Annotated in this window: 47 protein-coding genes and 4 pseudogenes (1 of these 51 running past the window's edge); 18 read left to right on the forward strand and 33 right to left on the reverse strand. The window is 67.9% G+C overall.

Features of this window, described 5'->3' with window-relative positions:
• Positions 1-99: 99 nt before the first annotated feature.
• Positions 100-717 (reverse strand): hypothetical protein, encoded by a 618-nt coding sequence (locus OHA89_RS40310; RefSeq protein ID WP_331761924.1) that lies wholly within the window; start codon positions 715-717, stop codon positions 100-102.
• 471 nt (positions 718-1188) lie between these two features.
• Between OHA89_RS40310 and OHA89_RS40315 the strand changes: the two genes are divergently transcribed.
• On the forward strand, positions 1189-1398 hold the full coding sequence (locus OHA89_RS40315) for a hypothetical protein (RefSeq protein WP_331761926.1): 210 nt from the start codon (positions 1189-1191) through the stop codon (positions 1396-1398).
• Between the two features lie 217 nt (positions 1399-1615).
• Here OHA89_RS40315 and OHA89_RS40320 read toward each other — a convergent pair whose 3' ends face one another.
• Positions 1616-4294 carry an ATP/GTP-binding protein gene (locus OHA89_RS40320; protein ID WP_331761928.1) on the reverse strand — a complete coding sequence of 893 codons (2679 nt, stop codon included), beginning with the start codon at positions 4292-4294 and terminating at the stop codon, positions 1616-1618.
• Positions 4295-4651: 357 nt separating this feature from the next.
• Here OHA89_RS40320 and OHA89_RS40325 point away from each other — a divergent pair, with 357 nt between their 5' ends.
• Positions 4652-4879, forward strand: a complete 228-nt coding sequence (locus OHA89_RS40325) for a hypothetical protein (RefSeq protein WP_331761930.1) — start codon at positions 4652-4654, stop codon at positions 4877-4879.
• Between the two features lie 4 nt (positions 4880-4883).
• Here the strand turns inward: OHA89_RS40325 and OHA89_RS40330 are convergent, their stop codons facing one another.
• Complete coding sequence (locus tag OHA89_RS40330) at positions 4884-5753, reverse strand: zeta toxin family protein (protein ID WP_331761932.1); 870 nt, start codon at positions 5751-5753, stop codon at positions 4884-4886.
• Between the two features lie 248 nt (positions 5754-6001).
• Here OHA89_RS40330 and OHA89_RS40335 point away from each other — a divergent pair, with 248 nt between their 5' ends.
• Entirely contained in the window at positions 6002-7375 is a 1374-nt protein-coding gene (locus tag OHA89_RS40335) for a helix-turn-helix domain-containing protein (protein ID WP_331761934.1), read from the forward strand.
• Positions 7376-7427: 52 nt separating this feature from the next.
• On the forward strand, positions 7428-7709 hold the full coding sequence (locus OHA89_RS40340; protein WP_331761936.1) for an endonuclease domain-containing protein: 282 nt from the start codon (positions 7428-7430) through the stop codon (positions 7707-7709).
• On the opposite strand, the gene OHA89_RS40345 is transcribed toward OHA89_RS40340, so the two are convergent.
• The 3 genes and pseudogenes from OHA89_RS40345 to OHA89_RS40355 all read right to left on the reverse strand — a co-directional run bounded on the left by OHA89_RS40345 (position 7702) and on the right by OHA89_RS40355 (position 14694).
• Positions 7702-7905, reverse strand: a complete 204-nt coding sequence (locus OHA89_RS40345) for a hypothetical protein (RefSeq protein ID WP_331761938.1) — start codon at positions 7903-7905, stop codon at positions 7702-7704. The two genes, OHA89_RS40340 and OHA89_RS40345, sit on opposite strands and share 8 nt — an antisense overlap.
• Before the next feature lie 28 nt (positions 7906-7933).
• Positions 7934-8422, reverse strand: a pseudogene (locus tag OHA89_RS40350) (transposase family protein); the annotation flags it as partial.
• 257 nt (positions 8423-8679) lie between these two features.
• The gene (locus OHA89_RS40355; protein WP_406368934.1) at positions 8680-14694 is read right to left on the reverse strand and encodes an AAA family ATPase; all 6015 of its coding nucleotides are present in this window, start codon (positions 14692-14694) and stop codon (positions 8680-8682) included.
• Positions 14695-16385: 1691 nt separating this feature from the next.
• Between OHA89_RS40355 and OHA89_RS40360 the strand changes: the two genes are divergently transcribed.
• From OHA89_RS40360 to OHA89_RS40380, 5 genes are all read left to right on the forward strand, one after another.
• A complete protein-coding gene (locus OHA89_RS40360; protein WP_406368936.1) occupies positions 16386-16649 on the forward strand; it encodes a hypothetical protein in 264 nt (87 codons plus the stop codon).
• Positions 16650-17229: 580 nt separating this feature from the next.
• On the forward strand, positions 17230-17895 hold the full coding sequence (locus OHA89_RS40365; RefSeq protein ID WP_331762033.1) for a glyoxalase: 666 nt from the start codon (positions 17230-17232) through the stop codon (positions 17893-17895).
• Between the two features lie 892 nt (positions 17896-18787).
• Positions 18788-19279, forward strand: coding sequence for a lamin tail domain-containing protein (locus OHA89_RS40370; protein ID WP_331761941.1), 492 nt, complete (start codon positions 18788-18790; stop codon positions 19277-19279).
• Between the two features lie 228 nt (positions 19280-19507).
• Complete coding sequence (locus OHA89_RS40375) at positions 19508-19822, forward strand: hypothetical protein (RefSeq protein ID WP_331761942.1); 315 nt, start codon at positions 19508-19510, stop codon at positions 19820-19822.
• A gap of 46 nt (positions 19823-19868) precedes the next feature.
• Positions 19869-20897 carry a phosphotransferase gene (locus OHA89_RS40380; protein WP_331761943.1) on the forward strand — a complete coding sequence of 343 codons (1029 nt, stop codon included), beginning with the start codon at positions 19869-19871 and terminating at the stop codon, positions 20895-20897.
• 844 nt (positions 20898-21741) lie between these two features.
• On the opposite strand, the pseudogene OHA89_RS40385 reads toward OHA89_RS40380, so the two are convergent.
• Both OHA89_RS40385 and OHA89_RS40390 read right to left on the reverse strand, forming a co-directional pair.
• Positions 21742-21852: pseudogene (locus OHA89_RS40385) on the reverse strand (recombinase family protein); the annotation flags it as partial.
• A gap of 224 nt (positions 21853-22076) precedes the next feature.
• Complete coding sequence (locus OHA89_RS40390) at positions 22077-22667, reverse strand: helix-turn-helix domain-containing protein (protein WP_331761944.1); 591 nt, start codon at positions 22665-22667, stop codon at positions 22077-22079.
• A gap of 151 nt (positions 22668-22818) precedes the next feature.
• On the opposite strand from OHA89_RS40390, the gene OHA89_RS40395 reads away from it, so the two are divergent.
• The gene (locus tag OHA89_RS40395) at positions 22819-23550 is read left to right on the forward strand and encodes an SDR family oxidoreductase (protein ID WP_331761945.1); all 732 of its coding nucleotides are present in this window, start codon (positions 22819-22821) and stop codon (positions 23548-23550) included.
• Positions 23551-23699: 149 nt separating this feature from the next.
• On the opposite strand, the gene OHA89_RS40400 is transcribed toward OHA89_RS40395, so the two are convergent.
• The 10 genes and pseudogenes from OHA89_RS40400 to OHA89_RS40445 form a co-directional block, all read right to left on the reverse strand.
• The gene (locus tag OHA89_RS40400; RefSeq protein ID WP_331761946.1) at positions 23700-24008 is read right to left on the reverse strand and encodes a hypothetical protein; all 309 of its coding nucleotides are present in this window, start codon (positions 24006-24008) and stop codon (positions 23700-23702) included.
• A 24-nt stretch (positions 24009-24032) separates the two neighbouring features.
• Positions 24033-24401 carry a hypothetical protein gene (locus tag OHA89_RS40405; protein WP_257559891.1) on the reverse strand — a complete coding sequence of 123 codons (369 nt, stop codon included), beginning with the start codon at positions 24399-24401 and terminating at the stop codon, positions 24033-24035.
• Positions 24402-24486: 85 nt separating this feature from the next.
• Positions 24487-26073, reverse strand: coding sequence for a hypothetical protein (locus OHA89_RS40410; protein ID WP_331761947.1), 1587 nt, complete (start codon positions 26071-26073; stop codon positions 24487-24489).
• Complete coding sequence (locus OHA89_RS40415; protein ID WP_331761948.1) at positions 26070-26405, reverse strand: helix-turn-helix transcriptional regulator; 336 nt, start codon at positions 26403-26405, stop codon at positions 26070-26072. The genes OHA89_RS40410 and OHA89_RS40415 overlap by 4 nt, the downstream gene beginning before the upstream one ends.
• Positions 26402-26782: pseudogene (locus OHA89_RS40420) on the reverse strand (tyrosine-type recombinase/integrase); the annotation flags it as partial. The pseudogene OHA89_RS40420 and the gene OHA89_RS40415, both read right to left, overlap by 4 nt.
• Positions 26783-26813: 31 nt before the next feature.
• Positions 26814-28042 (reverse strand): annotated as a pseudogene (locus OHA89_RS40425) (IS256 family transposase).
• Positions 28043-28151: 109 nt separating this feature from the next.
• Positions 28152-29207 (reverse strand): hypothetical protein, encoded by a 1056-nt coding sequence (locus OHA89_RS40430; protein ID WP_331761949.1) that lies wholly within the window; start codon positions 29205-29207, stop codon positions 28152-28154.
• 260 nt (positions 29208-29467) lie between these two features.
• Entirely contained in the window at positions 29468-29872 is a 405-nt protein-coding gene (locus OHA89_RS40435) for an XRE family transcriptional regulator (RefSeq protein ID WP_331761950.1), read from the reverse strand.
• A 665-nt stretch (positions 29873-30537) separates the two neighbouring features.
• Positions 30538-31218 (reverse strand): RES family NAD+ phosphorylase, encoded by a 681-nt coding sequence (locus OHA89_RS40440; protein ID WP_257559839.1) that lies wholly within the window; start codon positions 31216-31218, stop codon positions 30538-30540.
• 304 nt (positions 31219-31522) lie between these two features.
• Complete coding sequence (locus OHA89_RS40445) at positions 31523-36019, reverse strand: WD40 repeat domain-containing protein (protein ID WP_331761951.1); 4497 nt, start codon at positions 36017-36019, stop codon at positions 31523-31525.
• 20 nt (positions 36020-36039) lie between these two features.
• Here OHA89_RS40445 and OHA89_RS40450 point away from each other — a divergent pair, with 20 nt between their 5' ends.
• Positions 36040-37512: a lipase/acyltransferase domain-containing protein gene (locus OHA89_RS40450; protein ID WP_331761952.1), complete on the forward strand. Its 1473-nt coding sequence runs from the start codon at positions 36040-36042 to the stop codon at positions 37510-37512.
• Positions 37513-37852: 340 nt separating this feature from the next.
• Here the strand turns inward: OHA89_RS40450 and OHA89_RS40455 are convergent, their stop codons facing one another.
• The 4 genes from OHA89_RS40455 to OHA89_RS40470 form a co-directional block, all read right to left on the reverse strand.
• The gene (locus OHA89_RS40455; RefSeq protein WP_331761953.1) at positions 37853-38215 is read right to left on the reverse strand and encodes a hypothetical protein; all 363 of its coding nucleotides are present in this window, start codon (positions 38213-38215) and stop codon (positions 37853-37855) included.
• Between the two features lie 100 nt (positions 38216-38315).
• Complete coding sequence (locus OHA89_RS40460) at positions 38316-39326, reverse strand: Ku protein (RefSeq protein ID WP_331761954.1); 1011 nt, start codon at positions 39324-39326, stop codon at positions 38316-38318.
• A 187-nt stretch (positions 39327-39513) separates the two neighbouring features.
• The gene (locus tag OHA89_RS40465) at positions 39514-39867 is read right to left on the reverse strand and encodes a DUF6233 domain-containing protein (RefSeq protein ID WP_331761955.1); all 354 of its coding nucleotides are present in this window, start codon (positions 39865-39867) and stop codon (positions 39514-39516) included.
• A gap of 5 nt (positions 39868-39872) precedes the next feature.
• Complete coding sequence (locus OHA89_RS40470) at positions 39873-40208, reverse strand: hypothetical protein (protein WP_406368943.1); 336 nt, start codon at positions 40206-40208, stop codon at positions 39873-39875.
• An 82-nt stretch (positions 40209-40290) separates the two neighbouring features.
• Here OHA89_RS40470 and OHA89_RS40475 point away from each other — a divergent pair, with 82 nt between their 5' ends.
• Genes OHA89_RS40475 through OHA89_RS40485 form a run of 3 tightly spaced genes read left to right on the forward strand, consistent with a single transcriptional unit; the run spans position 40291 to position 41530 of the window.
• Positions 40291-40593 (forward strand): hypothetical protein, encoded by a 303-nt coding sequence (locus OHA89_RS40475; RefSeq protein ID WP_331761957.1) that lies wholly within the window; start codon positions 40291-40293, stop codon positions 40591-40593.
• A 5-nt stretch (positions 40594-40598) separates the two neighbouring features.
• A complete protein-coding gene (locus OHA89_RS40480; protein WP_331761958.1) occupies positions 40599-41153 on the forward strand; it encodes a hypothetical protein in 555 nt (184 codons plus the stop codon).
• Positions 41150-41530 (forward strand): nuclear transport factor 2 family protein, encoded by a 381-nt coding sequence (locus OHA89_RS40485; protein WP_331761959.1) that lies wholly within the window; start codon positions 41150-41152, stop codon positions 41528-41530. Before OHA89_RS40480 ends, OHA89_RS40485 begins: the two co-directional genes overlap by 4 nt.
• 364 nt (positions 41531-41894) lie before the next feature.
• Here the strand turns inward: OHA89_RS40485 and OHA89_RS40490 are convergent, their stop codons facing one another.
• The 7 genes from OHA89_RS40490 to OHA89_RS40520 form a co-directional block, all read right to left on the reverse strand.
• On the reverse strand, positions 41895-42632 hold the full coding sequence (locus tag OHA89_RS40490; protein ID WP_331761960.1) for a DUF1524 domain-containing protein: 738 nt from the start codon (positions 42630-42632) through the stop codon (positions 41895-41897).
• 174 nt (positions 42633-42806) lie between these two features.
• Positions 42807-43391, reverse strand: a complete 585-nt coding sequence (locus OHA89_RS40495) for a hypothetical protein (RefSeq protein WP_331761961.1) — start codon at positions 43389-43391, stop codon at positions 42807-42809.
• Between the two features lie 740 nt (positions 43392-44131).
• Positions 44132-45595, reverse strand: coding sequence for a hypothetical protein (locus tag OHA89_RS40500; RefSeq protein ID WP_331761962.1), 1464 nt, complete (start codon positions 45593-45595; stop codon positions 44132-44134).
• A gap of 5 nt (positions 45596-45600) precedes the next feature.
• Positions 45601-45927, reverse strand: a complete 327-nt coding sequence (locus tag OHA89_RS40505; RefSeq protein WP_331761963.1) for a helix-turn-helix transcriptional regulator — start codon at positions 45925-45927, stop codon at positions 45601-45603.
• Complete coding sequence (locus OHA89_RS40510) at positions 45927-47045, reverse strand: site-specific integrase (protein WP_331761964.1); 1119 nt, start codon at positions 47043-47045, stop codon at positions 45927-45929. The genes OHA89_RS40505 and OHA89_RS40510 overlap by 1 nt, the downstream gene beginning before the upstream one ends.
• 505 nt (positions 47046-47550) lie before the next feature.
• Positions 47551-47916: a hypothetical protein gene (locus tag OHA89_RS40515; RefSeq protein WP_331761965.1), complete on the reverse strand. Its 366-nt coding sequence runs from the start codon at positions 47914-47916 to the stop codon at positions 47551-47553.
• Positions 47917-48251: 335 nt separating this feature from the next.
• On the reverse strand, positions 48252-49043 hold the full coding sequence (locus tag OHA89_RS40520) for a hypothetical protein (protein ID WP_331761966.1): 792 nt from the start codon (positions 49041-49043) through the stop codon (positions 48252-48254).
• 192 nt (positions 49044-49235) lie between these two features.
• Between OHA89_RS40520 and OHA89_RS40525 the strand changes: the two genes are divergently transcribed.
• Positions 49236-50294 (forward strand): integrase, encoded by a 1059-nt coding sequence (locus tag OHA89_RS40525; RefSeq protein ID WP_331761967.1) that lies wholly within the window; start codon positions 49236-49238, stop codon positions 50292-50294.
• Positions 50295-51105: 811 nt separating this feature from the next.
• On the opposite strand, the gene OHA89_RS40530 is transcribed toward OHA89_RS40525, so the two are convergent.
• The 3 genes from OHA89_RS40530 to OHA89_RS40540 all read right to left on the reverse strand — a co-directional run bounded on the left by OHA89_RS40530 (position 51106) and on the right by OHA89_RS40540 (position 53486).
• Entirely contained in the window at positions 51106-51735 is a 630-nt protein-coding gene (locus tag OHA89_RS40530; RefSeq protein ID WP_406368948.1) for a hypothetical protein, read from the reverse strand.
• 781 nt (positions 51736-52516) lie between these two features.
• Positions 52517-53206, reverse strand: a complete 690-nt coding sequence (locus tag OHA89_RS40535) for a restriction endonuclease (RefSeq protein ID WP_331761969.1) — start codon at positions 53204-53206, stop codon at positions 52517-52519.
• Between the two features lie 70 nt (positions 53207-53276).
• The gene (locus OHA89_RS40540; RefSeq protein ID WP_331761970.1) at positions 53277-53486 is read right to left on the reverse strand and encodes a hypothetical protein; all 210 of its coding nucleotides are present in this window, start codon (positions 53484-53486) and stop codon (positions 53277-53279) included.
• 339 nt (positions 53487-53825) lie between these two features.
• Between OHA89_RS40540 and OHA89_RS40545 the strand changes: the two genes are divergently transcribed.
• A complete protein-coding gene (locus OHA89_RS40545; RefSeq protein ID WP_406368951.1) occupies positions 53826-54644 on the forward strand; it encodes a helix-turn-helix domain-containing protein in 819 nt (272 codons plus the stop codon).
• A 1082-nt stretch (positions 54645-55726) separates the two neighbouring features.
• Here OHA89_RS40545 and OHA89_RS40550 read toward each other — a convergent pair.
• A complete protein-coding gene (locus tag OHA89_RS40550) occupies positions 55727-56488 on the reverse strand; it encodes a helix-turn-helix domain-containing protein (protein WP_266616142.1) in 762 nt (253 codons plus the stop codon).
• Positions 56489-56711: 223 nt separating this feature from the next.
• Between OHA89_RS40550 and OHA89_RS40555 the strand changes: the two genes are divergently transcribed.
• Together OHA89_RS40555 and OHA89_RS40560 are read left to right on the forward strand one after the other, a co-directional pair.
• The gene (locus tag OHA89_RS40555) at positions 56712-57383 is read left to right on the forward strand and encodes a DUF4097 family beta strand repeat-containing protein (RefSeq protein ID WP_331761973.1); all 672 of its coding nucleotides are present in this window, start codon (positions 56712-56714) and stop codon (positions 57381-57383) included.
• A gap of 13 nt (positions 57384-57396) precedes the next feature.
• Positions 57397-57671, forward strand: the 5' end (the start) of a protein-coding gene (locus OHA89_RS40560; protein WP_266616145.1) for an ATP-binding cassette domain-containing protein. Its footprint extends 685 nt past the window's final position; the window shows 275 of its 960 coding nt (coding positions 1-275); it begins with the start codon at positions 57397-57399; its stop codon lies beyond the right edge, outside the window.

Here is a 57671-nt window from a genome sequence, read left to right on the forward strand (position 1 = left end):
GTGGCGAGCAGGTACCGCTTCACTGCGGTAGCGGCAGATGGCCCTCAGGAGGGGTGGGGCCCAGCACCGGTACCGCCCTAAGCCACGCCCACGCCGTTGTCAGAAGGGAGAGACCTGATCATCCTCCGTCGCCGCAGTCTGAGAAAGCAGAGCGACCAGGTCCTCGATCGCCTTGATGACAGCACGCGCCTCCAGCCTTCCGAGGGTGGTGGGAGCGGAGAGGGGGCCGTTGCCCCGGAAGGTGAGGTGGCCTTGTTCGTCGACGTTGAAGGATCCGGCAACGGTGTCGCCCGAGTGGCCGGGCAGCCGCACGGTGAAGCTGGCCTCAGTCAGCCGGGCATGAGGAGGTCCCCAGGCCGGATCTGTGTTCTCACAGTTGCGCTCCGCCTCGGCCTCTTCGTCATCCTCATGGTGTTCCACGAGCCGGCTGAGCGTCAGGCGCGCTGCCTGTGCTGCTTTCGTGACACTCCACTCTGCACACTGCAAGGCCTCCACCACGGCTTCGTCTCGAGTTCCGTCCGTGATCCCACCGGTTTTTCCGAGAGACCACATCGCACTCAAAAGGGCTCTGAGCACAGGCTGCGTGGGGTGAGCCTCTTCTGCGGGTGAGAGCCCTTTGTTCGGGAGTGCCTGATCCTCCAGGGCGCAGAGGTTGATGAACGTTTCGTCGGTCCACCAGTCGGGGCGGATCCGAGAGGCGGGATCGATGGAACTCATGACTGCTCCAGAACCGAGACGCTACTGACACCGGTGTGAACGCGGACAAGCGGCACTGAGGTGTGCCCGTTCGCCTGCCTGGCCGATGGCATGACAGGCCATAGAGGCGCGGCCACGGCCGGATCTTCTGTGACTTGCGCCACAGGTCCGCCGGGGTGGAGTAGTCGTCTGTAGGCACCCGCTTTTTGCGCTGAAGCCGCGTTGACCAGCAGATTCCAGGGCCCACCGGGGACGGGTTTTCAGGCGCCGGTGAGCTCGGCGTATGAGCATGAAAAACCGCGTCACCAAGGGGTGTTGGGGCAGGGCACGCGTGTCCATCTCGCGATCGGTGACTAGCCTTATGGACGAGTCAGACGCCCGGCGAACGGCGAAGGGAGACTCCGGTGAGACCCATGCTTCCTAGGGCCGGCCTCGCGGAATCTCCCTCTCGCCATACACCGGGCAGCCGTCCCATTGCGAGGAGAGCAGACCTTGGCGTCATTCGACCGTACCCCAACGCCCTTACAGCCCAAAGGCCATCTGCTGGGCTGGATGACCGCCGTCACCGGGCTCATCGCCATCATCGCCGTGGTGGTGCTCGCTGCCTTGGGCCAGGGCGAGGCCGCAACAGCCGTCGGGGCTGTCGCAGCCGCGGCCTTCGGGGCCGGCGGCGTCCGCATCACGGTGCAGATCCGCCGATAGCCACCGTTTCGAGGAACACACGGCTGCCACGGACGTAGTAACCGGGGCAGCCGTGCCAGTTCTGGACCTCCTCGTGGACGGCGTGCCCTGCCCTCCGAAGTTCTGTCATCGCGGTCGCTACTGAGAATTGCCCCCTCAGAGGTCGGGTGGCTTCAGCGTGTTGCTCCGTCCTCCTGCCGCTATCTGTCCCTGGGGGCCTGGCGGTGTCTGTCGGCGTCTATTCGGGTGTTCCGATCCGGGCTCGGCGGTCTTGGACGAGCTGCTGCCAGCGGGCGCGCACCGTCTCAAGGCCGTCGAGCCAGTGGGCGGAGGAGCCGTCAGGCAGGCGGAGGCCAGCCATGAAGTGTGAGATGTCGGCGTAGTAGGCGTAGTCCCCGGTCCGAGACAGTTCGCGCAGCCGGTTGATGACGACGCGGACCTTGTCCTCCTCCCCCTGGACGGCATGGTGGAAGGCAAGGGCGAGTTCGAGGACGGCCTCGGCCGCAGTGATGCCGGTGTCGCGGATCTCGGCCCGCAGCGCTCGGGCGGCCTCAAGACCACGGAGGGCGCCCGCGTCACGCACGAGCGACGCGATCCTCACCGTGAAGCTGGTGGCGCGGAGGTCGAGGCCGGTGAGGAGCTGTTCGGCGAGGTGCAGCTCGTCGTCCGTGGTGTCGGGGTCGGTGAAGGCGAGCACGAGAGCGCGCTGGGCCTGGCTGGTGGCACGTTCTCCGGCGACGCCGTGCTGGTCGGCCTGGTCGCGTGCGGCGGTGTAGGCGGCGGCCGCGCGGTTCATGTCGCCGTGGGGCCAGAGGATGTCGCCCTCGACGCGGTGCTGGCGGCCAGCCCAGCCGAGGGTCTGGGCGGTGTCGTACGCGGTGGGGAAGTCGCCGGCGAGGCGGGCGAGGTGGACCAGGCCCCGGCGAGCGGCGGGGGCGAGGCGGCCGCCGCCGTCGGCGACGGTCTGCATCCCTTGGCGGGAGGCGACGGAATGGCCGAGGTCGCGGTGGGCCTTGGCGAGGTAGTACACGGCCATCTGCTGCAGATCGGCTGCCAGCAGTCCGCTGCTGGTGACGGTGGTGAGCCGGGAGGCGGTGACGGAGCGGTGTTCGTGCTGGCGGCGGGCGAGTGCGGCGAGGAGTTCGATGAGGGCGTCGGCGGTCGTCTCCAGGCCGCTGGTGCCGCCGGGTCGGGCGGGTGGGGCGATGGGCTCCCACACCGAGTCGCTGACGTATGCCCAGGCCGCGTCGGCAAGCCAGCCGAGGTCGAGACGGAAGTCCCGGGCGAGGGGGAGCCCCTGGCGCAGGCAGCCGACCAGGAGCATCCGGTCCCGGCCGGTAGCTTCGGCGGCCGTCCACTGGGCACCGAGGGCGGCCAGAGCTCGGTCGGAGGCTTGCTGCCAGTCGCGCTCGGTCCAGCGGTCGTCGGTGGCATCGTCGGCGCTGCGGATGGTGGAGCGGATCAGGCCGTGCAGGTGGTACGGCCACAGCCCGAAGGGCTGTTCGCGGATGAAAGGCCGCTCAATCAGCCGCTGGGCCGGGGCCTCGTGCGCCAGGCCGGCGGTGGCGGTGGCGAGGGTGAGGTCGAAGGCGTCCAGCAGGCTGATGGAGCGCAGGACGTGGCGCTCGTCGGGCGTGAGGTCGGAGAGGGTTCGGGCGATCAGGGCGCCGAAGTCGTGGTCGAAGTCGGCGGGGACCGGCTCTCGGGTACGGCGGATCTCCAGGAAGCGGAGTACCGACAGGTCGAGGTAGAGCGGCAGGCCGTGGGAGCGGTCGGTGATGGTCTGCCGGATGGCGGCGTTGATGAGGGGCTGGCCGTCGCGGGAGAGCCGGCGGGCGAGGTAATCGTCGCAGTCCTCGGGAGAGAAGTCCCCGACCAGCACCTGCCGCCCGCGGCCTCGGGCCGTCGTTCCGGCCGTACGTGCTGACGGGACGGCGGTGCCGGCCAGGCCGGGCCAGGCGGTGGGTCCGGTGTAGTCGAGCTGTCCCTGCAGGGCGGAGTCGGCCCACTGCAGGCGGGATCGGCCGGTGACGATGAAGTAGGCGTTGGGCATGAGCCACGCCACCCTTTGGATGAGGCGCTCCAGGTCGCGGTGGGTGCGGTCGCCGACGTCCTCGAAGGTGTCCAGCAGGATCACCGGCGTGACGCGCTTGTCGGCCGGGAGCTGGGCGAGCTCCCACGCGAGCAGGTGCGGATAGAAGCTGAGCGAGTCCAGGTCGGGTTCGGCTTCCAGCAGGTCGGCGAGACGGGCGCACCGGGCGAGCGCCCGTACGGTCTGCCTGCGTTCGCGCAGGGCGCGGACGAGGGAGCCGGTCACCTGCCCGACGGCGCTGCCGAGGCTGCCGGGCAGAAGAAGGGCCTGGGCGACGTCGGCCATGGCCGCTTGCATCTGCTGTGGCATCGCCTTGCCGAACCGGCTGACCAGCCCGCCGCGGCGCAGGTGCTCCTCCAGGCTCTCGCCGGGGTGCTGATGCTCCCAGTACCGGCGCAGCGCCACGTCGAAGGCGGGCAGCGGGCGGCCGAGCACACTGAGTGCGGCCCGGATCGTCAGCACGAGCTGCTCGAAGTCGGTGCCGGCTGAGCGGGACAGGTCGATCCGTACGGGCAGGATCCGCTCTCCGCCCCAGGTGGGCTCACCCCACTGCGCGGGCCGGTGCTCGGCACCGGTGAGCGCGGCTTCCAGCTTGCGCGACAAGGTCGTCTTGCCGATGCCGCCGACGCCGTGGAAGACCAGCACGTTGTCGCGGGGAGTTTCGAGGTCCTCGACGTCGAAGTGCGGGCTCGCGGTGCGCTGGAGGTGGTCGGTGAGCGCGGCAGCGACGAGCTCCCACTGCAGCTGGCGGTTGGTGAACGCCTCGCCGGCTTCCAGGCTGTGGTCGTTGGTGCTGAACAGCGTCCTGAGATCTCTGCCTGCCACAACGTCCCCCGACCTCGTTGATCAACTGTGCTCAACCTACGCGTACCACCCTGCCTTTGGAGAAGGCATCGCGGACCCTGCTGCAAAGAGTGCGAGGCCGGAAAGGTCGGCTAGAACCCGCGTATCGCGGGGCCTGGATGAACCCTGCAGCTGAACCGGGTGCTCAGCGTGGTCGGGTTGCCACAGGCAGCGATCGGAGACTCGGCTGGGTAGGCGGGGCGGCTTGTGGCCAGTTCATGATCTTTGGAGAATGGGGCGACTTCCAAAGCGAGGCGGTGTGCTGTGTCTGATTCGGGCTCCGAGTCAGGATCTGAGAGGTCCCGGCCGAGTCAGACCGATCCATGGGCTGCGGTCCAGGTGGACATTGCCCTGGAACTGGTGAGTCTGGTGATTGCCTGGTACTCGGAACGGCTTGCCGCGGAGGAGAACGCGCAGACTCCTGACGTGGCCAGGATTGCCGAGCTGGATGCTGCACAGGAGGCGTGCGCTGGGGACCTGGAGAGGGTGCGCCGTGCGGGCCCGGAGGAATTGGCTCAGATCGTCGCTGACTATCGGGAGCGCTATCGGAGTCTGTCCGGCCTCTAACAGGTCACCTGGGCCATCGAGGCAGGAGGGGTGCCGCCAGCCTGGCAATGTCGGCGATCTCAGAGGGGTGGTCCTTCAAGGCTTCCCGTAGATAGGCCTGTCGGTGGCGGAAGTCTTCGGACTCGGCAGGCAGGTAGGGGCGGTTGCGCTCGTCGTTGAGAGCGACGGCACAGCCCGGAGGCCTGATCCACGAGCCGGCGTGGTTTCGGGTGTTCTCGTACAGGACCTCGCCGCTACGGCTCTGGACGATGACGGAGTCGATCCAGGGAATCTCCTCAACCACGTCTGCGATATCCGTGAGGACTTGATAGCAGAGGTCGTGACCCTCGCGGGTGGTGAACCGGGCAGGGGCCCCCAGCTCACGCAGCCGTGCGTACCGAAGGGCTACGCCTTGCAGACTGTCGGCGCGGCGGACTGCCAGCACTCTGGCGATGACCCAGTATTCCGCCTCGTGGAGGCGGCGGGCCGTGGTCACGAAGTCCTCGACACGGCTGGGAGCGATCTCATCGAGGATGTCGCCGCGGCGTTCACGGACGTAGGCTTCCGCCATCGTGTGGATGCGATTGGAGAAGGAGCGGGTGAGACGTCCTGCGTCGCGGGGCTGTTCGATCAGCAACCGACGGTACGTCTCGTTGTAGCCCTTGTATTTGTCCGAGCAGATCTGCGTCTTTGGCCGAGCTCCGTTGGCCTCCTCCTCGCAGCGTCCTTCGACGTAGGTCGTTTTTCCGCTACCGGGCGGTGCGATGACGAGCTCGGCCTCAGGGTGGTCCTGGGGGACAATCGGGGACAGATGCCGAGGAACGATCTTGCGATCGAAAATGTGCTGGATCTGCTCGTCTGTCAGCTCTGCGGAAAATTCGTCGGCCGCAGTCACCGGCCCTCCAGGGGCATGCAGTCGGGGACGGGAAAGGCTGGCGTGAGGGCCGCCCCGATCCGGGGAGCCGCGAGAATGGCTAGAGGTACGCGCTGGACTAACGAGCGAGCCACCATGGACTCCAGTGGGACATGACCGCCGGACAATGGGCAGGACAGCTGGGCAAGCCAGCGCTGCTGGCCACATCCTAGACTGTTGCAAGGGTGCGGGACAACGCGCGAGACTGATGTGTACGCCAAGGAGGATCGATGGAACCCCCGACCAAGCCGCAGCGCGACCTCGATGTCGGGCTGGGGGACTTCGCCCGCCGCCTGGGCGACCTGCGTGCCCGGTCGGGTAAGAGCGTCCAGGAAACCCAAAGGCTGACCGGCATCCCGCGCTCCACCGTGTATGCCGCTCTCAGCGGGAGCAGGCTTCCCGGCGCGGACGTGGTGGTCGAACTCGCGAAGGCGTGGGGAGGGGACCCCAACGAATGGCTTCTCCGCCGGCGGCAGGTCGAAGAGGAGATCAGCTCGCCCCACGCCGACAGAGCACGCCCCGCTACGGTGGGCGAGCGCGATGCTGAAGGCAGCGGCGCCAGCACGCTGGCTGCGGTGCTGAAGGACCTGCACGCGAAGGCGGGGAAGCCGTCTCTTCGAAGCTTGGCCCGCTCGGCTGACACCACCGCATCGTCGGTCAGCCGGTACCTCTCCGGCAGCACCATTCCAAGCTGGGAATACTTTCACGCTCTCCTGGAAGCCCTCAACGCGACACCCGAAGACAGGAACGCGGCACGCGCGGCATGGGACCGAACCTTTGCCGCCCGAAGGGCAATCCAGCCACGCTCCCTAGCATCCGGAGCCATCCGGCAGCTCTTTGCCAGCGCAGTCTCCTGCGCGTACCCCAGGTGCACAGTCCCCCTGGTTACACGCATAGACGGAGAACTGAAGACTCTCGTCGAGATCGCCCACATCCGGCCCCCTGCCGCAACCCGACAAGCTATCGACGGCTTCGACAACCTGATCCTGCTCTGCCCATCGCATCACCGCCTCGTCGATGAATCTCGCGAGGAAGACGTGCCAGAGAAGCTGCTGCAGTGGAAAGCCCGGCAAGCGATTCTCTCCGGGCAGCCGATCGCCCCCGCCGTAGACCTCGCTGCCCAGGCCAAGAGCGCATTGCGAGTGGAGCACCCCGTCAGGCTTGCCCTGTCGATTGGCATCGAGCTGGTCCACATCGATCCCAACCAGGCGGAAGGCCTACTCCTTGAGGAAGGAACCCAGGGGATGGCCACGACCAGGCTGTGCCTCACGATCCACGCCGAAAACCATGGAGCAGAGGCGACGGCCGTGGAGGGAGCAGGCATGGAGTTCGACCTCGGCAGCCCCCCTCGCTGGTACTACCGCATTCCCAGCAACCGCCTCGAGTCTCTGGCCGCAGGATGCGCGCCTCTAACCCTGCGGCCCAGCGAGGCAACGAACTGGTACGCCCCCGCACAAGAGGTCCGCGCAGTGTTCGCGAGTATCAGAGAGCAGACCGGTACCACCCCGACGCGCGTACGGCCCTACGTCAGCATGGGCCCAGCGACACCGCAGCACGGGGCTTGGACCCCCACCGCAGACCTCTCCCAGATACTGGCTCGGTGATGTGACTCAACCCGCAGCGTCTGTCACCCCGCGCCCGGGCCCGATCGGTGAGATGGTCGATCACGACCACGAGATCGGCTACGTCAGAGGGCTGCTCTGCCGATTTTGCAATCGGACGGTCGAGGAGTGTCCACATGTGACGGGCTGCCCGAAGGCGGACTACCTGCGGCGCCCGCCAGCGTTCCGCCTCAGCCTGCTCTACCCCGCCAATCAGGAGTGGCAGACCAGGGAGTCCACCCGGCAGCGCAAGATCGCACAGTTGGGCTTCGACCTGAGGGGCCTCGACCTTCGGCGAGCGGGCCGGACAGACGGTCCGGCCGACGATGTCAGCTGAGGTGGCGTGCGAGGTCGGGCGGGAGGGTGTCCTGCGGGCGCATGATCCAGCCGGTGATCTTGCGGGGGCTGGGTATGTCGGCTCGGACGGGTTCGGCGTGGCCGGCGCGGAGGGCGGCGAGGTGTTTGCGGACGACCTGGCGGCTGCCGCGGTAGCCGCGTTCGTGCTCGCTGGATGATGTGCTGTTCCCGGACATCGATGTGCGCTTGGAATCCGTGGAGTTCACCGGCCATCTCGCGGTCGGGCAGGACCGCGACGCGTCGGCCGGTTTCGGCATCCGTGATGATCGTGGCGTAGCGGTGGCGGCGGCGCAGGGCGAAATCGTCCACGCCGATCACCCGCGGGATCGCCTGCTGCGGCAGGCGTCGCAGATGGCGCAGCGCGGTGCTGCGGGAGACGGGTACGGCCAGCAGGTGGGCGAGGCGTGCCGCCGCCCGGCCGCATAACTCCCGTGCCACCTGGGATATCTGCCAGGCAAGCCGTACCGTGCGGTGCTGATGGCGCTCCAGCAGTCCGGGAATCTGCTCGCGGAAGGGCTGCCGCCGGCAGCCCAGCACCGGACAGATCAGCCGCCGGACGCGCAGGTGGACGACGACCTGGCGGCCGTCGACCGGGACGTCCGTCACCGTCCGGCGGTGATACCCGTGCACCTTCGCCGTCGGCGTCCGGCACACCGGACACGGCACCGCCACATCCCGCGTGCGGGCCGAGACAACGCCATCCCCACAAGGGAGTTGATATCCATCACGAGATCACGATCACGGACAGCTACCCGGCGTCACCACCGACTACGGGCCAGAGCTGTTCGATTGACGGACCCAGCCCAAGCTGCGCAGGGCGGTGACCGTCTGAGCACGGTCTGTCAGGTCAGCGACGGCAGGTCCTGGCCCGTTTGGATCGTGCGTGCTTCCTGCTCCGTGGGCGACCGGGGGCCTCAGAGGCCCCCGGTCGCCCACGGGCAATGCTGGCGTCAGCTTGGAGCGTGCCGTCGCCAGGCGGCGGCTACAACGGGCTCCATGGCGAGGCCCTCCGACCCGACATGGTCCACGACGTTCATCCGCCGTAGTGCGGTCAGCTGCAGGTGGATGTCGGGATGAATGGTCTGGAGCAGGTCCGTGAGGTCTTCCATCGGCAGGGGTGCGTCGAAGTCCACCATCTGGTCGACCAGCGGATGAAGTTCGACGGCGTCCATCAGGCCGGTTGCTTCCAGAAGTCGGGCGCCCTCGACACCGTGAAGCTCCTCGGCCAGCTGGGCAAGTGCCATTCGTGGTGTGAGACCTTTGACAGCCAACGCCAGCATGCGGTTGAGGAGACTCGGCCAGCCGCCTGTGGCTTTGAGCAGAGCAGCTCGCTGCGCCGGGTCGGAGTAGGGCGCCATCTGGTCCTGGTTCGAGGTCCAGCTGCGCAGTCCATCTGTGGTGGCCAGCTGGAGGAGGACCGTGTTCTCCTCGTCTGCGGCCGTCAGTTCCCGCAGGTGGTCGATTCGGGAAGGGTCCACGAGCGCGACCACGCACCTGCTGACCCCCTCTGGGGGCTGCAGGGCCAGGGCCTGGTCCAAGGAGTCACGCAAGGCATTGGCGCCAAACCCCCTCATGTCGCTGATGATGATCCGGTGCTGGCAGCCGGCTGGACCGCTTTGCAGGGCGGTTCGGTATTTGTTGGGCGCGTTGGGTGAAATCAGCTGTGCGATCCGGGTCGGCACCCGCTGCTGCTGTTCGGTGAGGGCCATAACGACGTCCTCGAGCCCTGCGGCCGGTGGTCCGACGACGATGCGAAGTCCGTTGCGGCGCCGGGTGAGATCTGCGATCTGAGCTTCGGTGAGTGGGCTGATGCGGTTGTCCGGCAGGGTCCGTCGCGCGTGCGCCGCGGACAGCGCGGTGACGGCTTCGTCTTCCTGTGCGGAGAGTTCTTCTTCGATGCTCGCGGGTGAGCCGAGGAGGAGGAGAACGTTGGAGGAGCGCAGCCGCCACCCGGTCTCATCGGCGGCCAGTACTCCGAGTCCTGCCATCTCTTCCAGGAGTGCCCGGTACTCGTCGGGTGGTGTTGCTGACAGGGCCTTGGGCCACCATTCCACGCACTCGGTGCGCAGGTCGCGTCCGGCGATGGGCCGGTCCACTCCGTGCTTGTAGGCGTGGAGGGCCAGGACGAGGGCGATGAGTTTGTAGCGGGGGTCGAGGTGGAGGGTGAGGCGTACGGTGTCGCGGATGCTCTTGGCTAGGGAGCCTGAGCCGATCACGCGTTCCAATGTCTCTTCGTCGATTGTCCAGGGCGGTCCGTCGGCCGGCGTTCGGCGGCTGTGGGTCTCCTGGACCAGTGCCAGCCCGATGTGCTGAATGATCTTCGGGTGGTAGTTGGCGTAGGCGAGGGCGCGGTGGATGAGGGTGTCGCTCTGGAATCGGATGCCGAGTGCTTGCGTGGGTTCATGCAGCAGCCGGTAGGCGGCGCCGGGGCTGAGGGGGCCGATGACCATAGGTTCGCCGAAGTGGGCTCCCGCCAGCGGCTGGTTGGGAAGTGAGGCGAATCGCTGTACCTGGTGGAGGCCGGCGAAAACAGGCTTGAATCGGCGCTCACTGGAGCTCATCAGGTTCCGAAGGGCTGTGGTATGAACGAAGTTCTCGCGGGCATCTCCGTCGAAGAACTCGTCGCATTCGTCGAAGAGGATGAGCAGTCTGCGTGCCTTGTCCTGCTGCAACCAGCGAGTGATGTCGTCCTCGACCTGATGCATTGTATTGGCCCGCTGGCGTCGGTGCTCGGCGATGCCGGACTGTTTCAGACTGCGGGCGACGAGGTCCCAGATATCCTTCGGAGTCAGGCTCATGCCCGACGGCAAGGGGATATACAGGCTCAGGTGATGCCTGGTCTGCCGGTAGCGGGCGGCGGCTGCCTTCAGGAGCGCGGACTTGCCCAGGCGGCGGCCGCCGTACAAGATGCTCGATCCTTGCGGATCCAGAACAGCTGACAGTTCTTCGCTGCGACCATAGAACATTTCGGCGGGCAGTGTGTCGCTGGCTTCGGGGTAATACGGAGTGATGGCGCTGAAGGGCGCGAGAATGCGTTCTGTCGTGGCGAACAGGCCGGTTCCCCGGGCCGCGAGGAACGCCAGGGCGGCCGCGTCGAGGACCAAGACCGGCTTGTCGCGGCGGGTCACACACTCCCTGGCCAGTGCCCGGCGCTGGGCAACACTCATCACTCCGGCCACGACCACCAGTACAGGGAGCTGGCTGACGTCCTGCTGGATCCAGCCGAACAGAGTCCGAACGTCGGAGATCGCCCTGGTCGTCATGACCCGCAACCGGCCATCCGAATCCGAGCCGAACTGCGGAAGCCGACAGGGGCCCACCAGCTTGACATCGGTGATGTCGAACCAGCGCCGAGTCAAAGGCGTGGTGAGGCCGGGGTCCGGCTCGTCGCTGTACTCGATGCCGGCCAGCCGAAGGGCGAGCTTTAGATGCTTCTTCGCATCCCGGAACTTGCCCCACTGGCTGTGCAACTGCTGCAGTGCGGCCAGCGCGTCGGCGGCCTGTGACCTCTGGGCGGAGGCCAGGTCCGAGAAATCCAGACCCTGGTGGCATCCGCCGTTGGCAGCCTGCCGGATCAGGTCCGGCGTAATGCCTGCCTGCAGGGCTTCACAGACAGCTGGGAAGAACGCGTCGAAATCCGTGACCGGGTCGGCAGTCGGCAGCTCGAACCCCTCGCGGGCCGCGATGAGGAACTCCTCGGCAGTCGCGAGATCTCCCTGGGCGATCAGCACGCGAATTCTGTCCGCTACAGATGTCGTAGCCCCCAAGTTGTTCAGCTGCTGAGCCGCGGCAGCCTGGAACGCAATGCGGGCCTGCTCCGAGTAGACGTCAAGCAGATTGACGACCTCCTCGCACTCCCGCCGGATCGTGCCAAGATTGTTGTCCCCGACAAGCGCCTGCTCGGCAGCTTGCAGTCGTGAGGTAACCCGCGAGCGCCCCGGTTCGGGCAGCTGACCGAGCCGGGACGCGGTCTCCGCACGGTGCTTGACACCCTGGTGCAGGGCGCTAACCTCCTGGCGGCTGCCGACCCGCAGCCGGTGGTGCTCCTCCCGGATCTTGCCGACCGTCTCGGCACGCCCTCCGTCGAGTTCGAACATCTCAAGAGCCGCACGGGCCGTGTCGAAGTTCTCGGCCGCGGCGTGTTCGCGTGCCGCCGACTCCCAGCCGCAGCGCAGCGCCTGGGACACGTCCTCACTGGTTACCGGGCGCAGGGGGTTCAGGTCGGTATCGAATTCCAGGGCGGCGCAGCGCAGCAAGTCGATGTTCAGAGCCGCACTCGGTGTGCTTTCCGGGCCGGGGAGCCTACCAGCGGTGAGGAGCGTTGTACTGCAGCGCACTGAGGCGAGAGTGAGAGCGGCGGTGACCTTCAGCAGCAGATCGGAGGAGGGATCTGCCGAGTGGCCCAGAGCACCCAGCTCAGATGCCAGGTCCGTGCTGGAGGTGCCCAGGCGGGCAGCCAAGTGGGCAAAGACCGGAGGAGGCACGAACGCTGCGAGGTTCTGAACGGACACCAGCCATGCGTGCACAATCTCCAGGGACTCCTGGGCGTATTGCAGAATCCGCCGTCGGGCTGCACCCTGCAGGCGGGCGGAAGACTTCTCCTTCCTCTCGGTGTCCGTCTTGGTTAGCTTCTTTTCCAGGGCCTCAGGCTTACGTAGCTCGAGCAGCTGCGCACGGACGATGTCGAGTCGAGCACGGTCGTCGTTGGCTACCGAATGCAGGAGGGAGCCGATCAGCCCGTCCCCAGACCACCATTCGCGCACAATCTCGTTGGCGCGCGGGAAGTGGAGAGTCCGCGGCAAGGCGAGGCTCTCGCGGGCATGTGCACTTACCGACGTCACGTCGACGTCCGCCGGGCCAGCTGAGGCTTCTGGTCCAGGCCCGAGTGCCTGAGCGGTGAGCTGGCCGCGTGCGCACGTCTCGGCCACGATGGTCAGAGCGATGCGCAGTGACGGCATTTCGTGGAGGGACTCAGTGAGACGGAGCAGCACCTCTCCGGTTTCTGGGCTGCCGGAGACCAGGCAGACACGCAGGCCTGCTGCGGCGCGAAGCAACTGATCAGTCTGGTCGAGTTCAGGGTCAGCTTCGTCTTGCCAGGCGGCCGCCTCGTTGTGGAAGGCGTCCGCGCAGGCTCCTGTTGGAGTGCGCATACCTTCGGCGAGAACGAACATTTTCAAGGAGGAAGCGAGCTCTCCGCGGTTCGCCGCCCGGGCAGCGTGATGTGCCAAGGCTGCCTCTCCCTGGGCGAGAGTGTCGACGATGACCTGGACGTCGGTGCTTGCCTCAACGTGCGCCGGCAGATGGCTGGCCTCCCCAGCAATGAGAGCGTCCTGCCCGGCGGATTTTCCGAGGTCGTGTTGGCAAGAGAGGCCGTTGTGTTCGTGGACCAGCGCGTTTGGCGCAGGGTTCGCTTGCCCCGACCCCGTCAGAAGAGGGCTCTCGTTCAGATCTGCACGCGGCACTGACGCCAGCCCGGACGGGCTTTCCTGATTCGGCGCCTGCGGTGCTGCTGCCTGGGTGCTCTTAAGCTCGCGCTGGGGGACAGGTGCCAGCGTGCTGCTCGATGTGTCGTCGTACAGGTCCGCAGCAGGTGCGGTCTCCGGACTGGCAGCCGGGCCGTCCGTCTCGTCGAGTTCCCTCGTCCCGCCGACCTCAGGTGTCTGCGTAAGGGAAGGTGTGGGAGGAGTGGCTTCTCGAGCCTCAGGGGTCACCGTTTTCGCCCGGGGCTCCGGGACCGACAGGACGAGGTCCGCTTCGCCAGCACCCAAAGTGTTGTGTTCCCTGGCTGTGTGGGATGCGTTGCTGCCTGCTGGGAACGTTGCCTTGCCGCGTACCACGAGGAGCACTGCCGGCCGGAGAGCGTCAGGCAGAGCTCCACGAAGGCGGCTGTCGAGGCGTTCCACGCTCTCGTCATCGTCGTGTGCCACGGCGTCGGCGAGGCCAACGAGGTCTTTCAGCAGGGTCGCGAGAGTGATTTCGCTCGTTTGCCAGGCTGTCGCGGAACGGAGCTGTTCCGCCTGGCTCAGCAGAGCATCGATCGCTGGGTGAGGCTGGGCGGACCTAACGCGGGCGATCCGGTCAATGCTGGCCGATAGCTCGCCCCTAACACCGAGGGCGTGAGCCCGTTCTCGGAGTTGGTGTTCCAGACCCGGCAGTCCCTCGGGCATGTCCGATAGGTTGGCTGAGAACTCGTCTCCGTGCGGGGCCAGAGCTGTACGCAGTGCTCGCGCCAGCTCAATGAGTTCCTGAACCGGCTGCCAAGCTCCCGGCTCTGGAAGATTCCCCGAGCTCAAGGCATCCGCTGCCCGTCGCGAGGAGGAGACAGCGCTCTCGAGGAGCCAGTGAATCCGCTCGGCAGCCGCGTGGCAGCCAGCTTGCGTGTCGACGTCGGCATTGATCTCGGGCTCGGTGCCGGTCTCTGTACCGGCTGCGGGCGGTATGGGTGACGAGAAGGCGGAGGTATGCAGCTCGACCCATTCCGAGGCGAGGTGGTCACAGGCTCGGGCCACTTCCGTCACCTGATCGGTAGGCCATGACGGCAGAGCGCGGTTGCGTAGGGTCCAGGCCAGCATGTACGCCTGGCCCGGATCGGCGTCCCAGAATGCGAGGGCGGCCAGAAGCAGTTCGTCGCGCGGTGCCTCTTTGAGACTTCTATCGAGTGCGCTGTCAGGGTGACCGTCCAGCCATTGGGTACGGGCCTGGGCAAGGCTGTCGTTGAGCGGGCCGCCGAGACTCTGGGCATCCAGCAGCCTTTGTCCAGGAGGGCGGGCTGAACGCAGCTGAGACAAGGCGTGGGCGCAGATGGTGGGGGTCAGTTTGCCCATCGCCGGGACGCGCAGACGCTGAAGCAGCCGGGTTCGGCGGGTCTTCCCCATCCGGTTGAGCAGGTCTCCCAGCCGCCTCGAATCGAGGAGTGCGAGGATGTCGCCCAGCGGATCCCCGAGCCGCTCAAGGCTCTGAACCACCTCTCCTCTCAGTTTCGCCGGGGGCTCCGTTTCCCTGCTGCGTGATTTCGCGGCCATCTTGACTCTCGTCATCCGTTCCCGAATCGCCTTTCCTAGTGCTGCGGTACATGCCGATGCCAGGGCTTGCCTGGTTCCGGCCCTCTGAGATGGCCGTGGACGAAGGTCGTGCCGGGCGGCAGCTCCGTGTCAGCGTCCGACCCCTCGACCTCCAACCGCCACTGGGCGTAGTCCCGCCGGGATTCAGGCGAGGGTTGTTGGCCGTAGGGCAGCCGACGGTGCTGAGGGCGAACCCAGTGACGTGTCAGGGACTGTTCTGGTCTTTGCCCCCAGGCCTCTGCGGCGGCACGCGCTTGGAGAGCCTCGGGCGTCGTAGGCCACCAGGTGAAGACATCCGGTCCCCGCTTGCCAGGAGCCCGAGTCAGCAAGCCCAGAACGGCCATGTCCTCGCATGTGTGGATAACGGTCCAGAGCAGTGCTGGGGAGTGCACGTCCGGGCCGAAGAGCGCTGCCACCAAACGGAGGCCGTCCAGGCAGCGGCTGCCTGCCGGACCGTCGTCGCCATCGCGTTTGAGGGCCTCAATCACAAGGTGTTCAAGAGCAGCGACCGCTGGGCGCCAGGATCCAGGAGCCACCGACGGTGGCCATGGCTCCCAGCCGTCCGGAGCAGGATGCCGGCCCGTGAGACCGGTGCCGCTTGCAAACAATTCCTCGTCGTACTCCCAGCACATCGTGCCGAAACCCGGAACTTCTACGGGCTGGGGGAGCCAGACACTCGTAGCGACCAGCCTCCTGCCAGCCCGCGCGGCAGCGACGGTCAGTCTCAGACCCGGCGGGAGACCTGGAGGCCACAACACCCCATGAACGGCGCCGCCTGCCGGCCGGACACGCCGCTCCATTTGCTCCTTTGCAAGTAGGCGGCCATCGTGGTGCAAGTCCAAGATCAGGTCGCCGGAAGGCAACAATTCCAGCACCGAGCGGCTCAGCGGCAGCCGCCCCTTCCGCAGGTCTGCCGCGCTCAGAGCGACCATTACTACGACAAGCTCGTCGTCGACGTGTACGACGTGGACCAGGCCCATTTCACTTGGACCGCGCCCAGGGAGTGGAGCCTCACGCTGGTGAGTGGCCTGGCTTTCCGCGAAGCCGATTCCCGCAGGAATGAGCGGGTCGAGTGAGGCAAGCATGTCGTCGACCGGGAGAGCCTGAGCCCGCCAGATTCCGCCCTGCTGCCAGATGTCGTCAACACGAACGTCGACGCCGGGAGGGTTCTCGGGGCTGGTGACCGCATCTGCGATGGCCAGATTCGCATCTACGACCAGAGCCGCACCCGCGACGCCGACGAGCTCATTGGCCCGGTCGGTTTCCCGGTAGAGAGAGCTGAGAAGAGGCCAGAGAGCCGAGTAGCGAGCACCTCCACCAGGGGCAGGGCGTGCGACCGCATTCCACACGTCGCGGGCTGCGGAAGAAGCTGCAAATGCGGAAGCCGCGCCCGCTGACCTCCCCTGGAGCCCCCACATTTGCAGGCCAGAAGCCCCTTCCATAATGCGGCCCAGACAGCTGACGGCTGCCCGGACTGCACGCACGATGTCTTCCTCGGTCAACTCGCTCGTCTCCCGCGCTAGCCAGCGCGGCAGAGGCCCGAGATCGAGTAGCGCCCGTCCCGGCCCGGCAAGGTAGTCAGCGAATGAACCGGTTTGATCTCGAGTCGAGATGTCGTGGGCAGCGACGGGGACAGAGCCCACGAGATGGCCGCCCTCCAGCCCGCCGCCCGGGCGCAGCCAGCGGCCTCGTTCGACGAGTTCTTCGGCAAGCAGGGGTCCGAAGACGTCCGTGTCGACGACGATGCGCTGTGGGTCGAGGCGCCCAGCGGCAGGGGCCCCGGATTGGGCACCCACAGTCCAGCCGTCCCTCTCCACACCCTCACCAGCGCCGAAGACACCAGCGACTTCGCCCCATAACTCCCGGGTGCCTCGGGTCAGGCGGACGAATGCTCCGACAGGCAACTGCGGCAGGGGGCCACCGATTGGCACCGCAACGAAGGCATCAGGGTCGGGTTCGGTGACATAGCGGCGGAGCCGGGGATCGTAGTCGAAATAGAGAGCGTTGAATGCGTTGCAGGCGTGCAGAACGCCACCCCGCGCCGACGCAACCCGCTCCAGGCGTGTGGCGATGGCCGCGCTTAGGCTGGCCGACACATCTCCAGCATCCTCAAAGATCTCAGGACGCAGCAGAGCTTCCTCAGGGCGCCCCATCGCAGCCCCCTTCCCCCCGGCCGCTCCGCCGGCGCGTGCTGCCTCATTGGTACCTCATGAGGTGGTTCGCACGCAGTGTTATCGGAAAGGTCGGTTAGCGGCTGAGTGGACCATCTGCCAGCACCGAAGTCCTGCGCGTCGGACCGTGTGGGGCTGGTCCAGGCAGAGCTTGACCTGCTGCAGGCCGCCGGGGCCCTTGACCGCCAAGATGGCCCTGCTCACTCCGCTCGGCGACAAGACCGGTCAGGAATGGAGAAGCCCCGGCCGCCGCGCGGCCCCTAGCGTGATGGGCATGGCAACCACCGCTTCCAACGCAGCCAACATGTCCCTCGCGTCCGTCACCCTTGAGGTGGCCGACCCTGGGGCCGCCCGCCGCTTCTACAGCGCTTTCGGCGTAGGAACGTACGTACGCCTGAGGGCGTCCGAGGCGCAATCGACCGGATTCCGCGGCTTCACCCTGGCGCTCACGGTGTCCGGGCCGGCCACCGTCGACAGCTTCGTCGGCGCCGCTGTGGACGCCGGCGCCACGGTGCTGAAGCCCGCCGCGAAGTCACTGTGGGGCTACGGCGGCGTCGTCCAGGCCCCGGACGGGACGATCTGGAAGATCGCGACCTCGGCGAAGAAGGACACCGGCCCCGCCACCCGCGAGATCGACGAGGTCGTCCTGCTGCTCGGCGTCGAGGACGTGAAGGCCACCAAGCAGTTCTACGTCGGGCGGGGCCTGACCGTGGCCAAGAGCTTCGGCGGCAAGTACGCCGAGTTCGCCACCGGTCAGTCCAGCCCCGTCAAGCTGGCGCTGTACAAGCGCCGTGCTCTGGCCAAGGATCTCGGCGTCCCCGCCGACGGCACCGGCTCGCACCGCATCGTCCTCGGCAGCACCGCCGACACCTTCACCGACCCGGACGGGTTCGCCTGGGAGACTGCCGCGTCGCTCGTCCCGACGCCGTCCTGACTCCGGGCCCCGCACACGGTGCGGTCCCAATGGCCCCTGCCGGCTTGCGTCATATGCCTGTGCCCCCGAAGGATTTCTCGGGAGGCGCAGGCGTATCTGCGTTCAGGCCTGCACTCGAACCATTAGGTCCAGTTGCACACGTGCTTGGCGGCCACGATCGGGTCGATCGCTTTCCGCGTGCCGATGCTCGGCAGCCACGATTCCAGGTCCCAGGTGGGGCCGGCGTTCCAGTGGCCGGGCAGGCGCTCCTCCGCCCACGCGGGGTGACAGGCTAACTGCGCGTTCGGCGTGCGCCTCGTAAAGGCCCACCCGGCGCCAGGCCCCGACTGCTGTCAGCGAAAGAGTCCCGCTGCTCAGGCGGTTGCACCATGGCTGCCTGGCCTGGACGCGGGCCGTCCTTCTGGCGTAGCCATGGGGACGTCATTCAACCCGCATGGCTAGAGCCCGTACGGCAAGGCTGGGCCCCTTGTCCGGCGTTCTACCTGGCCGCCGAAGCGCCAGCCGTCACCCGCACCCGTACATCAGAGCGGTGGTGCGTAACTCGGTGCGAAGAAGCGGCAGAAGCGCCTGTTACAGAGCCGTGAACCCATTCGGCGCACAGCACACGGCATGGCGTGAATGAACTGCTTATGTGGCTGAAACCTCCTTGCTTCGACATCGGACGGGCTGCCCCCACCTCCCGCCCCGACTTCGTCAACTGGACCTGACGCTTGCATCTTGCAAGGGAGAGTTACGGACATGTCCGCATTAGGCAACGTGAGTCCGAGGTTGTGGCGGTTAATGGTGGGTGCGGGCCAGAGTGTGGCTCCTCGGCAAGGACGCCGGGAACCGTACGGAGTCCGCCCGGCTTGCACGAGGCCGGGCTGGGCTGACTGTTGAAGGAGTCGTCTTCATGTCTGCTTCTCTCGCCACTCGCCGTCTTCTCGCCGCGGTGCTGGCCGCCGGCGCCCTGGTCGGCGCGGCCGCCGTCCCCGCCGCCGCCCACGACGACGACCGGCGCGGCCACCGTGGCCCGCACTCCTCGATCGTCATCGGCGACGTCCAGAACGACAGCCACGGCCGCGACAACCGCGCCCTGAACCGCGAATGGATCGAGGTCAAGAACACCGGCCGGCACTCCGTCGACCTGAGCGGCTTCACCCTCACCGACCGCGACGGCAACCGCTACCGCTTCAACCACCTCCGCCTGGACGGCCGCTCCAGCGTCAGGGTTCACACCGGCCACGGCCGCGACACCCACCACGACCTCTACCAGAACCGCCGCCACCAGATCTGGGACGAGCGCGACACCGCCACCCTCCGCGACGACCGCGGCCGCGTCGTCGACACCGAGTCCTGGGGCGGCCGCAGTCACCACGGGCACCACGAGAACCACCGCCGCTAACCCACGCCGGCAGCCACACCATCGGGGACAGTGAACTGCCAGCCATCAGCAGCAACCGCGTGCCGCGGCCACCAGCCGTGGCACGCAACCCCCGACGACCTTGGGCGCCTGACGTGTCTGACCCGTCAGCCTGCACTCCATGTCTGCGGCACACGCGGGCGGCCTACTACAGGCGGCGCTCCGAACTTTCTGGAAGCAGCAGCGACACCCGACCCCGGGAGATTCCTTGTGGAGTTCTGGCAGTATTGCCCGTCCGAAGTGACGGCCCCTCAGCTGGACCTTGACCCCTACCGCTTCCCCGGCGCAGACACCGGCGAGCCTTCCTGCGGCGAACAGCATCCGCAGGCACTCAGGCCGAAATCCGACCCCCGCCTCGCCTGGTCGCTGAAGCCCGTGGACGAGCGACGGTTGGACCTGCACGTGGCACTGACTACCGTCGGCATCCCACCGCTCCCCGGTGACTTGGAAGCCATCCACACCCTGTCCTCACTCGACGACACGACCAACGCAGCCCTCGTACGGTGGATCACCACCAACCGCTGAACCCCGGCACTGCCCGCACTGAACGGCTGCATGGAAGGATGAGTGCATGTGGTTGCGACTGCCGTTCGGGGACGAATTACGGACCGAGCTGGGATCTCCCAGGCGCTCTCGCAGACTGGGCAGCAGCCCTCGCTCGCGCGTGTGGCGCGTCGAGTTGCCAGAGGCAACGGCGGTGGTGAAGCAGATCGTCGGCGGTCTTGATGCCGACGAGCGATACGCCCGTGAGGTGGCCGCCCTGCGGCTCGCTGCCCGAGCTGAAATACCCGTGGTGCCCGCGTTGCTGGCCACCGGTCCCAGCGAGCGGGTCTTGGTGCTGGAGCATCTGGATCACCGACGCCCGGCCAGCGACTGGATTGTCGACTATGCAGCCGCGCTGGCACGGCTGCATGCCACCGCCCGCCCGGAGGACGTCGGGGTACTTCCCCGGTGGCAGGGCCCGAACGAGGCCGATATCGAGTCTTTCCTGCAGCTGGCCGGGGCTCTGGAGGTTCCTGTCACTTCTGCCGTGTCCGGCGAACTCGATGACCTCGTGAACCGGCTCGACCAGGCATCTGGGCATGCCCTTCTCCACGGGGATCCTTGTCCCGGTAATGATCTGCACACCGCCACGGGGATCCGATTCATCGACTTTGAGCAAGCGTCACTGGGCAGCGGCTTGATGGAGCTCGCCTACCTGCGCATCGGTTTTCCGACCTGCTGGTGTGTCACTTCAGCGTCGGAGCCGCTGTTGGAACGGGCGGAGAGCGCATACCGCAACGAATGGCGCACCCTGACCGGCTCCGATGCCCAAGACGGGCTCGCTGACGCGTGTGCCGGCTGGCTGCTCCGCGGCGACGCGCTGGTTGAGCGGGCACGCCGCGAGAGCACTGATCACCTGGCCCGGATTCCGCACCGGGACTGGACGTGGGGCACCGCGACCGCCCGACAACGGCTCGTCCACCGGCTCGGGGTCGTTGGCCAGATGACGGCCGACCACACCTCTCTTAGCGGCGTGAGCAGCCTCAGCACCGCTATGCGCCAACGTATGCTCGCTCGCTGGCCCACGCTTCTGCCCGTCCCAGCAAAGCGACCATAGAGGTCGGCTGACACCCCCAGAATCACAACCCACAACTGCGCGCCGCACTGGAAAGGCGGGAGCTGGGCTACGTCCTCGCGGTCTTCCGTTCCACAGCGAGGGGAGAGCCCAGGAGGAGGTTGACGAATGGGGGCCGGGCTCAGTAGTGATGCGAATCCGTCGCTCCGACGTGGATCCGAGTAGAGATATTCAGGTTCACGATACGGACATCGACTTCGGGTTCTTCGAGGAGGAGCATCTACTCGAAGGGGTAATTTAAGCGGCGGAGATCAGGATAGGGAATGGGGCATGGTTCAATCCGCGGTCACGATAGGAGCGCACGTGGAGCGAGATGAGCTGAGGCAAGCGTTCGCTGTCGAATCAACTGTCAACTCGCAGGCTAAGAGTGCCCTTGCCGCTGGGGCGCCGTTCGAAATCTTGCCAGGGAGAATGCCTGCCGCGAGACTGCATCACACCTACGCCCGGCGCTTGCGGAGACTGCAGAAACTCGAGCGCCCATCATTGGGTTTCGAGGAGGCGGTGGCTAGCCTCGAGAAAATCGGTAATCAGGAACTGCTGGTCGGGTTTATCGATGACCGAAAGAGGGGAGAATATCGCTTTATAGTGTTCCTCAGTGCTGATCTTACGCGGGTGATCGCATGCATCGGCTTGATGGTTCCCTCGCGAGAGGTGCCGCCCTACGGGACTCCTGATGGAAAAGATTCTCATTGAGGGCTTCGAAGTCAGCCAGTCTGGAATAGAACAACGTCGCCGGGGTGTGCGTGGATGCACTCCCCGGCGATGGCCGTTGTGGCCAGTGGGGGTTTCGACGGCACCGGTGACGGCCCTGTTCTCCCGAAGCTACGGCGAAGTCGATGTAGGCCTGTTCGAGAGCTTCGGGGTACGCCTCGCGCTTGGCCTGCTCGGCGAGCGCCCGGTAGATGCTCGCGACGGAGGGGCTGTGTCCCTTGCGCTTGTGTGCGACATCCCGCGAGTTCTTCCGAGCCCCGCCGAGTGACCGCGACCGTGGCCAGGGGCTTCGTCCTCTTTCGGCTGCCTTGCCCGGCTGTGACATTGCTTCGGAATTCCTGAAGCGTCCTCAGCTCGTGTGATCGATCTGCAGCCTGGATGAAGGCAAGGAGGTACGGGTCGTCGGCCCTGGCGGTGAATTGGCGACCTGGTGACATCCCGGTTCTGTCGTCACCCTTCGGGCAGCTGAGGCGGCGCGGATTTCAGTCCGTCCAGGGTGAGGTCGAGGAGGCGTTCGGCCTGCTCTCGCTGCTCGGGCTTAGCCGAGGTGAGGGCGATTCCGGCGAGGGCGGCGAACATGTCGGTCGGACGGATGTCGGAGCGGATCGTTCCAGCAGCGGCACCGGCCTCCATCAGGGAGTTGAGGGCGCCCTGAATCATCTCGTGACTGTCGGCGTAGGGGTTGCTGCCCGAGGCGACGACGGCGCGCAGGGCGTCGGCCATGCCGAATTTGGCGGTGGCGTAGTCGATGAAGCGGCGGGTCCACACCCGCAGGGCCTCGGCAGGCGGCATCGTCGCCAGGAGGCCGGAGGCGGCCTCGCACAGCCGGGCCACTTCGTTGCGGTACGCCGCCTCGATCAGAGCCTCTCGGGTCGGGAAGTTGCGGTAGAGCGTGCCCGTTCCCACGCCCGCTTCCCTGGCGATGCGCTCGAAGTGTGCGTCGAGTCCCTCCTCGCTGAACACGCGCACCGCGGCGACCAGGATCTTGTCCCGGTTTCGCTGTGCGTCGGCCCTCAGCGGGCGTCCTGCCTCTCGGGTCATCGGCGGCTCGTTCCCTTCTCCGTTGCTAAGTGGAGGCTCCGCCATTTAGTCTGGGTGAAGTGGCGGAGCCTCCACTTTCACTCTAGGGCATGGTGCGACTTGCCCGGACCCTCTCTGCTCCGCACTCCGCACTCTGGAAGGACAGTCGAATATGCCGGGAATCGAAGGCAAAGTCGTGGCGATCACCGGCGCCAGCAGCGGCATCGGCGAGGCGACCGCGCTTCTGCTGGCCGAGCGCGGCGCGAAGGTCGTCCTCGGGGCACGCCGTCCGAAGCGTCTTGCGGCCCTGGCCGCCCGCATAGAACAGGCCGGCGGCGAGGCCGCCTGGATCCGCACGGACGTGACGCGGCACGAGGACCTCTCCGGCCTCGTCAAGCTGGCATGCGACCGGTACGGCAAACTCGACGTCCTCGTCAGCAACGCCGGGATCGGTCTGATCTCCCCCCTCGACGACCTGCGCGTCGAGGACTGGGAGCAGATGATCGACGTCAACCTCAAGGGGGTCCTGTACGGGATCGCCGCAGCCCTTCCCCTCTTCCGGGAGCAGGGACTCGGACACTTCGTCAACACCGTGTCCACCGCCGGACTGCGCATCGTGCCACTCCAGTCGGTGTACGCCGCCACCAAGAACGCCGTGCGCACCGTCTCCGAAGGCCTGCGCCAAGAGGCCGGCGACAGCCTGCGCGTGACCGTCGTCTCGCCCGGCGCCGTCCGTACGGACTTCGCGGAGCACATGGATCCGGCTGCGAAGGCCCAGATCGACAAGCTGATGGAGATCGCCCTCCCGCCGGCCGCGGTGGCCCGCGCCATCGCCTTCGCCATCGAGCAGCCGGACGGTGTCGACGTCGGCGACATCGTCGTTCGCCCCACTGCCCAGGGATAGGTCCGCCCAGCCCACCCCCGCGCGCCTGCCAAACCCACGGATATCCCCAGCCGATGCACACGGACCGACCCGCGAGTTCCGGCCGCACAAGGCTCAGTTCCGTTGAACCCACGGGCATCCCCGGGCTTGGTACTGGTGGGCTCTCGTATTCAACTGTCGCCAGTTCTCCGTGGAACCCAGCCTGCCGGTGACCGTGTGTGATCTCCAGGGGCGTATCGGCTCCAGGTTCCGCCGGTCTCGTTGAGCAGGCGGGTGGTGGTCTTGTTGTGGTAGCCGAGAGCGTCCGCGACGACGGGAGCGGGCATCCCAAGGAGTTGTTGTCGGATGGCGGCGCCGCGGGCGGCGGCCACAGGGACGCCGATCTCGTTGAGGAGTGCGGACAGGTGGTCGGGACGGAAGGGCTGCCCCGCCCGGCGTCCGGGGAACAGCCGGCCGACCGCCTGCTCCGCGAACTCCACGACCGTGGCGTCGGGGCGGACGGGTCAGGAGACGCGCTTGAGCGTCCAGGCGTTGTTGTTGAAGCTGGGGACCGAGGAGGAGACACAGCTGCCGCTGTAGTACGAGGCGGTCTGAACCCAGCCGAAGGGCTGGTAGGTGGAATTGCAGGCCTGGACCACGGTGCCGACGGGCAGCCCGGTGAGCTGCTTTATCTGCTTGATGTTCGGGCTGAAGCTCTGCGTGCCGCAGCTGCTGCTGTACCCCCAGCTGACGTCGACGAAGCCGCTCGGGGTGAGGACGCTCGAACAGGAGGTGGTCACGTCGCCGGGGGCGGCGTGCGCGGGCGCGGCGGTCAGGGCGAACAGCGCCGCGGTGCCGGTGAGGGCCATGCACAGGGTGCGAAAGCGAGTCATGGGTGATGGCTCCTTGAGATCGTGGACGGCCGGTGGGCCGCGAAGCCAGTACTACGGGTCGCCGACCGGTTTCAGATAGACGTTTTCAGGCCCAATGATCAACATGTAATCCGCCGGGGACGGGTGGCGGCGGATCACCCGTGTGCCCGGCATGGGTTGTGGGCGTTCGGCCCGGTTCGTGATCTCCTGGTGCGTATCGGCTCCATGTCCCGCCGGTCTCGTTGCGGAGCCGGCTGGTGGTCTTGTCGTGGTAGCCGAGAGCGTCCGCGACGACGGGTGCAGGAAGTTCGAGGAGTTGCTGCCGGATCGCGGCGCCGCGGGCTGCCGCGGTCGGGACCCCGACTTCGTTCAAGAGCGCGGACAGGTGGTCGGGGCGGGTCGGCTGCCCCGCCCGGCGGCCCGGGAAAAGCCAGCGGGACGCGGGGTTGGTAGCGGTGTTCATGTTGTCGCGGTTCGCGATGTGCTCCAGCAGCAGGGCGGCGACCGGATCAGGGACGGGCGAGGCCGGCTCACCGAGCCGCAGCAGCACGGTGTCGCCGTCGCGGATGACGTCGTCAACGCCGAGCCGGACGATGCGGCTCGCGGGCTGCGCGTAGAGGAGCACGATGACTCTGGCGACACGGAGTCGCATCGGTATCTCGGTATCGGTCAGCAGCCGGCCAAGGGTATCGAGGCGCTCGTCTTCGCTCAGTGCGGCCCGGCGGGAGACCTTCATCTTGGGGATGGACAGGGAGCGTCGGCAGCGTCGGCTCTGCATGGCCCAGTTGAGGAAGGCTCTCAGGCAGGTGCGGGCGTGTTCGGTGTTCTCGGCGAACCAGGCGTCGACGTCGATCTGGCCGCATGACGCGAGGGTGCTGTTTCGCTCGCCGAGCCATTGCAGGAACGCGGTCGCGTGCTTGACCTGTTCGGCGGCGAACCGGCGGATGCTGGGTGTGATGTGGCTCCTCTCGGCGCGGGTCCGCAGCCGGGGAAGGATGTGCCAGGTCGCGAAGAGCCGGATCGTCTTGGCGTGCTCGGGGTCGGCGATGCCGGTCAGGTGGCCGGGAAGCCAGCGCTGGAAGGAGCAGAGGTACTTGTCGACCGAGGGCAGGGCTCCGCACGTCATCAGGAGTTCTTCCAGGTGAGCGGCGGCCCGCCAGGGCTGGAGCTCGTGAAAGGCGTCGTGGGTCAGTGGGATCTCGCCGAGGCCGAGCCGCCGCAGTAGCTGCGAGGCGCTGCCCGGCTGGTCGCGGCGCATCTCCAGCCAGGCCAGGCCGCTTCTGGGCTTGTCCATTGCCACCAGCAGGTCGAACAGCGGGACCAGTGTGGGTCGGATGCGGCTGTCTCCGTCGTCCAGGAGTGCGGTGAGGCGGTCGGTGAGGGTGCAGCGTTCACACAGCCGTCCGCCCAGGAGCTTGCCCTCGAAGCCGCAGCGTGAGCAGTCGAAGGTCTGCGAGAAGCCGGCGCAGGTGGTGCAGATCGCGGCCCCGTCACCGGGGCGGAGTCCGGGGAGGGCACGGTCCTGGCCGCATCCCGGGCAGGTGCCCCGTGTCCGGACGGCGCGGTCGGAACAGGTCCGGCAGACGTATCCGTCCGGCCACGTGCCAGCCTTGTGTCTGCGGCGGCCGCAGCGGCAGCACTCGGCCATGTACCAGCGTTCGTACTGTTCGTCGGTGGCGTAGGGGCGGGTCATGCGTCGGGCAGGATCCGGGCGGCGCGGGGCCGCAGCTTCGCCACGTTCGCGAGCGGGGTGGGCAGGTCGCCGGTGGCGGTCTTGCGGACGCCGGCGTTCTCTGCGGTGGTGGCCACCAGGTCGGCCGGGGTACAGGACAGGATGTCGCAAAGCGCGGCCATGACCTGCAACGACAGGCGTTCCGGAGTGCCGGAGACCAAGCGGTGGACCTGGGAGGCGGACAGGTCGATGCCGCGTTCGTGCAGCAGCGGCACCAGTTCGGTGGCTGTGAAGATCCGGTGCTGGGCCATGACCTCGCGCAGCCGCCAGGTGTAGCCGACCTTGCGTTTCATGCCTGCCTCCCGGGCTGGGTCTGGAGGGCGGCAGCGATGGTGGAGTCCAGATGCCGCCGCAGGGTGCGGGTGCGGAAGTCCGAGGACACGCAGGTGTAGAGCGAGGTGGTGCTGGCGTGCTCGTGGCCGACCTGCTCCTGGACGAAGCGCGGGTCCCAGCCGTCCTCGATCAAGTGGGTGACGTAGGACCTGCGGAAGGAGTGGAAGTCGAGTCCGTCGTCCAGGCCGAGGGCCTTGCGGTAGGCGATGAAGCGGGAGTTGAGCCGCTGGCAGCCGATCCGCAGGCCCCGTTCGGAGGGCCAGGCCGCCGGGTTGTTGTCGGTGCCGAACAGCGGGCGGACCTCGGTGAACCACTCGTCCAGGACGGGGGCTGTCCAGTAGACGGTGTAACCGTGGTTGGCTCGTAGGTCAGATTCGGTTGTTGGTGAGGCGTCCGTCGAAGGCGATGTCGAAGGCCTGGAGGGCTCGCTTCCAGCGGGTGGTCCAGCGTTTGCGGCCGGCGCCGGTCGGGTCCAGGGACATCACCGCGAGGTAGACGCACTTCAGAGCCGCGTTCTCCGAGGGGAAGTGTCCGCGGGCCCTGACCGCCCGGCGGATGCGGGCGTTCACGGACTCGATCGCGTTGGTGGTGCAGACGATCCGGCGGATCTCGGCGTCGAACTGCAGGAACGGGACGAACTCGGCCCAGGCGTTCTCCCACAACCTGACGATCGCCGGATACTTCTGGCCCCATTCCTCGCAGAACTCGAGGAACCGGCTGGTGGCCGCGTCCTCGGTCGGCGCGGTATAGACCGGCTTCAATGCTTTGGCGATCTTGTCCCAGTCCTGGCGGCCGGCATAGCGGAACGAGGCCCGCAGCAGGTGAACGACGCAGGTCTGGACGACGGTCTTGGGCCGACCTCACCGACCGCGTCGGGCAGGCCCTTCAGCCCGTCGCAGACCAGCATCAGGACGTCTTCGACGCCGCGGTTCTTCAGCTCGGTCAGGACCCGGAGCCAGTGCTTGGCTCCTTCCCCGCCTTCGCCGCCGGCCCACAGTCCGAGGATGTCGCGGTGGCCTTCGGCCGTGACTGCCAACGCCATATAGATGGGGCGGTTGGCGACCTGGCCGTCGCGGATCTTCACGTTGATGCAGTCGATGAAGACGACCGGATAGACGCGGTCGAGGGGGCGGGCCTGCCATTCGGCCATGCCCTCCATCACCGAGTCGGTGATCGTGGAGATGGTCTGCTTGGAGACCTCGGCTCCGTAGACCTCTGCCAGGTGGGCGGAGATCTCGCCGTGGGTGAGGCCCTTCGCGGAGAGCGAGAGGACCATCTCATCGACGCCGGTCAGCCGGCGCTGACGCTTCTTGACGATCTGCGGATCGAACGCTCCTTCGCGGTCCCGCGGCACGTCGATCTCGACCGGACCGACATCGGTGACGACGGTCTTGGAGCGTTTCCCGTTCCTTGAGTTGCCGCCGTTCTTGCCCGCGGGATCGTGCCGGTCATAGCCGAGATGGTCCGTCATCTCGCCCTCGAGAGCGGACTCCAACAGCCGCTTCGTGAGCTGCTGGAGCAGCCCGCCCTCGCCGGTCAGCTGCAATCCCTCGGCCTGTGCCCGGGCCACGAGTTCGTTCAGGAACCGGTCATCCACGCCCGCCGGCGCGGCCTTCGCCTCGGACGGTGTGGCTATGTTCTCGCTGGTCACAGGTGCAATCCTCCATGATCGGAGTTACACCGTTTCTTTTACAGTCCCAGACGCGTCAGACTCCCCCGGTGATGGCGCTGAGAACGTCGATTGTGCGCCTTACGTTTCGTCCGAATGCGATGAGGAAGGCAGCGGCCAGTACGAGGGTGTAGACGTACGGTTCGGCACTTTCTGGGAGAACACCTGTGAGTGCCAGCGCGGTCACGCCACCAGCGCCAACGACGTAGGCGGTGAGAAGCCGCAGCACGTCCCAGTTGCGCTGGGGCTCGATGTCGTTGAGTTGATCCTCGTCCAGGAGCTCGCCGATACGGGTCTGGCAGTATCGGTCAGAGATGGTGAGAAGAGCTTCAGCGATGTCGCGCAGTGCTTCGTTCGGGGCATGGTCAAGTTTGGATTCCAGCACGCGTAACGCCCCGGCTACATGACGTTCGTGGCGCTTCAGGGTCTTTGTGCGGTGGGACCAGCGGGCCACGGTCCCGCGGCTGTGGTGCGCGTCCAGCACACCGCGCTGTACGATCTTCAGCTCCTTGGCGAGCTTTCTGAGTCGGGCCGGCCTCTGCTCCCCGCTGCGCCGGGCCTGCGCGCAGGCGTGAATCGCCGCAGCGCACTGCGTGACGAGGGCGTATCGGCGCGCTACCAAGAGCCTTGCGGCCCGGGAAGTGGCGCGCCTGGGCGAGAGCCGCGGGTTGACGTACATCTCCAGCGCTCCGAGAAGCAGGAGACCGATCGCCACTGCCAGACTCAGAATCGACACAGTCTGCTGCCAAGGATTTGATGCTGTGAGGTCAAAAGACCACGCAGATTCCCCCTGCCGCGGGATCCAGCCGAGTCTCCACTGCAGCAGGGCCATGCCTACCGACAAGCTGCACAGAAGAGGCAAAAGAAACAGCAGTATGAGGGCGTTCCGCTTCCAGCGCTGGAGGTGGAGGCGCCGTCTAAGCGCGACCCTGACCCGGAGGGGTACCTGGCGTTCCATGCCAAGCGCGGCGCAGTCCCGTATGAGCTGACCCACCGTCTCCTCGAAAGGGCGGTCAGTATCCGACGAGGCGTCAAAGTTGGCAAGCCTTGCATGTAACGACGTGGTCTCCAGCTGTTCCGATCGGGTAGTCATGGCGAAGCATCCTGCCAGACATGCGGTGGGCGATGTATGTGACTGCCGCTGCCGACGTCGACCACACCGATACGTGGCGGAAGGACCAGATGATGGCCTGGACTTGGCGTTCCGCTGGACACCCTCGGCGAGGCGCACGCACGCGCGGCGAAGCGCGGGCTGTCGCTGTCTCTGGAGATCGGGTGGGGCGTGCACTACTAGGGGAACAGTCCGGCCTGATCCTTCCGGATGCGTGCCCCGGGCGTCCAGCCGTGACGAGGTCAGCCGCCGTCGACGTAGGAGCGTGCCGCGACCATCACGTCTTTGTAGCGTCCTTCTGCGATGACGGTGAGGGGTGCTTCGTCCTCGAGCTGCGGGTTCATGCCGATCATCCAGGCGCGGGCGGTGTAGAGGCTTTCGGCGTCCTGGATGAGTTGGAACACTTGCAGTGCAGCCCTCAGCCTGTCTTCGGCGTCCTGGCGCGGGGCGGAGTTGCCCAAGGCCCACTTTCCGACCTGCCGGGGATCGCTGATGTTGGTGATCCGGGCGGTCAGGCGCTGGCCGAGGTTGTCCTGCAGGAAGCGGGCGATGTCCGCGATGGACATGCGCACAGTGACGGCGTGGGCGCGCTCGGCACTGGCGGTGCTCTTGTGGTCTGCAGAGGCGTTGGCGGCTGTGCGGGGCATGGGTGTCTCCCTCGTGTTCCGGCTACGCGCTGGCATTTGGGCCTTTGGTCGCGTGTCGGGCTACGGGTGCAGGATTGGTGCGCGGTCCGTTCCAGCTGCGGCACAGGTGAGGGTGCGGAGTGGATGGTCGCGGGATGCGGTGACGCTTCGAAGTGATGGTCCGGCGGGAAGCGTGACCGCTGCGGACTTTGGGGCGCGGAGCGCCTCGGTTCAGTGTCGCTGCGTACCGGTCGCGGAGGATCCGGTGCAGGGAGGACTGAGGGGGTGCAGGCGATGCAGGAGGACGGTGTCGTGCCTGCTGCTCGGCCGGCTGTTCACGGGCAGGTTCTGTCGGGGCATGAGGAGCTGCGGGGGCGGGGCGATGCTCCTGGGCCGTAAGAGGCAACCAGTTGCCATCATGAATCCTCCTCAGTAGTCGATGAGTTAAGACTACCCAGAATCCACCTCTAACTCCACCACTTTTACTCATACTTGCAGTATGTGATGCGCCGTCAAGACAGGGGATCCGAGGGCGGTCTTGGGGTTTTGACCTGCGGCTTTCAAATCAACGAGCGCAGTGGCCTGTCAGAGGCCAGGCCGGATTTTCCTTCGTTCGGGCTATGGCCTTCAGTGGCGTTTAGAGGGGGATCCGGGGAGGGCAGGAGCAGGAGTGGCTCGGGCTTCGCTCAGCGGATGGTGAGTCCGTACTCGTCCGCGACGGTGCGCAGACCTTCGGTTTCAGGCCAGATCGGCTGCTGTTCGATTTCTTCCAGGTCGACGTCGCTGAAGATGGCCCAGCACTGGCGCATCCCGAAGCGGGATCGGTAGGCGATCCCGTGGATGAGGCGTCCCTGTTCGGGGGTGCGCTGGGTGATCGCCCAGGCTGCGATCTGCCGCGTGACCCTGCGGTTCGAACCGCGGATGTGCTCTCGTGTCAGCGTGGGGACTCCCAGTACTGCCAGCTCGTCCTTGAGTTCTCGGGACAGGAGGCGCAGGGCTTCTTCGTCGTCGATGTTGAGGAACCGTGCTTCCTTCGTCGGCTGCAGGCGCACCAGGGTGTGGCGGGTGCGCCAGTCCCGGGGAAGGGTGCCGGGGGGCATGAAGTCGGGCGTCCGCCAGTCGTCGGCGATCAAGGCCTGCAATTCCGGGTCGACGCGGAAGGGCTCCAGCGCCTCGGCGAAGCATCCGTCGAGTTCAGAGGAGCAGTACAGGGTGCCGTAGCCCACCAGGCTCCACAGGTTGCCGCCGGTGCGATTGTTGTCTGCCTTGCTGATCTTGTTGTACTTCAGGGGGTCTTTCGCTTTTCCTAAGTGCCACACACCGTGCTCGGGTGCCGCGATCAGCTGTAACCGGGTTGCCTCGTTCACGCGCCACTCCTCACGCCGGCGGGTTTGGGCGGATGGGCCCACCGGATCTCGCTCGACATCTTTCGCGTCCGCCGGCGGCGGGGGCTTCGCGGCGGATGTCCCTTGCCGTGGGCGGGATGGATTCCGCCCTGGGGGATCTTGCCTCGTGCAGCGTGTTGCCGGGATCGGCTTGAGGTTCTGGGAAGCCAGGCCGACCGGCACGGGTGCTGCCGAACGATCATTTTCTGCTGCCTGACAGGCGGGAACAGTCCACTTACTGATCCATTAGGGGGCGCACGAAGGACTTCGGGGGGCGCACACCGTGTCACAGGTTCTCCAGATCCAGACTGAAGACCGCGACTCCCGCGTCTCCGGCCATGGTCAGGACGATGCCGCCGGACTGGTCACAGTGCTGCGCCGACAGGGTGTACACGGGGCTGCACGTGGCCAGTTGCAGGACACAGCGTGATGTCTGAGCGTCCCAGAACCTGATCGTCCCGTCCCGGGAGGCGCTGGCTACCCAGTTCCGCGGCTCATCTGCCACGGTCGTCCAGGTGGCAAGGGCTTCGACAGCGTCTGCGTGTCCCTGCAGGGGCTCACCGAGCGGTTCGCAGGTGGTCAGGTCCCACAGTCGCACGCTGCCGTCATTTCCTCCGCTGGCAAGGAACGCGGGCAGCCGGCTGGGCCGGGCATTGACGGCTATGGCCTTGATGGGGCCCTGACGGCAGGACAGGACATGCTCGGGCGCGCCGTTCTGGCCGTCCCACACTTTCACCGTCCCGTCGAAACTGCTGGAGGCGAACCAGGTGCTGCGGCCACCGGACGCTGCGGCCACGCTGGTGATTCGGAACTGGTGGCGCCAATGGTGCACCCTCAGCCCGTCGTCCAGGTCCCAGAGGCACACCCTGGAATCGTCGCCGCCGGTGATGACGATGCGTTTCCCGGTATGGGTTACGGCAGCGGCGAGGGAGCGGACGGGTCGGGAGTGCCCCGCAAGGGGGACCGCTGTGCGGGCGTGGCCGGTACGCAGGGGGTCCCAGGTGAGGATGCTGTGGTCGGATGCCGCCCACAGCAGCAGGGGCTGGCCGCCTGAGCTGGATGACGTCCAGACGAGGGCGGGTACCGCGGGTTCCTGGGCGGCGCACAGAGTGCTGAGGGTCGTTCCACTGCCTGTGTCCCACACCTGTACCTTCGCGTCCGCGCGGCTGACGGCGACAGCCGGAAAGGTGTGCGGACGCGCGGTGAGTGCTGCGGCTACCACGGCAGGGGCGGTCTCGGCGGCGGAGAGGGCGCGCCGGAATGCCTCGGTGTCCCACACGCGTACGGTGTTGTCCCGTGCCGTGGAGGCGAGAATGCCTGCCCTTGGGGCGGGCGGCAGGGTACACAGAGCGGTCACGGCATCGGTGTGGCCGGTGAGCCGGCCCCTCCACTGCTGGGCGTCGATGTCCCAGATGTCGATCGTGGACCCGGTGCCTGCTGCTGCCAGCAGGTTCGCGCCGTCGACGTGCACAGCCGCAAGAGCGATGACAGGTTCACCTGTTCCGGCCAGAGCGGCCTTCGGCCCTGCGCTCACGTCCAGCAGCATGATGGAGCCGTCGCTGTGCCCGCAGGCGATCAGACCGGGCACCGTCGTGTTCGTCAGCGACCTGACCGGGGATCCGATGGGGTATTCGTGCAGTAACTCATGGCTGGCGATGTCCCATACATGAAGCGTTCCGCCTGCCCCGACCAGCAACTTCCTACCGTCGGGATGGTCAGTGAGGGTGAGAGCGAACGCGGCGGGCTCAAGGGAGTGGGCGCTCATTTCGGCGAACTGCTGGGCCCCCGCCTGGTCCCGCCACAGCGTGACAGCCCCCTCGCCATTGACGGCGATGGACGTCAGTACGTGTGCCTCGTCGCGAAAGCCTGCGATGTCGGACGTCCAGACGTGCCCTTGCCCTTTCATGTGATTGACCAGAACGCCCCGGTTCGTGTCCCACATCCGCACTGTGCCGTCTGTGCTGCCCGAGAGCAGTGCGCCGCCGCCCGCAGGGTGCGGCACGAAGCGGAGGCTGCGCACGGCTCCCTCATGGGCGGGAATCCGGTCGCCGACAGCGGTGCCGCTGCCCGCGTCGACGAGCTCGATGCTGCCTGACTCGTTGCCCAAAGCCAGCAGCACACCGCCGCCGGGCCCGTTGACCGCGGTCAGGGACAGGCAGGTACGGCTAAGGGCGGCGAGCACGTTGGTCGGGGGAGACCACTGCGACCAAAGGACCCTCAGCGGGGAGCCGGCCAATGACCGGGCCTCAGGCGGCAGCTGCGCGTGCGGGGTGCCGGGATGACGTTGAGCGGTGTAGGCGAGGTGGAGGCTGGCACAGCGGGAGGCAGCATCGGCGGTCTTCACATAGGGCTCGACCGATGCCCAGGCGGTCAACCACGGCCGCTCGTCATCGCCGGCGTGGGGGAGGGCGAGAAGGCCGCGGATTCCGTCTCCAGCGAGCCAGGGCAGCACAGAAGGCGGCACATGCTCGTCATCCAAGGTGCCGCCCAGTGCGGCATGATGCGCCAGATACCGACTCAGATAAGGGTGCGGCACACGCGCGGAGTGCGCCGCGACCAAGCGGGCCAGCTCCGCCGCGATCCGCGCGTGAGCCTCCTGCTCGTCGGCGCGTGGATCTCTCGCCTGGTCGTCCGCTGCCATCCCTGAGCCCCCCGGCGTCCCCTGCGGCGACCGTGGATGCGGCCACTGGCGAAGAATGGCGGCCAGCTGCTCATGCGCTGGCCGATACACGAAACGATCGTCCTCGGTGTCATGGGTGAGATACCCCGCCAGCCGGCTTTCCAGCAGCCGGCGAATCTTCTCGTCGGCGTGATCGATACGCGCCTGCAACAGGCCCTCGGCCGCCGCCGGCCAGACCTGCGCCCAGGGGATCCCCCGCCCCAGCCCGAACGCAGTGACACGCAACAGCGCCACCGACTCCTGAACACTCACGCCGCTGTCGGCGACGTGCTCGAGGTCCTCAGCGAACAAACCCACCGTGCCGCGGTCAAGCTGTGCAAACCACTGCGGGTCGTGCAACAGGGCAAGCCCGTCACTGCGCCGCAACTGCTCTGCCGCCAGGCGCGCATCGAGGAACGAACGCCTGACATGAGGTGCCACAGCCTGGGCCGCCCGGGCGACCTCCGCCGCATCCCTGGCCCAGGGCGCCGCCGCCAGCAGAGCCGCGATGTATGCGGAGATATCCGCCTCCACCCCGTCCGCGTCAGTCCGCGTTTCCCGCGCACCGGGAAACGCGGTACGCAAGTCCTCCAGCAGCCCTGGCACGCTGGGGGCCGCCGACGCCAGCTGTGTGCCGGGCCTGCTGCTGCGCACAGAGAGCAGCAGCCGAAGCCCCCGCTGTCCCGGCAGCGGCGGGCCGGCTGCCTGCTGGGCGGGTACGGACGCTCTGACGGAATCCTGCGCCCCGCGGGTGTAGGGGGCCAAGGGCTCGAGGACGTCGCGGATGCAGGCCGCCGGATCCAGGGATTCGTCGACACCGTCGATGACCACCGTGACCGTCTTCCCCCACCCGCCGGTGAAGAAATTACGCAGCCCTTCCTGCCACTGCCTCAGCGGATCGGCAGCCGGCCGTGAACGGTCCGGGGCACAGCCCAGGCGGCTGCCGATCGCCTCGATGAGACTGACCGGCCCACGATTGCGGGCGGACACCGCGACATGCACCGACCCTTCGGCGGGCACGCCGTTTGCGGGGGCCATGCGCACCGCCTGGGCATAGCGCGGGGACGCGCGGAAATCAGGATCGCTGAGTGTGACGGTGCGCGCCAGCAGGGCGGACTTTCCGCTCGCAGCGCTCCCGGTGACGATGAGTACTCCGGGGTCGTGGGAAGCGAAGTGGGCCAGCTGCCGGTTGAGGTCTTGGCGGCCGGAGAAGTACCAACCTGGGTCATCGCTGCTGGCGCGTCCGCTGGCGCGGTCTAGCCAGTACTCCAGTTCGTCGTGTGTGGCCGCGACCTCCGCTCGGGCGGGGGCGACCACCTGCGGCTTGGGCCGGTACCCGGGGTTGGGCAGAGTGAGCGCCGCCGCCCCCAGCTTGGAGTGGTAGACCAGGCGCGGGCCTGGCAGCTGGAGATCGCGCTCTGCGTTGAGCCGGCCGGTGGCCTCCTCAAGGGCGTTCATGAACTCGCCGGCCGACAGATGGGAGCGCGTGATGCCTGCTGCATCCCGAAGCCAGGCGAACGCCATCTGCAAGATCGTGGCGAACTCGCGCCCCAGGACAGGCGAACGAGTTGCCGTCGTGGCCACGACGGTCATCGTGCCGCTCGAGGTACGGGTCCGCGAAAGATCTCGGATGAAGGCCGTCAGCTCCACGTCGATGCCCCCGGACTCACAGGCGTTGACGATGACCAGCACATGCCTGGCCTGTGAGTCGAGCGCTGCGATAACAAGCTCGTTCGTGGGCATGCCGGTTGCCTGCAGCCGGCTGTCGTCGGTGTCGGGCAGCCGCAGGAAGTGCCTGCCCGAGGGGCTGACCGCGCCGTGCGAGGTGATGTACACGACCAAAGGTTCGTCTTCGGCGGCGTCCCGGATGCCGGACGTATAGAGGAAGCGCTCAACGTCATGGCGCTCCGCAGGCGAGCGCAAGGCGGTCTGCACGAAACCCGCCTCAGCCTGCCACCACCCGGTCACCACCAGCAGCTGTTCCTCGATGGCCTTGGCGAACTCGGGATCTCCGTCCTCGACCGTCACCATGACCAGCGAGCCCGGCCTGACCGCCTCCGCGTCAGCCTTGGCCGCCTGCGGGCTGCCCCCGACCAGGCCGATGTGCCCGCGCTCCCCCTGCATTTTCCCTATTGTTCACAGCCATGAATCACCGCACGCCGGAACCCGAGAAAAACGCCGCGTCACTCCTCACCGCGGACATCACCCAGGACGCCGTCGTCATCGTTCCCGGCATCATGGGCAGCGAGCTCTATGACACCACCAGGCAAAAAACCATCTGGGGATTATCCGGTGTTGCCTGGCTCCTCAAGGCGTGGACACAGCCCAAAGGCCTGGAGCCCCTGCGACTGACCGAGGACGAGCTGGAAGGCAAGACCGGCCGCATCAAAGCCACCCAGCTCATGCGCCACTCTTCATGGACGCCTTACCTCCAGGGTCTGGAGCCCTACACCAGCCTCATCAACACCGTCCGCGAATGCGTCGCCCACCCCGCGGCAATCATGCAATTCCCCTACGACTGGCGCCTGCCCGTCGCCACCAACGGCCGGCTCCTGGCCGATGCCGCCCGCCGACACCTGACCACCTGGCGCCAGCACGACGCCCACGATGCCGCCCGCCGCCACCGTGTCGACGAGCGGCCCGCACGCCTCGTCTTCGTCGCCCACTCCATGGGCGGCCTCGTCACCCGAGCCGCCCTCGACCCCGCTCACGACAGCGACCTCGCCCAGGACACCCGAGCCGTCCTCACCCTCGGCACTCCGTTCTACGGCGCCGTGAAGGCCACCGCCATCCTCAACACTGGGCGCGGCACCCCCGTCCCCCTCCCACACCGGCAGCTGCAGTCCATCTCCGCCACCATGCCGGGCCTGCACGACCTCCTGCCCCAGTACACCTGCCTCATCGACGGCGACCACATCCGCCACCTCACTCCCCAAGACGTGGCCGCCATCGGCGGAAACGCCGACCTCGCCCGCGACGCAGCAGACTCCCACCGCCGACAAGCCCACCTGGCCCTGCCCGCCCACCGAGCCGTCGTGGGTACCCAGCAGAGCACCCTGCAGAGCCTGACGATCCACGCCGGGGTCGTCGAAGCCCATCACCACGGAGCTCGCCAGCACACCAACGGCGACTTCATCCGTGATCCGCGCGGGCGCCTGAAGTTCTACGACGTCAAGGGCGACGGAACCGTCTACAAGGAGTCAGCAGCCGTCGGTCCGGCCATCACGCCCCTGCCCCTCCAGCACGGAGCCGTCGCCTCCGACCACATCGCGCTGAAAGCCGTCGCGGAAATCCTGCGCGATGACGAGCACCTCGGCCCGCCCCAGGGGACCCCTGGATGCGGCCTGGACGTCCCCGACCTCGTTGAGGTCGGCAACCCCTGGACCGTCACGCTCAGCGGCGTGGACTCCCTGGGCGGCGTCCGGTGCGAAGTCACCGACCTGAGCACGGGATCCACCCAAAGGCTCCGCCTGGGTTGGGGTGGCGGCGACATCGTGGCTCGAGCCACGGCCTACACACCGGGCCTGTACCGCGTGACCGTGCGCACCCTAGACGACCTCACCGTCACCCAGCTCGTCCTGGCCGCAGAAGCGGAGCCGAAACGAGAGACGGCCTGACGCTGCGGGCACGGCCTTTCGCAGCCATCAAGCCCCGTGAGGCACTTCCGCAAGGCCCACATCATCTCCTTGGGATGTGGGCCTTCGTGCTCGGCCGCGACTCCTATCTGTGAACACCAGGAGCATGTGGGTGGGGGCATGAAGGACTCCGCCATACAACGGCGACCGGGGTTCTTCCTGCTGCGTTGGGCCGACCTCACACTCCTTGCCGCTGTACGGGCCGAAGGCCATCAGACGGGCCGAGAGGGAGTCCACGTCGATCACGCACTCGCCAGCCCCGCGTGGCCAGGCCTGGCTCCAGACTCGAGACGATCTCCGCCATCAGAGCGGGTTCTCAGTCTCACGCTGCCACGGATGCCGCGGTCGCCAGCTCGGGGAAGGCTTCCTCCCAGACCTGCCACACGTGCTTGCTGATCAGGGTGCGCAGGATGGGCCACTGCGCCAAGAGCAGGTCGCGGTTCAGCAGCGTCACGAGATCCTCGTGCTGCCCCTCGGCCAGGACGGTCCGGTAGAAGCCCATGCGAACGCCCGGGCGGTCCAGGTCGTACGCACGCAGTCCAGACCAGGACACGTGCAGCGGCAGCTCGACCACACCGTGCTCCGGACCTGCGAGCTTCTCCAACGAGACGGGCAGCCGACCCGCGTACCGGGCGTGCAGCACCTCGGCCGCAGAGGGCGCCGGACCGGTGGAGGAGAGCACCATGGGCCTGAGTATCCCGCGTCCCGCCCGTCTCCGGTACCGCAGACGCGGTACAGCTGGAGCGCGGCGATAGCGCTGTGTTCTCCGCGCGGGCCGTGAGGGATCAGGACCGTCTCCGCCCATTCGACTTGTCAGTAAGGGCGTCTGCGAGCTGGTCGTGGGTCATGGTGGAGCGGCCGGGAACGTGCGCGGCCGCAGCCTTCTTGTAGAGCTCGGCCTTCGTCAGCGACTGAAGCGACTTGCCTTTGGAGGTGACACGCTTCTTCGGGAGTGCTGCCTTCTTCTTCCGAGGACTTGCCGTGGTGGTGGCCTTCTCGCCGGTGTTCTTGGGGCTGCGTGCTCGCTCGACGCTGGCGCGCAGGGTTTCCATGAGGTCGACGGCGCCGGTGGCCTTGGCCGGGGGCTCGGCCTTCTCGACGCTCTCGCCAGCCTTCTTCGCATCGATGAGCGCGGCGACCTTCTCCTGGAACGTGTCGCGGAAGGTCTCGGGATCCCAGTCCACGGCCAGGGCGCTGATCAGCTGCTCAGCCATCTTCATCTCCTGCTCGGAGACCTTGGTCGTGCCGGGCAGGTCGGGGATTTCCTTGCGTGGGTTCCGGATCTCGTCCGCCCAGTGCAGGGTGTGCACGGTCAGGATCCCGAGGTCGTCGTCGGCCTTGAGTGCGACGAGGTACTCGCGGCCGCGCATGACGAAGGTGGCGACACCGGCCCGGTTTGCCTTGGCCAGGGCCTTCTCCAGAATCGCGTACGCCTTGCCGTACTCCTTGCCTCTCGGGCCCAGGTAGTAGGTCTTGTCGAAGAAGATCGGTTCGACCAGGTCGAGGTCGACGAAGCCGGTGATGTCCAGGGACTGGGAGCGGCCAGGGGCGATCTCGTCCAGCTCGGCGGGTTCGACCAGGACGTACTCCTCGCCGGTGTCGAAGCCCTTCACAATGTCGCCGAGATCGACCTCTTTGCCTGTGCGCTCGTTCACGCGCCGGTTGCGGATCCGGTCGGCGGTGCCGCGCTCCAGCTGGCGGAAGTGAATCGTGTGGCTGTCAGTCGCCGTGTACAAGCCCACCGGAAGGCTGACCAGGCCAAATGACAAGACCCCCGCCCACACCGGACGCGCCATGATCTTCACCGCCCTCGAACCCTGGCCCCGAGGTGTCCGCTGAGCGCCCCGCCGAAAGGGGGGGGGCTGGTCGGGGTGCGGCCCCGTCGCGGCCAGGATGGCCAGGCCGCACCCCGCACCAGGGAACCTACCCGCCCTGCTTGGATCCCATTTGTGGCCTGATAGCCGGATCACAGGCCCGGTCGGCTCAGGCTTCCAGCATCCCCAGCCCGGAGTCGGCCCGGCAGAACGCGCACGCCTCCACGCCCTGAGTGAGGGCATCGACGGCCTGCTCGCGGGTGGCGGGACGGGAGTGCGGCATGCCCATGGAGCAGTCCCCGATGTGCACCGTCACCGGCCGTCGCACCGCGCCGATCCCGTACTGGATCCGCCACCCGGCCTCGGGCACAGAGCGGTGCGGGGTCTCGGCCAGGCGCTGGTCGCGGCGGGCCTCGGCGATCAGCGTCCGGACCTCGACGAGGAGAGCCTGGAGCTGCTGCTCCACCACCTCCAGCCGGGCCAGATCCGGCGGGAACAGCGCACGCGGATCACGCCCGGCCACAGCAGCTACCCCGAAACCTGCTCGTGGGCCCGCTTGAGGGCCATCCGCGCGACCACGATTTTCTCCTGCTCCACGCTCTGCCAGAACGCGTCCGTCATCACGACGCCGGCCAGCCGCTGCAGCCGGCGCTCCAGCCGAGCCCGCTGTACCTGCTGCTCCTCGGTGTAGCCGGGGCTCGGCGGTACGTCACGGCGCGAGGAGTAGCGGCCCTCCTGGGCCGTCCAGCCGGGGAGGGGTTCCGTCGACCAGGGCAGGGTGGCGCACAGGGCGGTGTGCTCGGCGCGCACGCGGTGGAGCTGTGCCTGCAGGGCCCGCAGGCGGGGAGGGAAGTCGAAGGACATGACGACATCGTACGTCTGTTCGAATCGCTGCGACCGCACGCCGCGCTCGCTCCGAAAATCGAACAAATGATTCAATCAAGCCATGGCGCAAAACCGTTTCCCGGAGGATCTGATCCGCCTTAAGCAGCAGCAGATCCGTACCTTCAACCGTCTGGCCGTGCGGCCGGCGACGGGGGCGGCCGAGCTCCGGAGCGAGCTGACCCGGCTCTTCTGCCTGATCGGCTCCCACCCCCATTGGCAGAGCGAGCCCCTGACCGGCCGGGCGCGCTCCGAGCTGCACCACCAGGCCGTGGCCGCGCCTGGCGGGGAGCCCGAGCTCGTCGTGGAGTACCTCGACGGGAAGTTCGTGGTGCGCACACCCGACACCCGCCCGCACTCATCCTGACGCCGGTGGACACATTCGCCGACGACGCAAGGGCGGAGCACTGGCCGATCACGATGACCCTGCCCGACGGGCAGCAGCGCCTCACCGTCCGCCTCTACGAGCGGGCCAAGGACCGCGAGGGCCCCTGGATGTACCGGATCGGGGCCCCGATGTGGCAGTGCGCCGGAAACAGGATCACCGGCGCTGTCACCGGTCCTCTGCCCAGCTGCCCGAACTGCGGCGGCGAGGTCAATAAAGGTCCGCATCGGCCCCGAGTTCGTCGACGCCCCCTATCTTCCCGCGGGGCGCCACTCAAGGACTGGCTGGGAACAGCCGCCGACGCCCGCCTGCTCGTCCTCGAGTTCGGCGCCGGATTCAACACCCCCGGCGTCATCCGATGGCCGGGCGACCACCTCACCCGCCAGATCCCCCACGCATGCCTCGTGCGCGTCAACCCCACCCACCCCGAAACCCCCGACGACCTCGTCCGCCGCACTCTGTCCGTCCTCGTCGGGGCCGACCACCTGCTCGACGCACTTACCGTGCCGCACCCGGCACCCGACCCTACGGTGGCGTCATGAGCGACCCGGAGAAGAACAAGGCCACGGCTCAGGCGTTCTACGACCTGATGTTCAACCAATGCCGCCCCGCCGAGGCCATCGACCAGTACGCCGGCGACACCTACATCCAGCACAATCCACACGTCGGCGACGGCAAGCAGGCGTTCATCGACTACTTCGAGCGCATGGCCGCCGAGTACCCGGGCAAGCGGGTGGAGGTCAAGCGCGCCTTCGCCGAAGGCGACCACGTGATCCTGCACTGCCACCAGACCTGGCCCGAGGAGGAGTACGCCGGCATCGACATCTTCCGTTTCGACGCAGGCGGCAAGATCGTCGAACACTGGGACGTCCTCCAGGTGATCCCGCCCACCTCCAAGAACGACAACACCATGTTCTGACCTCGCCCTGCGCACGCCGATTTGCCGCACTGCAACGCTCACACGTAACCAACAACGGCCGCCCCCACAGGTAGGCAGAGCGCCAGCCGACCGCATCAATCGTCGCGATGAATAGCGCAGGTTCGGAGCACTGCCTCTTCACCAGTACGGCTCCCACATCGAGGCGAAGGAGTACACGACCTGGGTCACCGCCGAAGTCCTGGAGCCGATCGACGGCGTCGACCTCACCCGGGTACCGACCCACCGGATCCTCCCCGACCTCCCACCACCCCGGCCCGGATGGATCCATGCCCCACGCCCGGCGGGCCACCCGCCGGGCGTGGGGCATGGGCCAGGTGCGGGCCCGGTCCGCCCGCCACGGCGATCACGCGGCCGGCTCGTAGACGACGGTGGTGTTCGGGCAGTCCTCCGCGACACCGAGCAGGGCCTGGCGCTCAGCCTCGTCAGCTGCCAGGTCCCACCGCAGCTTGGCGCCCACCCACTTCGCCACGTACTCGCAGTGGTAGTCGGCGGCCGGGGGCAGCCACTGGGCCGGGTCCTTGTCCGCCTTGCTCCTGTTCGAGGCCGCGGTGACCGCGACCAGGGTGTCCGGGCTGTTCTGGTCGTTCGCGTACGCCTCACGCCGCGCCGCACTCCAGCGGGCCCCGTCCGGGCTCTTCAGTTCGGAGTCGTAGACCTCGGCCAGCGGGACGAAATGGTCGACGTCGAGGCGGGCGGCGTCGGTGACGACGAGGTCGTCGTAGGGGCTGAGCCAGGAACCGCCCGTCAGTCGGCACCCGGCTGCGACCTGCGGTGCCTCGACCGCCTCGGAGAGGATGACCTCCTTGCGGGTGTCACACCCGTCCGTCGCGTTCAGGCCCCTGTTCCAGTGCTTGTAGAGGTCCCGCTTGTAGCCCTCGCGGTGCTCGTCGGCGACCGGGATCTGGTCGATCGCCTCGAACAGCGGCAGTGGCGCGCGGACTCCGGGGGCCCCGGCGATGCCGAACGCGGTGGATACGGCTGGTTGGGCTCCGGTCGCGTGTGCGGCGGGTGCGGTGGTGAGCAGGGGCAGGGCGGCGAGCGCGAGCGCGGGAAGACCACGCTGCAGCAGGTGCTTGATCACACCCTGGGTGTAGCGCGGCTGATCAGGCCCGGAACAGGGTGCCGGGAGTCAACTCACTCGGGCGGGTGTCTTAATTCACCGGCGAAACGATCTTGCCGGTCCGGTTGAGCTGGCCGGACCGTGGTGCTCTCGAGGTGGTAAGCGCGGTACCGGGCGGGGTGGGGTACTACAGGGTCAGGGGTAGAGGTAGCCCCTGACGTAGCTGCGGGCCGCGGTCTCGCTCGTGCCGAGCGCGGTCGCCACCTGCTCGATCGGCACCTCCCCGGCGGTGAGTTCGTTCGCCGCGTCCTGGCCGGCCTGGGCGATGACGTACCTGAGGTCGGTCAGGGCCTTCAGCGCGACCAGAGGCTCCTCGGCGGCCAGGCCGTTGAGCCGGCGCACTAGTTCGGTGAGGAGCTCGGTGAGTTCCGCAGGTAGTTGGACGGCCGCGTCCCGGATGACCGACAGATGCGCCTCGTAGTCTGCGACCGGCCCGGACAGGTCGACGTCCGCCTCGTACAAGGGCTTGTCCTTGGGGAGGGTGGTCCAGTCGAGCGGGTACTCGGCCATCCCCCGCCAGCCGCACGAGCAGCTGCCCCGCAGGACCATGGCCTGGGGCCGGCCGAACCGGCCGTCGTAGACGTGCCACTCGGTCGACGACGGCATGTTCGGACCGCTGCCCACATCGAAGTAGACCGGGCCCGGCTCACTGCCGTCGGCCAGCAGCACCCCCACCGCCCCCTCGTGTGCGGCCCCCAACGCCTGCAGCACCCTGTCCACGACGATCAACCCCTCCCCGCAGCGCGGCCGGGCCGGCCGAGAGGCCGGACCACACCGCCAGGCTGCCCCGACCGAGCCGCCCACGCACCGTGATCCACCGAAAGCGGTACGGGCGAAGTTCCAGTGGTCAACGGGAGGGCGGAGCGGAGGCTCGTGAGGGGGACCGGGATCCCCCGGTCGGAGCATCACCCTGCTCCGACCGGGGGGATGCCATGTCAGACCAGGCCCCTACCGTCCGCCGCGGACAGGGATCTGCCACGGGAACGAAGGAGAGAGCGATGGTGTTCGTCGGGGTTCACGGGGAGTGGGGGCGTATCGGGGTCGGAGACTGGTAGGCGCGCATGTTGAGGTGTCACGTATTCCACCTGCCAGGACTGTGACTGGTCGCTCTGAGTAGTGAGGTCGGTGCTTGTGGCCTGGCCCTGGACAGGTAGGTTCACGGTGGTGTGTTCGAAGCACTTCTGAGGGGGAGATCATCGGTGGACGTTGTGGCGATCATGGAAGCGCTGGCTGAACAGGGCATCACGGTGCTCTTCAAGGCCGATGCCGAGCGGATGGCAGAGCGGCGCAAGCCCTAAACATTCGTGGCCAGTGGTGCCCCTTTGCGCGACGACATCCTCGTGCGAACCGATGCCGCCTCGGTGGAGCAGTGCCTCGAAGCCTGCCTGCCTCGCCTGCGCGAATTGGGCTTTTCGCTGCCCGAGTGACGAGAGTGGCCAACCGGGATACAACGTGCCGGCTCACCGCGTGTGGTCGCCGGGGGCGTATCGGCTCCAGGTGCCGCCGGCCTCGGTGACGAGCCGGGTGGCGGTCTTGTCGTGGTAGCCGAGGGCCTTGGCGATGACCGGCGCGGGGGCCTGGAGGACGAGATGCCGGATGGCGGAGGTGCGGGCTCGTTGAGCCGGGACACCGAGGTCACGGAGGGGGCCGAGCAAGCTGGTCGGGTTCATCGGCTGGCCCGGGCGGCGGCCGGGGAAGAGCCAGCGGGCGGAGAGGTTCACCGCGGGTGTGTGGGCCGGGAGCGACCGGAGGTAGTCCCGAACGAGATCGGCGACGGGCTCGGGCAAGGGCGAGGGCGGGTCTCCGAGCCGGAGGTGAACCTGCTGGCCGTCGTCCAGGATGTCGTCGGTCGTCAGGCGGACGATCCGGGTGAGAGGTTGGGCGAACAGCAGGACGAGACTGGCGGCGACCCGGAATCGCAGCGGCGCGGCATCGTTGCCGAGGACGCGACGTAGGGCGGCCAACCGTTGGTGCTGGCCCATGGGTTGCGGGTTGGTTGTCGTGCGGTAGGGGATGGCCAACCGTGGCATGCGGCGCGTGTCCATGCACCAGCGAAGGAAGGGTTGTGCCGCGCGGCGGGTGGCGTAGTTCTCGGTGTGCCAGGCGTCGAGATCGGCTTGGGTTGCCGTCGCCGGTGTGCTGCCTCGGTGGGTGAGCCAGGTGAGGAAGGCGCTGGCCTGGGTGGTCTGCTGGCGGTGTTCGCTGACGGTGCTGACGCTCAGCGGGCCGGTGTCAGCCTTGGCCCGCAGCTTGCGGAGCTGGTGCCAGTGGGCGAAGTGCCGCAGGAGCTGCTCGTGTTCGGTGTCTGTGGTCGCCGCGAGGCGTTCGGCCAGCCAGCGTTGGAAGAGCAGGAGCCGGCGGTCCTGGCGGGGCAGGGCGCCGCATTCCATGAGCAGGTCGCGCAGGTAGGCGGCGGTCCGCCAGTTCGGCACCTGCTGGATGGCCTCGTGGGTGAGGGCGATGTTGCCGGTGGCGAGGTCCCTCAGTAGCGCGGCGACCTGCGGGTTGTTCAGCCAGACGAGGCGGCTCTTGAGCCGGTCCATCCCGACGAGCAGGTCGTGCAGCGGGAGCAGGCGCGGGTTGGGGCGGCCGGTGCCGTCGTCCAGGATGCCGGTGAGCCTGCCGGAGAGGGTGCAGCGTTCGCAGAGCCGGCCGCCCAGGAGGAGGCCCTCGAAGCCGCAGCGGCTGCAGAAGAAGTCGCGGGTGATGCCTGCGCAGTCCCGGCAGAGCGGTTGGCCCTGATCGTCGCGGCCGGGCAGCAGCCGGTCGGTGGAGCACCCGGGGCAACGGCCCCGGACACGCATGGCCCGCTCCAGACAGGTGCGACAGATCGGTCCGTCCGACCAGTTGGCGGATTTCTCGGCCCGCCGACCGCAGCGGGCGCAGTCGCGCAGGTGCCAGCGTTCGTACTGTTCGGGCGTCATGCCGGTCACCCTTCGTCGGTAAGTCGGACCCGTGTCGGTCGGCGGGCGGCGAGGTTGATCGGTGCGTCCTGCCCGGCGGTGCGGCGCAGGCGGACGTTCTCGGCGGAGGTGGGGATCAGGTCGCTGGCGGTGCAGTCGAGGATGTCGCAGAGCGCGGCGAGCACCGGCAGGGACAGCCTCTCGGGGGTGCCGGAGACGAGCCGGTGGACCTGGGAGGCGGACAAGGTGATCCCGCGTTCGGCCAGGTGCGGCATGAGTTCGGGGACGGTGAACATGCCGCGGCCGGCCATCAGCTCGCGCAGGCGCCACCGGTAAGTGATCTGGCGGGGCATCACGACGTCCTTCCCGGCCGCATCGCGGCCTCAACAGTGGCGTCCAGGGCCCGGCGCAGGGTGCGGGTGCGGAAGTCGGAGGAGACGCAGGTGTAGATCGCGGTGGTGGAGGCATACTCGTGGCCGACCTGCTGCTGGACGAACAGCGGATCGTAGCCGTCCTCGATCAGGTGGGTGATGTACGACCTGCGCAGCGAGTGGAACTCCAGCGCCGGGTCCAGGCCGAGCGCGTCACGGTAGGCGGCGAAGCGGGAGTCCAACCGCTGGAGCCCGATCCGCGGCCCCCGTTCGGAGGGCCACAGCGCGGGCCCGTGCGCGTGCCGCATCCCGGGCCGCACCTCGGTGACCCACTCTTCGATGACGACCGGCGTCCACTGCCAGACGGTCAGCACGCTGCGGCGCTTGGGCGGCGAGCCCTTCTTCGCTTTCCCGTGGCGCACCATCAAGGTGCCGTAGTCGCCGAACTCACGGCCGTGCGGGTTGGGGCCGAAGTCGACCTCGTCGAGCATGCGGCTCTCGTTGCGGCGCAGGCCGTAGCCGTAGGCCGTCTTGAACAGCGCCGCGTCCCGGAAGGCCGGCAGCCAGCCCTTGCGGCCCTTGCCCCGGACGCGCACCACCTGCTCGTCGGCGTAGTCGAAGAACGCCTCCAGCTCGGGCCGGGTGAAGGCGCGGCGCTCGGGTTCGCCCTCGCCTTCGTCGGCGTGGACCGCCGCGTTCCAGTCGTGGACCACCTGGACCGGGTGCGTCCCGAAGCGCAGCTGGCACTCCTCCGCCCAGCTGTACGCCGGGTTGGTCACGAAGTCGCAGAACTGCCTCACCGCGCCTTGGTAGTTGCGCACCGTCGAGCGCGCGCAGCCACGGACCGAGCGGAGGTCCACCGACCACTCCTCGACGTGCTGGGGCGCCCACTCCCACGGCAGCCCGTCCGCGTGCCGGGCGAACGCGCGCACCGTCCGCTCCTGGTCGCTGACGTAGCCGAACGACAGGTTCCTGGCCAGCTGCTGGTTGCGCCAGCCGGCCAGCATCGCCTCGAAGACCTGCTCCTCAGGGCGCAACAGCGGCAGGCCGTCGACCAGGTGCAGCCGTGCCGAGCCCGGCGCGAGGGTTTCCCCAGCCATCTGTTCATCACTCTCCGCTCGTCGCATTCGACGCGAGAATCTCGCATCGGATGCGAGCGGTGAGAGTTTTCCCAGGTCAGTCCCTCGAAGGAGTGAAGGAGCCGGTCGGCGACCGTCCGGTCGGGTAACGTCCGGCGAAGGTCCCCGGCTCACCGCCCGGCCCAGGCCAGTGCCCCGATCCGGTGTCGCGCGGCGGTCGACCAGGTTCGGCATCGCCAGTTCGCATCGGCTGCAATTGGCGCCGGTGGGAACATCGGTGTCAGATCGTGCGCTAAGCCCTCGTCTGCCCTGGTGGGTGACCGGTGGGCCGTCGGCGGCAGGGCCGGTCTGAAGTCGTCCCACAGATAACCGCCCTGTTATCTGCGCTACAGGGCTCGCCGACCCGGGAGAACGCGTCCCGGCGACGGCGTAGAGAGCACCTGTTATCTGTGGGAGGCGTTTGTGCTGGGGGACTCCATCCAGCCAGCGACCGGGCGCGCGACCAGCGAGGGTGAGGTGCCGGACTTCAGCTGCCGTGAGGACGCTGCGGGTACATCGCCAGTGGTTCGGCCGCGTAGGTGCCGTCCGGCAGGAGCGCGTCCGTCAGCTCGAACTGCTCCGCTGCGGCCGGGCTGCCGCGCCAGGCGATGACGGTTCCGGCGGGTCGGCTGCTGGGCAGGTGGACGGGCTGGCCGTCGGCGGCCCGGGCGCCGAGCAGGGTATAGGTGCGGACCGGTGCCGCGGCCGCCGGCGCCGAGGTTGTACCCGGGGTCACGGCGGCACCGGTCCGGTTGTGGTGCCGGCGGAGCCAGCCCCACACGAAGACCGCCGTCAGTACGGTGAGGCCGCCGAGGGTTTCCGCCGTCCAGCCGGTGAGCACGTCGGTGAGCATGGCGGTGTCCTTCTTCTACGTCGCTGATGAGGGGCGGAGCATGGCGGGTCGTCAGAGCTTGCGTCTCGACCTGACGGCACAGTGCGGGACCGCGGGGTTAGCCCCGCAACCCCCAACGGGTCTGTGCTCCACCCCTTCGCCGGAGTCGGGCAGGGAAGGACGGGACCGCGCTCCGGAAGTCAGACCCACCCGGACGGGAACGGCGGCTGGTTCGCCTCCGCCCGGTGCTTGATGAGCCGCGCCCCGCAGCGGGGTCTGCTTGGCAACACGCCGGCCGACCGCCGTGATCAGAGCGGGAACCGGTGGGACGACGATGCGCTGGTCGAGGGAACCGTTCACAAGGTCACCGCCGAGCTGACCGAGGGGACGACGATCTCGCCGGCCGCGGCGAGGTTGCGCGCGCGGCGCCGGACTCGGCTCAGGCGCCGCTCGACCGACTTCCGTGTGGTCCCGAGACGCTGCGCGATCTCCTCCTGGGTGGCCCCGGTGGTCAGCATCGCCTCGCAGACCGCGCGCTCCTCCATCGAGGCTTTCGCGAGGATGATGCCCAGCGTCTCCCGGAGCACGGTCTGCTCCTCCGGGCCGGGCACCACCAGGATCGGCTCGAACGGATCCGACCCGGCGTCATGCACCGGGATCGCGTCGAGCCCGAGGATCTCGCGCATGCGTTGCCGGTGGCCGCCTGCCCATCGGTGGTAGGCGTCCCGGAAGAAGTGCAGGGCCATGTGCAGGAAGAAGCTGTTCAGGTTCCGGCCGCCGTCGGGGTTCCACTTGTGCAGGCAGTCGGAGAGGAAGAAGGGGATGGCTCGGCCGAGGCAGTCGATCGCGATGTCCTGCCGGACGTCGTAGCTGCGCATCATCTCCTCGACTTCGGTGTACGGAGCCTTGAAGTAGATCCGCTTCTCACGGCACTTCTCGATGATCGTTCCGTCCCGCATCCAGGAGCGCAGTACGTTCCAGCCGTAGAGCCAGATCCGGTCCCGGAACATCTCGAAGTTGGGGCCCTCGAACCGGTCTGCCTGAAGCCGCTCGAACAGCTCGCGGTCGGCAGCCCGCTGTTCGGCCGCTCGGTCAGACAGAGGGATGACGGCGGGCGGGAGGGACGTTGAGGTGGCTTCGGTGGACACAGGCAACACTCCATCTCGTACAGGAAGTCATACGCAGTGCCCTTATGGAATTTGGCAGTCGTGATCCCCCTCCGAATCACGAATCAAATTTCGGAGGCCCGCGGGCTGGCCCGCCGGGAGCCCATGGACTCTGGATAAGCTCCCCATGTCCGGAGTCCAGGAAAGGCCCATGACGGGCAATCAGGGGAGACCATGACGAACGCGGATCTGTCGGTCAGTTCCAGCAGCACCCCGCCCGCCGCGTCGGCGCCGGTCCGCCCGGAGGAGTTCGACGAGCAGACCCGGGCCGCGCTCGGCGCCCTCGACCACCGCGCCGTCCGCGTCGTCGCCGACGGCCGCCCCGAGCGCACCCGCTCCGGCTACGCCCAGGACTGGAAGAGCTGGACGAAGTTCTGCGAGCAGAGCGGGGTGCCCCTGCTCGCCGTCACCCCCGGCACGCTGACCGCGTTCGTCGAGTGGCTCTGGACCCAGCCCGGGTGGAAGGCCGGCACCTCCCTGGCCCCCTCGACCATCGACCGGCGGATCTCCGGCACCGTCGTCTCCGCCCGCCAGGAGCACGCGGTCAAACTTGAGGAAGGAGTCGCCCGCCTCGCGCGCAACCGGCTCGCCCAGCTCGTCAAGGAGATGGAGAAGAGCGCCGAGAAGCGCGGCCGCGGCCAGGCCGCCCCGCTCCTGGTGGACCACCTCGTCGCGATCAGCGCCGCCTGCCCCGACAACCTCCGCGGCATCCGCGACCGCGCCCTGGTCCTCATGCACTTCGCCGTCGCCGGCCGCGAGCACGAACTCGCCGCCAACCGCGTGCGCGACTACGCCCTCACCCCCGCCGGGATCCAGGCCGACCTGCGCGTCTCGAAGGTCCGCCCCCGCGTGGTCCCGGTCCCGTACGGCACCCGGCCCTCCATCTGCCCCGTCCGGGCGTGGACAGCGTGGACGGAGGCCGCCGAGCTCACCGACCCGGACGCTCCCGCGTGGCCTCGCCTGCACTCCCGCTGGAACACCGTGATGGAGGGCGGACTACAGCCCGAGTCCGTCGGCGACGTCATCACCCGCGCCGGCGCCCGCGCGGGCATCGAGGTCCGGTTCACCGGCCACAGCCCCCGCCGCGGTCTCGCGACGTCCTCCCGGCTCAAGGGCCACGACCAGATCGTCATCGCCAAACAGGGAGGGTGGGCCCCGCATTCCAAGGTGCTGGCCGGCTACCTCGAAGTCGTCGACCAGTGGGAGGACAATGCGCTGCTGGGGGTGCTGTAGACGGCCCGCCGTAACGCCCGGGGTCTATGAAGCAAGCCCCGGGGTCTATGAAGCAAGCCCCGGGGTCTGTGAACTGCACCCGGTTCCTCAGTACCCGCGCAGCAGCCAGAAGATGACCAGGTCGGCGATCACGTGGCCGCTGACGGCGATCAGCAGCTCTCTGATGAATTTGCCCATTTCGCGCCTCCTTCTAGTGGGTGCGACGACCATATGCAGAGCCACACGGCTGCTGGAGATCGTTCCCGATCTGCGAATGCTGTTCGCGCCGGGGACCGACGCCCCGGACGCCCCTCACCTGCACTTTTGGCCCCGTTGCCGCAGCTCCGCCCACGCTTCCCGGCCGTAGGTGACGACGTCGTACCCGGTCACGTAGCCGTCGAGAGGCCGACGCGCGCCAGGGTGATCGAGCGGCAGCAGGAGCCCGGCGGCGAGACGGCGGCGATGTGCTGGCATCGGCGGGCTGTGCTCCGGAGCTGGCCGTGCCGTCGCCAGTTGCCTCCTGCGCCGCTTCATTGATCAGGAACCCACCTGACCACGCACGGGCACGACGAAGTCCCGGACGATAGGGTCCGGGGCTTCGCTGCGCCTAGTACCTGTTTCTGATCCCCCGAAGGCCAGGTGAGCGAGGGGCTCTCTCCGTTTCAGGAGAGCGGCAGCGTTCGCTGAACGGTTGCGGTAACCGTTCAGCGAACGGCATTCCTGGGGCCTGCGGTGCCCAAGGGACCAGCGGTCAACGTGTTCCACGGCACCTTGATCAAAGCCGCCTTGGTCGCCTTCGTTCGTTGCCCCGCCGAGATTCCAGCCGGGAGGATCAGGAATCGGTATCGCCGGGGCCCTCGGCTGTGATGTGGAGGACGAACCGCCGAACGAGCTCCTGAACGGGTTCCTGACCGGTAACAAGCAGGTCGCGTACCAAATCCTCCCCCGGTGCCCATGGAACACCGCGGCGGCCCAAGCGCACCGTCACGCGTGCGGGCTCCGTACGCTCCGGCGTTATGGCGAGCACTACACGGTCCCCGTGCTCCGGGCCCGTTCGGTTCGCAAGTTCCTGGGCCAGCAGGCGCGCGGCGGTGTCCACAGGAGCCTCCCAGCTGCTGTCCGCGCCGGCCCTGGCCAGTTCGACGTCGTACTGGGCCGCGTCGAAGTGCAGGTCGCTGGGGACCGGAACCCGGTTGTCGTGTGTGTTCTCCCAGGACGTCCAGAGCACCCGGTCGTCCTGGCGTCGGATGGTGACGAAGATGCCTCCGCAGCAGGAGGTGACGCAGTCGTTGTTGGAGAGCTCGACCCGGCGCGGTTCGTCCGAGGCCGCGAACGGCCATCCCTCGGCGGGGCCGAGCAAATGCCGGCTTGAGCAGCTCGACGTGCCATCCGGGTGGACATCCGCCAGCAGGTCCTGGCCGTCGACCAACGGACGCACCTCCGCCCACCACTGCTCGATCACCTGAGGGTGCTGCGGTGTGACGAACCGCAGTCCGAAACTGCTGAGGGGTACGGGATGGTCCATGAGCGCAATGATCGCCTAGCTAGTTGCCGGGTCCGACCCCGAGAACGCGCCCCACGTACGGAGCGTCCTCCGTACGTGGGGCGGGCCGCTGGAGCCATGGCGTGCCAGATCAGAAACAGGTACCTAGCGGTCTGGCGTCCTGTTCGGGTAACGGGGGGCACATGGCTTTTCGAGGTGAGTAGTGAGGAGGGCCCGGCCGTCAGCCGGGCCCTCCTTGCTGCTGATTTACCGGGGTAACCCGGCCGGTGTGGCCACGACGGTGGCCGGCATCGACGGGTTCGGCGTCTGCGGCGTACCTGTGTCGCCCCCACCGCCGAGCGCCGCCAGGATCAGGATCAGCACCAGGAGTCCGCCCCCTCCCACAGCGGCCGCGGCCACCGGGGGCCCGATCCGCCGACGGTGAGGCCGTACGTAGGTACCGTCCGCGCGGTGGTGCCCCCGAACGCCCGTGGTCAGCACCATGTCTGGCGGGAGGGCAGGACGTGATGCGCCGCGCTGCGACGGGATCGTATGAGCCGACTTGGGCCGGGTCCGCTGCGTGTGCGGCCGGACGTAGGTGCCGTCCTTGCGGTAGTGCCCTTTGACGTGAGCCATGGGTGGTCCATCCCTTGACGAGTCGGGGAGGTGCACGACGACGGCCCGCTCGGCCGCAACCTCCCAAGGTAGACCCGCCCACTGACAACGCTGGGGCACGCGCATCGCGCACGGGCCGCTACCGCTAGGAGAGGGGTGACTGGCGCCGCGGCGGAGGTACCGCGCGCAGCAGCTCCCACAAGGGGCGGGAACCGGCGGCCCACTCGGCGAGCACCCTGCGGTCCACCAGGTGCAGGCGCTGGTCCTTGGCGAAGTCCACGGCGTTGCTCGTGATCCGGCCGTTGGTCAGCATGACCAGGACGTCGCCGTTGTGGACCTGCCGGCCGGTGCCGTTGAGGACGTGGAGATCGGGGGTGCCGACCGGCTTCCCGGACCAGCCCGCCTTGCGGTGCTTGCACTGGATCACCCAGCGCCGCCCGTACGGATCGGTCGCCTTCACATCCGCCCCGTTGTCGCCGCGGCCGCCGACCTGCTGCGCGTCCGCGCACCCGTCCCGGTGCATGAGGTCGCGCACCGCGAACTCGAACTGCGTGTGGTGCAGACGGTCCAGCTGCTCCACCGCGTAGCGCAGGCCCTGCGCGCGAACCTGCTCCCATCGCGCTGCTTCCCCGCGACGCCACATCCAGGCCCCGCCCGCCCCGGCCGCCGCCAGGACGGCGAGGAGCACGACCCAAGGATGCTCGGCCAGCCACCGCAGTGCCGCGGCCGCCAGGCTGAGCACGACCGCGGCCGCGAATGCGGCGAGGAGCACCTGCTCCAGGTGCTGGTTCTTCCGCCGCCGGGACCGCCGTACCGGACGCCGCCGCCCGCTCACCGGCCCCTCCGCGCAGGCGAGGAGTCCGCCGTAGGCCGCCCGAGGGACGCGTGAAGGGAGTCGGTCGGGGTCACTGGCCCGCCTGGGAGACACCGTTGACGAGCTGGCCGAGGAAGCTGGCGATGCCCTGGCCGACGTCGGTGGGGGCGAGCATGATGCCCAGCGCCAGGACGATGACCACGGTCATCTTCTCGTCGAACCGGCTCCGGGCCTCGGTACGTCGGCGCAGCCGCAGCACAACGATGACCACCAGCAGAACCGCGACATTGATCGTCAGCAAGCGCCCAGCCCCCCGCCAGAACCGGGGCAGCGGACGACAGCCCCCGGCTTCTTGTGTAGCTGGGGGTCAGCGTCGGTGTGGCCAGATTGCCAGGGAATGGCGGCAATGCAACGTGCTGGCCGAATTAGAGCAGGGCGGATGGTCCCCGGGCTCGAAGGTGATGCGCAAGTACCGTGAGGACGACGACGTGTTCACCGAGAATGCCCGGCACGGCGTGCTGTAGCCGGAACCGCCGAGGGGCACGCCACCCGGCCCCGGGCCTGTGGGCCGTGAAAGATTCCCTGACCTGGGCGTTCATATCCGTTCAACGGGCGGATGGGCGTTGAAATTCTCAATGCCATGAACATCGCGACCGAGCTGCTGGTGACCGTGATGGCCAGCGTCATCACTGGCGCCGTCCTGTCGGCCGCACGCCAGGCGTGGGCCCGCTGGAACCTGCGCCGTGCCGCCCCCGCTGACGACCTGAAGAAGGAGGACTGCCCGATGGGCCGCCCCGGAGAGACCAAGGACATTGAACTGCCGTACGGCGCTCACCGACACCTGGTGGAGCTGCTGCGCAAACTCCGCGCCGCCACACGGCCCGGTCCGCTGAGTGTCCGTGACATAGCCGACGGAGCCCAGGTGTCGACCGGCACCGTGCAGAACGCCTTGAACGGCACCACGCTCCCCAGCAGGCAATCCGTCGCGGCCATCGCCGGGTTCCTGGCCGAGCGCGCCGTCCGGCGCCGGACGCCCCGCAAGCACGAACGCGCAGTAGACAAGGTCCACCAGCAGGTCGAGAAGCTGTGGGAGGAAGCGGACTGGCAGGCAAAGGGCCCCGACCCGTTTGAGGCTGCTGTCCGGGATCTCTATATGCAGATGGACCACGGAGCGGGCGCCAACCTGCCGGACCACATCCCTGACATCGTTTGGGCCGCGATCCAGCGGAGCCGCCTGCTAGTCGTCAACCACCGCCGAGACCTCGGCTTCGTGGACCTGTTCATCGAGACGCCCGACGAACAGACGGCACGGGACCTGGAAGAAAACGAGTGGACCGGCGAGTTCAGCGACACCGTGAGCGGCATGGTGGGCAAGGACATCTCGGTGATCGTGTTCGTCGACATCGGCGACGAACAGGAAGAGGGAACCGCCGAGGCGGCTGGCCACGGCGGGCTGTAGCAGGCACCGAGGAACGAGGAGGCCAGCGGACGCAGCGAGTAACCCAACCGGGGCCCGGACATCCAGTCCGGGCCCCGCTGTGTATGCCCTTTAGGCTCATTGTTCGTCATGGTTTGGGCGCAGCCCGAGGGGCGGGCCCGGTGATGTGCGTTCGGGGTGAGTTTCGTTGCGATGTGCCGGGTTGGCGTCAGTGAGGTGCAGCACCCTCGGACCCGACCACCCGGACACCCTCACCAGTCGCAGCGACATGGCGCGACTCAGAATGGAGCCACCGTCCGAGCGGGCCGGTCAGCAGCGTTGGGGCGGTTTCCGGGAGCAGCAGTGGGGGAGTTCATGACCGACGCCGAGTAGCCGACACCCATGGCTGTCTCTCGCGCACCTAGTGAGGGCCGGCTTTGGCCAGGGACTGAAGGGACTGGGTTTTGGAAGTGACGCGCTTCTTCGCTGACGCGGTCCTGATCCTGCGAGGGTGCAAGCCCGCACGGCAATGGCGCGATGTGCTTGCCCTCCCCCGACGAGGCCGCGCGGGCACTGGGCAACCTGGACGTCGACATCTCAGTACCGGGTCCGCGATCAGTCCCAGCGGCCCGAAGCCACGGCTGGACCTGTAGGAACGTGGCGGAGCGTACGGAAGCAAGCGCTTCTTCTGTCGAGGTCTGCCGATTGGCGGTTGGCGTGCACGCCGACACCTGCCGGGCACGGCCGCCACGACCTGCTGCTGGGCGACTGCTTACCTGCCCCGGCTGTGTGGCGGAGTGGGCCGTCGCGAAAGCGAGCGCCGCCACGCCGCCGCCCTCACGTCGTACTCCTGCCAGGGGCCAAGGACCGCTTGCGGTTCCGGCTGCCCCACGCGGAGATCACCATCGTCTGGGCCGATCGCGCACCCGCAAGCCGACGCCCGACACCGACGAGCAGGACTACGGCCAGGCTCGAGGCGGAGGGAACCAGAGGTGGTGTCGATGAACCCGTCGGTGGACTTCACCCAGGCGTGACGAGAGACGCGACGGCGAGTTCGAGTTCCTCCACCGCCTCCCGGGTGATCCGGCGCGGGCACCACCGGCCGTGACCGTCGAGACGGCTGTCTATCCGCGGTCTGAACTCGGCGTGGCGGCGCCGCCCGAGGCCGGTTCGACCTCGGCCTTCGTGTAGAGGATCTCGCGGGCCTGGTCCGCGGCGCGGGTGATGCTCTCGGAGACGAAGTCGACGAAGCGGGCGATGTTCTCGAGGCGGGTGGCGGCCGGGGTGTCAGGGCCGAGGATGCCCACCCCCTGCCGTGCGGTCTCGGCGAGCTGAGCGGTGGAGCGCGCGCTGGCGATCATCGACTGGTACCAGACGTCGTCGTCGACGATGTAGCGCTCGCGGCGGCGTTCGTCGCGTTCCCTGCGGACGAGGCCCTGACTCTCCAGGAACGCGATCGCTTTGGAGATCGACGCCGGGCTGACCTGGAGGCGCTGCACGAGTTCGGACGCGGTGAGGCTGCCCGCGTCCGTGGTGTAGAGGCAGGTCAGCACCCGGGCCATCATCTTGGGCAGGCCCGAGGCCATGAGGAGGGTGGTGAACGTCTCCTCGTACTCGCGCACCGCCTCGGGGTCACGCCCATGGGCCTGCGGGGGCGCCTGCTGCCCTTGGGGTGTGGCCTGCCTCCGCCGGTGGGCGCGGTGTTCGGTGGCTCGGTGGGCCAGATCGGCGCGGTAGCCGGCGGGGCCGCCGTTGCGCGTGACCTCGCGAGTGATGGTCGAGGTCGGGCGATCGAGGCGTCTGGCGATCTCCGCGTAGGCGAGCCCGTCGGCCACCCCCAGCGCGATCTGCTGACGTTCCTGCTGGGTGAGCCTGCCTCCCGGCATTGCGATCTCCTTCGTTTCTCCTTGATGCCTCCACTATAGCGTTCACCCTCAGTTCATTGCAACGTACAGACTGCTGTCGTTGCGTTAATTTCAAAAACCGTTGCAACGATTTCTAGCCTTTGACCTGCGAAAATAACCATCTTGCGCAACGAAGTCATTGAACGATCTTTGAAGGCAACGTAGCGTTTTCGACATCAGAAACAACGAGTCGAAGGACAGCATCATGCAGAAGTTCGCCACCCCCGCCCCGATCGCCACCGTCCTGGACATCCCCGCGGGACTCGTCCGGTTCATCGCCGCCGACCGGGCCGACACCACGGTCGAGGTCCGGCCGGCGAACGCCTCGAGCAGCCGCGATGTGAAGGCGGCGGAGCAGACCACGGTCGAGTACGTCGACGGCGTGCTGCGGATCGAGGCCGCTCCGGCGAAGAACCGGATCCTGGGCCACTCCGGTTCCGTCGAGGTGACGGTCCAGCTGCCCGCCGGTTCCCGCGTCGAGGCGAAGACGGCCGCCGCCGAACTCCGGGGCGTCGGACGGCTGGGCGACGTCACCCTCGAGGCGGCGCAGGGCTCGATCAAGCTCGACGAGACCGCGGGCGCCCGCCTCACTCTCCTCGCCGGCGACATCTCCGTCGGCCGCCTGGGCGGCCCGGCACAGATCAGCACGCAGAAGGGCGACATCCACATCGCCGAGGCCGTGCACGGCACGGTCACCCTGCGCACCGAGGCGGGAAACCTGTCGATCGGCGCCGCCCGGGGCGTCTCCGCCTCCCTCGACGCCGGCACCACCCACGGCCGCATCCACAACGCGCTCAAGAACACCGACGGCGCCACCGCCGGCCTGACCATCCACGCGACCACCGCCTACGGCGACATCACCGCCCGCAGCCTCTAAAGGAGCACCCCTCATGACCAACCTGGCCATCGCGGCGAACGGGCTGCGCAAGTCCTACGGCGACAAGGTCGTCCTCGACGGCATCGACCTGCACGTCCCGGCGGGCACGATCTTCTCCCTGCTCGGCCCGAACGGCGCCGGCAAGACCACCGCCGTCAAGATCCTCTCCACCCTCATCACCGCCGACGCCGGCGACCTGCGGGTCGCCGGCCACGACCTGACCGCCGACCCGCAGGCGGTCCGCGCCGCGATCGGCGTCACCGGCCAGTTCTCCGCCGTCGACGGCCT

It is taken from the genome of Streptomyces sp. NBC_01546 (assembly GCF_045208355.1).
GTDB lineage: Bacteria > Actinomycetota > Actinomycetes > Streptomycetales > Streptomycetaceae > Streptomyces.

Coding starts and splice junctions, on each gene's coding strand:
- OHA89_RS40310 (WP_331761924.1), bottom strand. CDS start 717: ATGAGTTCCATCGATCCCGCCTCTCGGATCCGCCCCGACTGGTGGACC.
- OHA89_RS40335 (WP_331761934.1), top strand. CDS start 6,002: ATGGAACCCCCGACCAAGCCGCAGCGCGACCTCGATGTCGGGCTGGGG.
- OHA89_RS40340 (WP_331761936.1), top strand. CDS start 7,428: ATGGTCGATCACGACCACGAGATCGGCTACGTCAGAGGGCTGCTCTGC.
- OHA89_RS40345 (WP_331761938.1), bottom strand. CDS start 7,905: ATGTCCGGGAACAGCACATCATCCAGCGAGCACGAACGCGGCTACCGC.
- OHA89_RS40365 (WP_331762033.1), top strand. CDS start 17,230: ATGGGCATGGCAACCACCGCTTCCAACGCAGCCAACATGTCCCTCGCG.
- OHA89_RS40370 (WP_331761941.1), top strand. CDS start 18,788: ATGTCTGCTTCTCTCGCCACTCGCCGTCTTCTCGCCGCGGTGCTGGCC.
- OHA89_RS40380 (WP_331761943.1), top strand. CDS start 19,869: ATGTGGTTGCGACTGCCGTTCGGGGACGAATTACGGACCGAGCTGGGA.
- OHA89_RS40390 (WP_331761944.1), bottom strand. CDS start 22,667: ATGACCCGAGAGGCAGGACGCCCGCTGAGGGCCGACGCACAGCGAAAC.
- OHA89_RS40395 (WP_331761945.1), top strand. CDS start 22,819: ATGCCGGGAATCGAAGGCAAAGTCGTGGCGATCACCGGCGCCAGCAGC.
- OHA89_RS40405 (WP_257559891.1), bottom strand. CDS start 24,401: ATGACTCGCTTTCGCACCCTGTGCATGGCCCTCACCGGCACCGCGGCG.
- OHA89_RS40410 (WP_331761947.1), bottom strand. CDS start 26,073: ATGACCCGCCCCTACGCCACCGACGAACAGTACGAACGCTGGTACATG.
- OHA89_RS40415 (WP_331761948.1), bottom strand. CDS start 26,405: ATGAAACGCAAGGTCGGCTACACCTGGCGGCTGCGCGAGGTCATGGCC.
- OHA89_RS40430 (WP_331761949.1), bottom strand. CDS start 29,207: ATGACTACCCGATCGGAACAGCTGGAGACCACGTCGTTACATGCAAGG.
- OHA89_RS40435 (WP_331761950.1), bottom strand. CDS start 29,872: ATGCCCCGCACAGCCGCCAACGCCTCTGCAGACCACAAGAGCACCGCC.
- OHA89_RS40445 (WP_331761951.1), bottom strand. CDS start 36,019: ATGCAGGGGGAGCGCGGGCACATCGGCCTGGTCGGGGGCAGCCCGCAG.
- OHA89_RS40450 (WP_331761952.1), top strand. CDS start 36,040: ATGAATCACCGCACGCCGGAACCCGAGAAAAACGCCGCGTCACTCCTC.
- OHA89_RS40455 (WP_331761953.1), bottom strand. CDS start 38,215: ATGGTGCTCTCCTCCACCGGTCCGGCGCCCTCTGCGGCCGAGGTGCTG.
- OHA89_RS40460 (WP_331761954.1), bottom strand. CDS start 39,326: ATGGCGCGTCCGGTGTGGGCGGGGGTCTTGTCATTTGGCCTGGTCAGC.
- OHA89_RS40470 (WP_406368943.1), bottom strand. CDS start 40,208: ATGTCCTTCGACTTCCCTCCCCGCCTGCGGGCCCTGCAGGCACAGCTC.
- OHA89_RS40475 (WP_331761957.1), top strand. CDS start 40,291: ATGGCGCAAAACCGTTTCCCGGAGGATCTGATCCGCCTTAAGCAGCAG.
- OHA89_RS40485 (WP_331761959.1), top strand. CDS start 41,150: ATGAGCGACCCGGAGAAGAACAAGGCCACGGCTCAGGCGTTCTACGAC.
- OHA89_RS40500 (WP_331761962.1), bottom strand. CDS start 45,595: ATGACGCCCGAACAGTACGAACGCTGGCACCTGCGCGACTGCGCCCGC.
- OHA89_RS40505 (WP_331761963.1), bottom strand. CDS start 45,927: ATGCCCCGCCAGATCACTTACCGGTGGCGCCTGCGCGAGCTGATGGCC.
- OHA89_RS40510 (WP_331761964.1), bottom strand. CDS start 47,045: ATGGCTGGGGAAACCCTCGCGCCGGGCTCGGCACGGCTGCACCTGGTC.
- OHA89_RS40515 (WP_331761965.1), bottom strand. CDS start 47,916: ATGCTCACCGACGTGCTCACCGGCTGGACGGCGGAAACCCTCGGCGGC.
- OHA89_RS40525 (WP_331761967.1), top strand. CDS start 49,236: ATGACGAACGCGGATCTGTCGGTCAGTTCCAGCAGCACCCCGCCCGCC.
- OHA89_RS40545 (WP_406368951.1), top strand. CDS start 53,826: ATGAACATCGCGACCGAGCTGCTGGTGACCGTGATGGCCAGCGTCATC.
- OHA89_RS40550 (WP_266616142.1), bottom strand. CDS start 56,488: ATGCCGGGAGGCAGGCTCACCCAGCAGGAACGTCAGCAGATCGCGCTG.
- OHA89_RS40555 (WP_331761973.1), top strand. CDS start 56,712: ATGCAGAAGTTCGCCACCCCCGCCCCGATCGCCACCGTCCTGGACATC.